Genomic DNA, 57,671 nt, shown 5'->3' with positions numbered 1-57,671 from the left:
AAGTTGGTCTGGATTCAATCTACATTTACGCCCGTGTAGACTCCATTATGCATCATGCCATCGAAAACAAGGCCTTCCCCGGGGCGCAGTTGCTGGTGGCCCTAGATGGAAAGATCTTTTTTCACGAAACCTATGGCTACCACACCTATGACAGTGTTCAAAAAGTAGGGGTAGACGATCTTTATGATGTGGCCTCGGTCACCAAAATTACCGCCCCCCTGCCAGCGCTTATGAAATTGGTAGACGAAGGAAAATTGAACCTGGATGCGCCTTTCAGCGACTACTGGAGCTCCTGGAAAAGTAAAAGCGAAAAGAAAGAACTAACGCTCCGGGAAATCCTGGCCCATCAAGCTGGTTTGGAACCTTATATCGTTTTCCTAAAAGAGGTTTCCAAAAAACCGGGGAAATTAAAAGCCCGATGGGTTAGGACCGTCGCCTCCAAAAGGTTTGCGCTTCAGGCATACGACCATCTTTTTATTAAACGGGGATTTGTAAAAAGAATGTACCGTAAAATTGACCGGTCCAAGGTGGCAGCAGAGCGGAAATACAAGTACTCGGGATTGAGTTTCCTTCTCTATCCCAGACTGATTACCGAGATGACCGGTATGGATTATGAACAGTATTTGACCCGACATTTTTACCGTCCCTTGGGTGCCCTTACCATGGGCTTTACCCCTAAAACGAAAAATATTGCAAATACGATCGTCCCTACTGAAAAGGATACCTTCTTTAGAAAATCCCTCACCCACAGCTGGGTCCATGATGAGAACGCCGCACTTATGGGCGGTGTCTCCGGAAATGCCGGCCTTTTTGCTACGGCCAATGATCTCGCCAAAATCATGCAAATGTATGTGCAATATGGTACCTATGGTGGTGTTCGCTATCTCTCGGAAAACACGGTCCGTGAGTTCACCAAGGTGCAGTTTCCGGAAAACGAAAACAGACGGGGGCTGGGTTTTGACAAACCCCTGCTCAACAATTCGGAATTATCCATTACCGAGGCCTATCCAGCTCCTGAAGCAAGTCCCGAAAGCTTCGGACATAGTGGTTTTACGGGGACTTTTGTATGGGCAGACCCAAAAAACCAATTGGTATTTATTTTTCTGTCCAACCGGGTCTATCCCACAAGGGACCATCGCAATTTATACGATTTGCACGTTCGCGCCGCTTTGCATCAGGTCTTTTACAAAGCACAATTAACCGGTTCGGGGCGGCTGTGATCTTTTTTTTATCCTTACTTTAGTACTTTAAAGCTTATTCATGGGACTGCTTATCCTTTATGCACTTGTTTCCATCTTTTTTTCCTTTCTATGTTCTATTTTGGAAGCTGTGCTGCTCAGTATCACACCTACCTTTATCAACATCAAGAAAAAGGAGGGAAAGAAATATGCGGCCGGGCTCGAAAAGCTAAAAAAGGATGTGGACAAGCCTTTGATCGCTATCCTCACCTTAAATACTGTTGCCCATACCGTGGGTGCCATTCTAGTTGGTGTACAGGCCAAGGTGGCCTATGCCGAACTTTATGGAAGTTCGGAGCGAATTTTTTTGGGCATCACCTTTACGGAAGACGTCATGGTGGGTGTAGTCTCTACCCTAATGACCATTTTGATCTTGGTGGCCTCCGAGATTATTCCAAAGACCATAGGTGCTACCTTTTGGAAACAGCTGGCCAACTTTACCACCAAAGCACTGAATGTCATGGTCTGGGTGCTGAAATGGACCGGGCTCCTGTGGGTCCTGCAGCTGTTCACCCGACTCATTGGAAGCAAGGAGCACCATGGAAGCGTACTTAGCCGGGAAGATTTTACGGCTATGGCCGATATTGCCCATGAAGAAGGTGTTTTTCAGAAATCGGAATCCACGGTCATCAAGAATTTGCTCCGCTTCGATGAAGTGTTGGCCAAGCACATCATGACCCCTAGAACGGTAATGAAAATTGCACCTGAAAGTCAGACCATCCAGGATTTTTTTGACGGTAATCCGCAGCTTCGCTTTTCACGGATCCCGGTTCATGGGGATAGTATGGATACCATTACCGGTTATGTGCTGAAGGATACCATCATGGAAGAGATTATCAACAAAAAGGGAGGGGTGGCCCTGTCTAGCATAAAGCGGGATATCCTTATCAACAACAGGGATACCCCCATACCCCAACTTTTTGAGACTCTGATCGCCACACGGGAGCATATCTCGCTGGTAGTGGACGAATACGGTACGGTAAGCGGCTTGGTCACTATGGAAGATGTCATTGAAACCCTGCTGGGACAGGAAATTATGGATGAAAGCGACAATGTGGAAGATCTGCAGTTGCTGGCGCGGAAAAATTGGGAGAATAGGGCAAAGCGACTTGGTATAATTGAAGAAAACACGAAGCTGGACTGATGGAAACCGCACATATGGCAACCCCTTTGGGGATCGCAAAATTGGAAGGGGATGAACAGGGCCTTTGCGCTGTTTCCGTTTTGAACAGCGATCTGCCTTTGGACCCCATTATCCCTGAGGTATTGGAGGATGCGGTCTATCAGCTACAGGAATATTTTGAAGGCAAGCGAAAAGATTTTAGCCTTGTGTTGAATCCGCGGGGCACAGCATTTCAAAAAAGGGTATGGGAAGCATTGCAACATATTCCTTTTGGAAGAACGGTCTCCTATCTGGAACTTTCCAAAACATTGGGTGATGTCAAGGCCATCCGAGCCGTAGCGGCGGCAAATGGCAAAAACCCCTTATGGATCATTATTCCTTGCCATCGGGTCATAGGCAGTGATGGCTCCCTCACGGGATACGCAGGTGGACTGCATCGAAAAAAATGGCTTTTGGAGCATGAAAGTCCGGTACAGCAGCAGCGGCTTTTCTAAGTTTATGCACTGTTCGGTCCGCTAATTATCGCAAGTAATCGCACTGGGTTGGTTGCTTTCCGAAATAGCGGCAGACTGTTCAATGGGTTCTTTAAAAAGTACAAAGGTATCAACAGCATGCCCACTGGACCGGGCCGAGATTTCCATAGTATAAATTCCTGGAGCATCAAAGGTCACAAATATATTGTGGGCATTGTTATCAAATGTCCTGGCCTGCCATTTAAACCCAAGATCATTTCCGCTTCGGTAAATCTTGAACCAACCATCACTTGTGGCACCCGCCGGATGGGGTGTTTTACCACTGCCTTTGGGGTATACGATACTATTTCCATTTTGCGCGAAGAAATCATCGGCATCCCCAAAACGAAGCCAGGTATCGTTATGATCAGAACCACTGTTCCCAATAGTAACAGCAGATTTCCAAAGGAACTGGTAGGTCCCGGGATTTTCAATTTGAATCCTAAATTGGGCCAATCCGTTTCCCGGCTGACCCAGATATTGTGTTCCCGACCAAACCATATATCCTTCGCCGGAAAATCCGTCCTCCTCGGTTTTAAGTTCCCAGTCGCCCGGAAAGTCGGCATTTTCGAATTCTACGGAAACCAGTCCGTCTTTTTCGCCAAAAATAAAACTTCCGGGGTCGGTACAGGTATTTGGTTCAGATTCTTCATTCCCTCCCGATCCATTACCATCATTTGTAGGGTCCTCCTGGGAATCTTGCACGTCATTGGGATCCTCCATATCCGAATTGGAACAGGAAAGAGCAAAACACAGGAACATACAGATTGCCACATGCGGAAATTTAACAAGGCGTAGGTAAAGGATAGGAAGATTCATATTTTTAGTGCTTGATATGGTGAAATCTTAATAATACCAACGCATCTTTGCCTTGGATATTGAAAAACAGGACCGACTTTCGATGAACGAACAACTTGTTTACATTGGACGTTCGAATTGTGGGGCACGAGGCCGGATTATCTCTGGTATATTATATTTTGGTTATCTTTAATTGGCGATTAAAACGCACATTTCCTCCCTGCATTAAACTTTTACTGGCTTGCGTTATCCGATTCAGGATTCGTCTCGCTTAAACTAGGACAGTACGTCCTTAAAATGAGCAAACATGTTGCACCGTATAATTTTGGAGGACCTACTATTTTTGGACATAGAGACGGTCCCGGAACAGGAGACCTATGATAAACTGGAAGATATCCAAAAGGAACTTTGGGAGCAAAAGTCCAAGTACCAACGCAAGGATGAATTCACCGCTGAAGCCTTTTATGATAGGGCAGGCATATGGGCCGAATTTGGAAAAATCATCTGCATCTCTGTGGGTTTCTTTAGTAGGAAGGATACGGTCCGGAATTTTAGGGTCACCTCCTACCACGGTGAGGAAATGCAGATATTAAAAGATTTTAAGTTGCTATTGGATACACACTTTAACGCGGCCAAGTATCTGCTCTGTGCCCATAACGGCAAGGAATTTGACTTTCCGTACATAGCACGCCGAATGTTGATCCACGGTATAGACCTGCCTTCCAAACTGGACCTTTTTGGGAAAAAACCCTGGGAAGTTCCCCATCTGGATACCATGGAGCTTTGGAAGTTTGGCGATTACAAACATTATACCTCCTTAAAACTCATGGCCCATGTATTGGGCATAGCTTCGCCCAAAGAAGATATAGATGGCAGTATGGTTCGCGATGTGTACTACAAAGAAAAGGATCTGGACCGTATTGTACGGTACTGCGAGCTCGATGTCATTACCACGGCCCAAATATTTCTTAGATTGCGCAACGATGAACTTCTGGAGGAAACAGAGATAAAGCGGGTCTAGTTTTTGTAGAACTTCTTGGACCGTATTCCATTGAGATCTTCCACGCAGATAATATACAGGCCAGAGGACAGCTGGGTAACGTCTACTTCAGTGTTCTGAAGACTTCCCTGGGCAATGGTCGTCCCGGAAGTATTTAAAATCCTATACCGCGCATTATCGGCAAAACTGTTTCCGTTGAGCCTTATTTTTTCCGTTGCCGGATTTGGATAGACCGAAATGGCCATCTCATCCGTTGCGGTGAGTGGCTCGTTGGCCGATAAAGATCCTGTTTCGGTAGCGCTTCCCGAAAAGGAAAATACCATTACAGGCGTATAGGCCGAGGCAACGTTCTGGGTACAGATGGTTCGCAACTGGAGTTCGTAAACGGTCTCCAAGGTCAGGTTCTCCAGGCTAACGGAAGTAGCTGCGGTAAGGAGGGTCTCCCACTCGGTTTCCCCTTCAGCTTTGTACTGCACTTCAAAAATGGCATCCTCCTGAGGTTCCCAAGTCAATAAAATGCTGTTCTCGTCTGCTTGACCAATGGCGGCCTCCGTAGGAGCTTCGGTCTCGCAATCCACGACCTTGATTCCGGAGACAATGAGGGAAAAATCCTGAAATTCGTGCTGCAGTGTTCCTTTATGGGTAACGCTAATGGTATACGTTCCAGGTTCTGGGCGCTGTAATTCGATGCGCTCATAGGGATCTACCAGATTATCTCCCTTAGTGGCCGGGGCGGCGGCGTTTACCGCGCTTAACTTCCAAGGATAATAGGTTTGGCCGTCTTTGGTGATACGGATATCCAAATCGTTTACCAAAGCGGGCGTAGCATCGTTTACGGCACCTCTATTGATATGGTCCGAGGCAGGATCCGTCCATGAAAGAGAAGCCATTAGGGGAGCGGTCCCATCCACTTTTACGGAAAAGGTGTAGGTCTCGCCTGTTGCCAGGCGCTCTTCGGAAATCTCGGTACTGTACTCCTTGTTCGTGATAATTTCGGCCGCTCTTTTGGTGTTCATTACCCCCCATCCCATTTTATAGTCGGGCCCTAGGGCATCTACATCATCCGCACTGTGCAACACCAATCCTTTTAGGGTGGCGGCCTTCATATAAGCTTGGTACAATTGTTCGTAATACTGTTGCAAGAGCAACATAGATCCGGTGACCCCGGGCGTGGCCAGCGAGGTACCGGTGGAGGTGTGATAACTATCTATTCCTGTGGAGTATGCTGCATAAATATTATTTCCGCCCCCGGCAATGTCTGGCTTTATACGCCCATCATCTATAGGTCCAAAGCTGCTGTAGCCCGCCACGGAAGCCTCCAATAAGGTGCCGTCCTTGGCTATTTTAGTATCTGCCGCGGCAACCGTAATTCCGTTTTTGGCCGTTGCAAAACCCAGAAGCATATCGTATCCATTTGAGGCATCTCCGTATACAGGTGCACCATTGTCCGCAGATTTTTGGGAATTGCCCGCAGCGGTTACCATGATATAGTAGGGCGTATTATACATGATATTGTCCCAATCTTGGGTGACCCGTAGATAGGACCCAAAATACCAATCGGGTACGCGATCTGTTTTGATGCCGTAGGAATGGTTGGACACCAACATGCCGTTGGAAGCTGCTTCCAGGACCTCGATCTTGTCCCTCGTCCAGTTGTTTGTGGTGGCCGTGGCCTTGTGTGCAACGCCCTGGGCCTTTTCCTTTAGCCCGGAAGCGATTAAGGTACCCATGACCATAGTGGCATGGCCATTTAACTCGTTTGTGCCATCGCCAACGCTTGCCCGTCCATTGAACTCCCTATGTGTTGTAAGGGCAATGCCGGCGTCCCAAACACCCAAGCGCATACCCTCCCCATGGATTCCTAGGCCTAAAAGCCCATTGCTGTAGAGGGTGTTTGCCCGCGATACCGTACTTACCTGATCTCCAAGGGTAGTATAGTATATAGGGGTACCATCGGCGGTAATATCCTGAAGCTCCATATAGCTGCCATCCTCCAATTTCTGAAGGGTCCTCCATCCCTTGGACGCAGTGGCCGCCTTAAGTTTCGTTCGCTTCAACTCAAATTCGGTCTCGAATTCCTGTGCCAAAGCGCGAATATCGCTTAGGCTTTGCTTTTGTTGTATTTGTGTAATCCGAAGCTCGGATTGCCCCACAGCTAGGTACGGGACCAAAAGCAGAAATAATAAGATGCTCAGTGTATGCCAGGGTTTCGGGGACTGTAGGTTGTAGCCTATCATAATTATAGTCAAGTAAGATTTGGACTACAATTATATTGTTTTTCTAAAGAAACATCGATAAAATGCTTATTTTTTTCGACGAATTGACAAGAGTTTGTTGTGAAAGTTTTAAAATGTGTAGTCTAGGCACTTTTTTGTATTAAAATTCTTACTAGAATTGGCGAAAGATAGATTTCAAAGGGTCGATGCATCGCTCAAGTATTCAACTTCAACTGGATATAGACCGGAAAATGGTCGCTATACCCGCCCAAATACTTTCGCCCGGCATAGGTCCTGAAGGGCGTTCCCTTGTAACTGCCCTTCCACTGCGTCAGAAAGCGCTCGTCAAAAATGTTGGCATGGGCAAAGCTATGGGTGCCTTTTTGATGGTTGAAGAAATTGTGTGATACAATAATTTGATCAAACAAGCTCCAACTTCTTCTATAGTTGGCGCTTCCCCTAAAGGGCGAATGCAATTTCTCCATGGGATTGTAAAGGGAATCCCTTTGCATAAGGGTCTGTATGCTCTTGGAGGAAGGTTCATCATTAAAATCGCCCATCAGAATGTAGTTGGGGTCAGGAAGTTCGGTCTCCAGTTGCGTCATAAAATGGCCAATGGTCTCCGCCGCTTTGATCCTTTTGTAATCGGTTTCCACATCCCCATCCCTTCGGGAAGGCCAATGGTTCACAAAAATATGTACTTCCTCTTCATGGAATTTGCCCTTTACGTATAAAATGTCCCTGGTGGTATCGCGTTCCCCGTCTTCGTTCTGGATGATCAATGGAATGGGCTCCGAATGCAGCACCTGAAAATGCTCCTTATGATAAATGAGGGCTGTATCTATACCCCGTTCATCCGGGGAATCGTAGTGCACATAGGCATAGTCTGTCTTCCTTAAGGGTTCTGCCCCCAACAGGTCCTGCAGGACCTCCGCGTTTTCCACTTCGGCCACCCCGATCAAAGCGGGAGGCTTTCCACTAGACGCTAGACCCACCTTGGAAAGGGTCTTTGCCAATTTGTACAGCTTCTTCCGATAGCGTTTTTTGGACCATTTCTTTATCCCTTTAGGGGTAAAATCGTCATCGAGGGTATCCGGGTCGTCCACGGTATCAAAAAGGTTTTCCAAATTGTAGAAGACAATGCTATGAAGACGGTTGGTTCTTTTCCTCTTAAGAAATGAAAAAAGCATACTTTTTAGGCTTGTGGAACTAAAATACAAAATAGCTTGGCCAACATTCACTAGATTTGCACTTTAATTGAATTCCATGTTAGAGCAGAAAGCCATCGTATATGAGAAGGCCGTACTTATCGGCGTTATGAACAGGCAACAAAATGAGGAGCGGGTAAAGGAATATCTGGATGAGCTGGAATTCCTTACCTATACCGCCGGTGGCGAGGTGTGCAAACGTTTTGTACAGCGCATGGAACTCCCCAATCCAAAGACCTATATCGGTAGTGGTAAAATGGAGGAGGTAGAGGCCTACGTGGATGCGCATGAAATTGGATCCGTCATCTTTGATGACGAACTTTCCCCGGCCCAGCAGCGCAATATAGAAAAGCAGTTGCGGTGTAAAATCCTGGATCGTACCAGCCTTATATTGGACATCTTTGCGCAAAGGGCACAGACCAGCTATGCCCGCACCCAGGTAGAACTGGCCCAATATGAGTACCTATTACCAAGGCTTACCGGGCTATGGACCCACTTGGAGCGCCAAAAAGGGGGTATTGGTATGCGCGGTCCCGGGGAAACAGAAATTGAAACGGATCGGCGTATTGTGCGCGACCGGATTTCCTTGCTTAAGAAAAAGCTGCTGAAAATAGACCGGCAGATGGAAACCCAACGCGGCAATCGTGGCGCCCTCGTCCGAGTGGCCTTAGTGGGTTATACCAATGTAGGGAAGTCTACACTGATGAACGTTATCAGCAAAAGCGATGTCTTTGCCGAAAACAAGCTTTTTGCCACTTTGGATACCACGGTGCGCAAAGTGGTGATCGGGAACCTTCCCTTTCTGTTAAGCGATACCGTAGGCTTTATTCGCAAGCTTCCCACCCAATTGGTGGAGAGCTTTAAGAGCACCCTCGATGAAGTAAGGGAAGCCGATCTATTGTTACATGTGGTGGATATCTCCCATCCCAATTTTGAAGAACATATCGACTCGGTCCGTAAGATCCTGGATGAAATTGGTTGTGCCGATAAAAAGACCATTATGGTATTCAACAAAATCGACCAATATACCCATGATACCATAGACGCTGACGATCTGATCACCGAGAGAACAAAAAAGCACTTTACCATTGAGGAATGGAAACGGACCTGGATGCAAAAGTTGGGGGATTCCGCTATTTTCATATCGGCCCTGAACAAAGAAAACCTTGAAGAGTTTCGCAAGCGGGTCTATGCCGAGGTCAGGGACATCCACGTAAGCCGTTTCCCGTACAACAATTTCTTATACCCGCAAAATCTGGATGAATACTAAATATCGGTAATGCAAAAAACGCTCATTCCAACTTTTTTATCCAATTTAATAGGTCGATATGGCCTTTTGATTTAGATCCCAAGTTTTGCTGTAGGGAGAAACCATCCCCGTCAATGATAAGCCTTCCGGTATTGTTTTCAATCCAAAGACCTTGAGGGTTTCCATTATTGTCTATCATCCCGCCAAAAAATTGAGTATTTATGATCCCATTGGGCGAACGGGTTCCCGAAATGGCTACAGCCGTTGTTGCAGAAGAGGTTCCTTGGAATGAGATTGTTTTTGCATAGATCGTAAAACTGACATTGGACCCGGTGATAAAGGACCCGCTGCCAGTGTCTGTTTGAGACGCCTGAGTACCATGGAGATCAATGCTAAGGTTGCTGTTATCCTGATTGGAAAATGTAGCCAAGTAATCCTGAAATTGTGCGCCAATCAGCACGGAATCGGCCTCTACAGTTGAATCTTCCAAAATAAACGGGCTTATCAAGAAGCTTCCTTCCAGATTCGGTGGGGTATTCCCCAGGTTGAAATTGAAATCCATTTCCATCATGGCATCCACAAATTCAATTGTGTAAAAATTTTCTATTTCTTCCAATGAACCCAGCAGATTTCCCTGGGGATTCTCTAATGGATTTAGCTTATCCGGTTCTTTTAGGGTCCCATCCTTGCTACAAGCTGCAACCCCTGTAAAAAGTAGACTGGCCATTACTATTCTTTGAACTATTTTAAGTTCGGTAATCTCCCAGATCTGGCTCGTTAAGATTTTAAACTTTGTGCCCATGATTTTAAATTTTAGTAAAAGAAATACCCCACCGAAAATGAGAGTACCGTGTGCTTAGACGGGCTATCATAATCTAGAAAATCTATTAAACCCAACTGATACCTACCCTGAACGAAAAGACCTGTTGGAAATTGGTATTGCGCACCAAAAATTACAGCCAGATCAAAACCTTCTGCGTTAAGGGATCCCGAACCTAAGTCATCCTCGAAGGTGTCATTTATATTAAATCCAAACTGAGGCCCCGCTTGGATACTTAAACTTTCAATGACAAAATAATTAGCTGTTATGGGAAGGTTTATATAATCCAATTTATGCGTTGCTCCATCCTTGAAGCCCTGCATAGAATACAGCAGTTCTCCTTGTAACTCAAATTTTTCCTTTATGCCCAATTGAACGACTCCACCCAAATGAATCCCGGTTTTTGAGGTCGTGCCTTCGTTTAGTTCCCCGTCCCCGCTATTGTCCGCGAAATTGACCCCTGCTTTGGCGCCAATTTTAATACCCTGGGCACTGATAGTCGTGAAGCCGATGACCGCTATAACGATCGATAAAAATAATTTTTTCATAATCTTAAATTTTAGCTGTTACTTTTATGTCAGGGAACGTTTATTCTAGTCCAACTTAGCAAAGGCAGATGCTTGTTAATCGCGGGATATTTTTCGAATTTTATGATTCCCTCCATCCGCCACGTACATATTCCCATCTGCATCCATTGACATTCCCTGCGGGGCATTAAACTGTGCAATGCCGCCGGTCCCGTCCATAAAACCCTGAGTGGTCCCCGCCAGGGTACTGACCACACCAATGGAGGTGATCATGCGTATTTTTTGATTCCCAGTATCGGCCACATATGCATTCCCTTCCGCATCTATTGTCACTCCGAGAGGTTGGTCAAACTTTGCCGTGGTTCCCGGCCCGTTGGCAAAGCCTTGCGTACTCCCGGCAACTGTGGTTACCACACCATTAGGGGTGATCTTGCGTATTTTGTGATTGCCCGGATCAGCCACGTACAGATTTCCTACACCATCCAGAGCCACTCCGCTAGGCAAAAAAAATTGTGCGTTTGTGCCCGTACCGTCCACAAAACCCTGGGTGCTCCCGGCCAGAGTACTTACCGAACCATTGGGAGTGATCTTTCGTATTTTGTGATTATTCTCATCAGCTACATATACATTTCCTTCAGTATCTACGGCTATCCCAAAAGGGTTATCAAATTGTGCATTTTCCCCTGTGCCATTGGCAAAACCTCCGATACTCCCGGCCAGGGTGCTTACCACTCCGCTGGGGGTAATCTTGCGTATTTTGTGGTTTTTTGTATCACTTACATACACATTGCCTCCAGCATCTACCGCTACCCCAAAAGGCTGATCAAATTGTGCATTTTCCCCTGTGCCATTGGCAAAACCTCCGATACTCCCTGCCAAAGTGCTGACCATACCCTCCGGGGTGACCTTTCGTATTTTATCATTGAATCTATCAGCGACATATACATTCCCGGACGCATCCACAGCTACCCCATGAGGAAAAGTAAACTGCGCATTTTCCCCGGTACCCTCAGCAAAACCTGCTGTGCTGCCCGCCAGCGTACTTACCTGAATATCCGAAATAATATAGGTAAAGATGGGGCCTGTTACCGTTGTGCCATCAACTATCACCTTAACAAGACCGGTATAGGCTTTTGAAGGCACTTCTGCTTTAATTTGGGTGTTGCTCACGGTCTGTACCACGGCTTCCTTACCATTAAAGAAAACCTGTACGGCTGCAGCATCCATCCCAAAATTGCTGCCGTTAATGTCCACAATAGTAGTTTTGGGGCCGCTTTCCGGGCTAATGCCGATAAGTATGGGGGTCGACATTGGTTGGGGCGTTGTAGTATCATCCTTGCTGCAGCCCACTAATATCAGTAGAAATAGCGTAGTTGTCACAAGTCCTTGTATTGTGCCAAATGCAATACGCCTATCGTTGTTTTTCCTTTCCATAATCTTAAATTTTATGCAACCATGTTTTTGTCAGGGGGACTTTTTTTGCTTAACCGGAGAAAGGTCAGCGTGCGTTACTCCTGCGTTATTTTTCGTATACTGTGATTGGATTTATCGGCCACATTTAAATTCCGTTCCGCATCAACTACTATACCCAAGGGGTCATCGAACTTTGCATTTGCCCCCGTACCATCTTCAAAACCATATGTATTTCCTCCAGCTAAGGTGCTGACCATACCACTTGGAGTGATTTTTCGGATTTTGTAATTATTGGTGTCGGCCACATAGACATTACCTTCTGTATCCACCGTCAGTCCGAAGGGCCTGTCAAATTGGGCATTTACCCCCGCACCATCTGCAAAGCCTTGGGTGCTCCCCGCCAGGGTACTTACCATACCATTAGGGGTGATCTTTCGAATTTTGTTGTTGAAGGAATCGGCCACATAAAGATCTCCTTCCATGCCCAGCGCCACTCCGGATGGAATGCTAAACTGTGCGGAAGTGCCCATCCCGTCTGCAAAACCCTGAGTGCTCCCTGCCAAGGTGCTCACCGAACCATTAGAGGTAACCTTTCGAATTTTGTTATTGAAGGAATCGGCCACATAGACATTACCATTCGCATCTACCGCTACTCCTTCAGGAGATTTAAACTGGGCATTCCCTCCTGTTCCGTCTGCAAAACCTTGGGTACTCCCAGCCAAAGTACTTACCACACCGCTGGGGGTAACCTTTCGTATTTTATGGTTCCCTGTGTCGGCCACATAGACATTCCCTTCACCATCTACCGCCACTCCCTGAATAAAATTAAATTGGGCATTTTCTCCTGTTCCGTCTGCAAATCCTTGGGTGCTCCCAGCCAAGGTACTAACCGTACCGCTTGGAGTGACCTTTCGTATTTTGTGGTTCCCTACGTCCGCAACATATATATTCCCATCGATATCCATGGCTACTGCCCAGGGAGCGCTGAACTGCGCGGAAGTGCCCGTGCCATTCGCAAACCCCTGAGTACCGCCGGCCAAAGTGCTAACCTGTACGTCTGTAATAATATAATTGAATGTAGGACCCGTTAGGTTGGTATCCTTAATAACCACCTCTACAACACCGCTGAAGGCTTTTGGAGGCACAACAGCCTTAATCTGAGTATTGTTTACGGTCTGTACTTCGGCTTCCTTGTCATTAAAAAAAACCTGCACCTCATCGGGATCTGTGCCAAAATTGCTGCCATTAATCGTCACTATGGTCGTTTTGGGGCCGCTTTCCGGGCTAATGCTGCTAAGTGTTGGCGTTAGCACAGGTACCGGCTGATTGGAGGTTGGATTGGGTCCAGGAGGCGTATCATCCTTGCTGCAACTTACTAGTAATGTTAAAAATAGAGTGGCTGCTAGTAAAGCCGTTAAAAATAGAACAGCGGAAACAAGTTGATGTGTTTTGATATTTACAATTCGCTTACCGTTTTGTTTTGTTACATTCTTCATAGCCTTCGTTTTAAATTGATAACTCATTATTTCGGGGCACTACCAATCAATACCTCAAAGCTATTGGTCTAGCACGCTATAAACTAGGAGTTTAGTGTCAGATGCTAGGAGAATAGTTTCAGGATCAAAATCAAATTTTGGAAGTCGAATTTTAGATATTAAATGACAGATGGTGGCTTGTAGGTGATCGATGGTACGGATTGAATGATGGATGGTAGCTGTTCGAAATCGGAAATCGGAAGTTTCAGGTATTACACAAGAAACCAGAACCTTTTAAACTTGGAATTTGTGATTTTAACTCTTGGTTCTAGTCTCTAGATTTTACCTTTGGTAGGCTGAAGGTACCACCCCATAGAGCTCTTTGAAGCATTTTGTAAAATAAGAAAGGTCGTTAAACCCAACCCTATAGGCTATTTGAGTAACTGTATCGGCTTTCTGGGCCAGCAACTGGGCAGCTCTTTTTAGCCTGAAATTACGCAATAATTCACCGGGAGCTTCGTTGGTCAACGCCTTGAGTTTTCGGTGCAGTTGTGATTTGCTCATGGCCAAGGCTTCCTGCATCTGGGGTACCCCAAAATCTCCATGGGAGTAGTTATCTTCCAATAATGTCAATAGCTGCTCCAAAAAATTTTGGTCAATAGACGTAACCGTAACTTTTTTTGGATCAACATGTACCTTTTTATTTGCAAACAACTCCCTGAGTTTTTTACGTTGTTCAATAAGGTTTTTTGTCCGCACCAACAACTCCTTACCGTCAAAGGGTTTGGTGAGGTAGTCGTCTGCCCCGGTTTCCAAGCCTTCCATTTTATTTTCCATTCCGGCTTTGGCTGTCAGCATGATTACGGGAATATGGCTGGTATGTACATCGGTTTTTAGCTTTTTACACAATTCTATCCCATCCATCTTAGGCATCATAAGGTCCGTGATAATCAACTCCGGTGGATTAACGATCGCACTCTTCAACCCTATTTTGCCATTGGCTGCTTCGGTGACCTTGTATTGCTGAATAAGGTTTTCCTTTATAAAATGTAGCATATCGCTATTATCCTCTACCAACAATATGCGTGGCAGATCTCTTTTGTCTTCTTTGATCAGTTCAAAGGGTTCTGGCCTGGGTGCTGAGCTTGTAACGATTGCAACCTCGTCCTCTGATTCTTCCTGACCGGTTCTTATTTGCTGGATAGGGAGATGTACCGTAAAGAACGAGCCCTTATCCAATTCACTGGTAACCGTTATAGTGCCATCCATTAGCTCCACCAAATCTTTGGAAAGTGAAAGCCCAATACCCGAGCCTTCTTTTTCCCTGGTAGAGCTACCATCCACCTGATAAAAACGATCAAAGATAAAAGGGAGATCTTCTTTGGGAATTCCTTTTCCAGAATCGGCCAACTGCATTTGTAAGGCCTGTTCACCATAGGTTGTTTCAAATGAAATGAACGAGCCATCTTCACTAAACTTAAAGGCATTGCTAAGCAAGTTGTACAGTACTTTTTCCAATTTGTCCCGATCAAAGGACGCCCAAAGCACCGTCTGCGGAATATGTACCCTATAATCAATATTGCGTTGTGCCGCGTGCGAGTTAAAAGATGAGGTGGCCGCCCGTAGGCACTTATACACATCACCCTCCGTAGGTTCCAGTTTTAAGTTGCCCTCATCTATTTTGGACAGGTCTAAAAGTTGATTCACCAATTTTAGCACCCGTGTAGCATTGCGCCTAATCATTTTTATGGTATCCATCCCAAGCTTTTCCTCAGGATTTTGTTCCAACCGCTCTATAGGACCCTTGATCAAAGTTAGCGGGGTCCGGAATTCATGGGAAATGTTAGCAAAAAAATTGGATTTTAACCGATCCAGCTCCTTTAGTTTTTTATTCGCCTTCTGTTTAATTCGGTATTGGTTATACAAAAGTCCGGCCAGAGTTAACATAATGAGCGCAAATGCAATGATGGCGTTGCGTTCATTGATCCGTTTCCTTAGCTGCAAGCTTTGCAGTTCCTTATCAGATTCCAAAAGCGCAATCTCTTTGACCTTTTGTTCATTCTTATATTTAGCTTCCAGATTATTGGTAGTCAATACAATCTTTTCATTATAAAAACTATCGGAGAGTTGTATCACAGTAGCTGCACTGTGGTGGGCCTTTTCGAATTCCTTTAATTCTTCATACGCGTTGGATAAAAGTCGATGAATTTTTAATTCTGTTTCGAGGGTCGCCGTGGAATCCAGCTTCTCCAGGGCATCGGTTGCCATTTTGATGCTTTGCTTATAATCGCCTTTGCCAAATGCCGCCGCGGCCAGCCCGTATTCTATTTCGTAGCTCAGATTTACATCAGCGACCTCTTCGGCCACTTCATGGGCTTGTTTAAAATAATTTTCGGCCCTATAAAACTCCTTTAAATTATTGTAAACAATACCCAAGCTATTCAAAACTCTTGCCTCCCCAAGCCTATCTGCCATTTCTTTTTTAAGCTCCAAGGCCTGTTCATGATAGCGAATTGCCTTCTCATACGTTCTGATTTCGGTATATATATTTGCCAAATTTGTAAGACAGGCAGAAACTCCTGGTTTAAAGTCCAACGCTCTAACCAATACCAGTGCTGCTTCATAATTTTCTATGGCTTTCTTAAATTGTTTTTGGTTTTTATAGGTATCGCCAATGGAACTGTAAATACCCGCCTCCCTTAGTTTGTCACCTTCTTTTTGTGCAAGTGCCAAAGCTTCAAAAAACAAGCCAAACGCCTCTTCATTTTTGGACTGCATCCTTGCAATATTGCCAAGTTCCGTCTTTACGTTCATAATCCCCGCAGGGTTATTATGTTCCAAATAAATTTTAAGGGCAACCCTATACTTTTTCTCGGCCTGTTGATATTTCCTCATGTTGGTAAGCAAATAACCCACATTTCGTTTTGAGGTTGCCAGCAGCACTGTTAGGCCTGATTTTTCTGATAATTCCTCCGCCCTTGTAGCATAATCGAGCGCCCTATTCAGATCTTTTCTATAAAATTCATCAACCAATTGAAGATAGGTCTGAACTTTAGTACTGTCCTCTTTTAAGGTCGGAAGGACATTAAGAAGACTGTCTGCCCTGGATTGTGAGAACAATAAGGAAGCAGACAACAACCAAAATGGAAGAGGTAACCATTTCATCTTTATGCAATGTCTTTACAAGATACCCAATTTTCGGGATAGAAATTAGCCCTAATAGTAGCTAGGGTCACCTAAAATTGCTAGTACATTAGTGCCAAATCGTAAAAGAAAAATAGCAATCTTATGTTTAAACCATTCCGTTCATCGAAGAAATATGTGTATTAACTTTTTCACCACAGGATAGCCCGGGTTCACAACATATTTTTTTATGGACTGCCAGCTGTCCCTATCTTTACCGTGTAATTAAGTGATGGTGTTTACCCCAAATCAAACCCAAGACTTAATTTAAAGTGCTAGGTTCCCAAATCGTGCACTTGACCTTAAAGCTAAAGTAACAGACCAAATTTTATCAAACCTACTTGACTAAAAGAAAAGCCCCGACAGTATCGTCGGGGCTTTTTTTTATAAGAATCTGTCCAAAAGCTTTGGGCGTTTATTGGGATCGAAGTTGAAATGAACCTTTGACCACTACCGTGTCTGCCGTATTCAAAGGCCTGGCCAATTTCATGTCTACAGAACCGCTGATTTCACTACTGTTGACAGTCGTTAAGGTAACGGTCCCTGTCCCACCAATGGAACCGGTATCGTATACCTCCCCCGATAATTCTATGCCAGCATACCCTTCGGTGGTAAGATCTTCCATGGTATAGGCCCGGGCTCCTATCCTTGGATTGTCCCTTAGACCAATAAAAAATTCCTTTCCCTGACTATCTATAAAACTTAAAGGAAGCGATTCGCCATTGGATATCTGAGCTATGCGCGCATTTGACACCTCGCCCACGAACGACATATTGAAGTCGCCCGTAAAGTTGAAGTTTCCCGTGCCGAAAAATGCGGACTCCGACGCCGAACCAACTTCATCGGTACTACAGTTGATCAATAGGACACTCAACAGTAAAACCGTCAGTATGCCCCTGGTGGTTGTCAAGATGTTTTTAAATCTCTGTGTTTTCATAATACGATATTTTGGTTATTGCCAAGATAGTTTTGTTCCTTTTTCTATGGGGAATCTTAAGGTTTGATCTTTGGAAAGCCCGCTACTCCAAACTGTTCCGTTTTAAGACCAAACCATAAGATCCGTAATAATCAACCAACTCAATGTTTTCTAATTGGCTCCACTTGGTTTGTTAACCCGTACCTTGGAAACATTGCTTACAGAACCATCGGTAGATTCCAGGCGCACCTCATACTCTACCCAGTCCTGGGAGCCAAAGGTAAAGCAGCTTACCCATTCAATATTTTCACCAGTATCTGTAAACTTTGTATTTATGGCATCCTTGGACTCTCCATTTGACACCGTAGTTTTTATGAGCATTTTTTGAATGGTCAGGTTTTGTGATGTGCTATAAGGTGTTTTGAAGGAGAGCACCGTGCCAGCACCCAAGGACGTGGAGCACGTATTTACGTTCTCTACCAAAAATGTGGAGGCTTGTACATTGATGGAGGCCGCCGCTTCCCCTTCATCGCTTTTGCTGCAGGCCACTAGTACCAATACTAGTAGCAGGCTTGCTTTTAATCTTTGGATGGTAGTAAGCACCCTGTTTCTGTTTATTGCTTTCATATGTTTAAATTTTTGAGGATTATATTCTTATTTCAGGGAACATTTTTTGACATTACCATATTCCAAGAACTATTGAAAATAGGCCAACATATGCACCACCTCCTCCGTATCCGGAACATGGCCCGAACCAAAGGTCTTGCCATTAATATGGTATAGAATGGGTATCACAAGCGCCACCTCATCGGTTAAAATGCAGGAGTCGTGTTCAATGGTGGTATTGATGGTTCCATCGGCAGCTGCCACAACTACATTTTCGGTGCCCGACCCCAGAGGAGGGTTGGTGGGGTGGACAAAGTCGCTCGCAAAATTTACAGGTTCGCCGACCTTTCTCGTCCTTTTGAGATAGGCCAACCAAAAGGTATAGGTGCCATTGGGCACCAAGCCTTCCAATTCAATGCTTACGGCTGTCTTTTCACCATCACATCGCGCAAGCAGATTTCCTTCTGCTTGGGTCCATTCGGACAAGGTAAGGTGATGTCCGTCAGGGGCCATAATTGCCGTTAACAGCCCCAAAGGGGGATCAAAAATATTTGCGGCATACAAAGGTTCCGTAGGGCTTACCGGGGTATTCCCGTCCTGGTCCTTGATTTCCTCCAAAAGCTGCACATCCCCAAAATTGAGATGGGCCACCACCGCCTGTGGTTCAATGACAAAATCGACGGTAGCCGTCTGCCCGTCCTGAACATTGACGGACTTGGGGTTCGCTGTGACCGATGTTGTGGATAAGGGCAGTGCTGTCGTTACTTCATGTGCACCAATGCCCTTGGAGCTAAGACTGTAATTTCCATCAGCATTTGTGGTCGTCATGCGTTGTTCGGATCCCTTTGAAAGTGTTATCGAGGCATTCGGATATGCCTTGCCGCTATTATCCTTGACCGATCCGTTTACGATCCCCTGTCCCTGCGATTGGGGAGGAGGGGGTACCGAACCATCATCTCCGCTACTACAACCTATCAGCACAAAAAGGCACATCCCCAAACCCAGTAATGCCAAGGCAAATAATGCTGTGGGAATGCCGTTACTTATGTCATAATTCACCGTTCGTTTACTTTTTTTCACTGTTTTCATCGTTCCAAATTTTAAGTTCTGGGGGTTCAAGGTTCAAAAATTGTTGTTTGGGGCTCGTGTATCCATCTTTTGGGGCGTCGCCTATTCCAAAGCCCACACATCATGCTGGTAACTGCCCACATCTCCGGCAATGAGCCAAATTTTGTGGTCCAGTACCGTTGTGGTGTGTCCCAATCGTCCTTTAAACCCATTTTCTAGGGGCGTTTGCGTCCAGCTAATTCCGTCACTGCTGTGCCATACGTCGTCCAGGAAGGAATTGGAAGTGTCAAAGCCGCCTATGACCCATAATTTATCCTCGAACACCACGGAGGTAAGGCCAGTTCTTGCGGGAAAACCGGCTGTGTCGGTAGCTTCGGTCCAGTTGGCCCCATCGCTGCTATACCAGACATCGTTCATTTCAGTGCTCCCGAAGCCGCCTATGACCCAAAGTTTATTATCGAACACTTCGGTCGTATGGTTTCCCCTGGATTGAAAGTTTGCGCTGGAGGTGGCTTCCGTCCAAGTTACCCCATCACTACTGTACCATACATCCCTAAGCCGAAGACTACTTTCTTCGGTCCCACCGATTACCCAAATTTTGCCATCAAATACCGCAGACGTGTGAAACGCCCTTTTTACAAAACCGGCATCCGGGGTCGCCTCTGTCCAGGTCACCCCATCACTACTGTACCATACATCGTTCAAATAGGTATTGGAAGCAGGGAAGAGTGCATCGTTTAAGCCCCCGATCACCCAGAGTTTATCGTCAAATACTACCGTGGTATGGGCCCGTCTTATGGAAAAATCCGCGGAAGCCGTGGCCAGACTCCACGTATCGCCGTCGTCACTGTACCAAACATCGTTTAGCTTATCGAGCATGGGAAGTTCCACTCCGCCAATCACCCATAATTTGTTTTGGAACGCTATGGCCGTATGGTTGCGTCTTTCGGAAAAATCGGCAGCAGACGTTATGGGCCCCCCGTTTGGGATGCCCAGATCGCGTGTGGTAAAACTGAAGGTGCTGCTTTCCGTACCATTACCTTCAGCATCCTTTGCCACCACCTTCCAATAATAAGTGTCGATTAGGTGTAGACGGTCCTGTATGGTAAAAGTTGTGGCGTCGATATCTGCCGCAAAAACTGCTGTGGGTGGATTCTCCTTGCCCAGGTACAAGTCATATAGTACCTGGCCTCCTTCCGGATCGGCAGCCGTCTCCCAGCTAAATGCCGGTCGTAGGTCCACATCCAAGGTCCCATCTGTTACGCCAATTAGGTTAAAATTACTAGGAGCAGCATTGTTTTGTGGATTGCCGATCATGGGATCATCATCTACCATGCCCATGCCACCTGTTTCACTCTTGCTGCAACTTCCGATAACGGCCAAGAACAGAACGGATAGAATCAGTTTGCCGATACATGTGTTTCCAAATTGTTTTTGATCCCCTCTTTGTCTTAGGTATTTCATAGTTCACTTTTTTTGTTGCTAAACGATTACATTTTTGGGGGACTATATGCTAACAACCCAAATGTATTTTGCTGGGTCCAGGAAGACTAATAGCTGGGTTCCAGATGATAACAACATGGTTCCAAGCTTTAAAATTGGAGGGTAAATGATACATGGCCGTCTTTGGGCCATAGATGGGCCGGATTGAAGTATGCTTGGTAAGAATAGCGTTTTTACGCCCGAAAATTCCCCGGGAAAATTTGGGTTTTCAATAAGCGGAGGGCGCTACCCCATATAATTCCTTGAAGCACTTTGCAAAATAAGAGAGGTTGTTAAATCCAACTTGGTAGGCGATCTGGGTAACACTATCGGCCTTTTGGGAGAGGAGTTGGGCGGCTCTTTTGAGTCGGAAGTTACGCAGTAGTTCCCCGGGAGCCTCGTTGGTCAACGCTTTTAACTTTCGATGTAATTGTGTCTTGCTCATGGCCAGGGCCTTTTGCATTTGCGGGACACCAAAATCGGAATTCGGATAGTTTTCTTCCAACAGGTCCAATACCTGTTCCAGGAATTTTTGATCAATGGAGGTAACCGTCACTTTCTTGGGATCTACCTGGATTTCTGTGTTGGTATACAATTCCCTAAGTTTTTGGCGTTGTTCAATAAGGTTTTTGGTGCGTACCACGAGTTCCTTGGCATCAAAGGGTTTGGTAAGGTAGTCGTCCGCCCCGGTTTCCAAGCCTTCCAATTTATTATCCATGCCCGCTTTGGCCGTTAGCATAATTACAGGAATATGGCTGGTATGTACATCGGTTTTCAACTTCTTGCAGAGTTCTATTCCGTCCATCTTGGGCATCATCAGATCGGTAATAACCAAGTCCGGTGGTTCTGTAATGGCTTTTTTCAACCCAGCCTTACCATCCTTGGCCTCCTTAATCTTATAAAACTGTACTAACTGTTCGGTAATAAAACTCCGCATATCAATATTATCCTCAACCAACAATATCGTCGGAAGGTTTCTTTTGTCCACTTTGGTTAGGACAAAAGGGTTCTTGTGTTGGGGCCTACCCAGGTAAGCAGTATTATCGTCCTCTGCTTTTTTGCGCTGTCCGGTTCGTATTTCCTCTAGTGGGAGTTGGACGGTAAATATCGTTCCCTTGTTGGGTTCGCTAGCTACGGTAACGGTACCATCCATAAGTTCCACCAAGTCCCTAGAAAGCGAAAGGCCTATGCCGGACCCCTCCTTTTCCTTTGTTGTAGAACTATCTACTTGGTAGAATCTGTCAAAAATAAAGGGGATTTTTTCTTTCGGAATACCCTTGCCCGAATCAGATACCAAGATTTGAAGTCCGCCTTCCCCGTAAGATACACTGAAAGCAATTTCGGAGCCATCCCCGCTAAATTTAAAGGCATTGCTCAATAGGTTGTAGATGATGTTTTCCAATTTATCCCGATCAAAAGAAGCCCAAAGCACCGTTTGGGGAATCTGTACCCTATAATCTATGTTGCGTTGTGCGGCATGGGAGTTAAAGGAGGAGGTGGCTGCCCTGAGACATTTATACACATCGCCTTCTGTAGGGGCCAACTTTAGACTGCCTTCATCAATTTTCGACAGGTCCAACAACTGGTTTACCATACTGAGCACCCGATTGGCATTGCGCCGGATCATCTTAACATTTTCCATGCTTAATTTCTCATGAAAATTTTGCTCCAGTTGTTCTATGGGGCCCTTGATCAAGGTAAGTGGCGTACGGAACTCATGGGAGATATTCGCAAAAAATCGTGATTTCGCCTGATCCAATTCCAACAACTTTTCAGCTTGGATTTTTAGTTGATTGGCCTGGTGTTGTACTTCGGAGGTTCTAACGGCGATTAATTTTTCCAAAGCCTCGTTTTTTCTCTTTAGTTGTCTTGAGCGCCATTGCAATAAGGTATATAAAAAAGCAGCAAACAGGAGAAAATATAGACCATAGGCCCACCAGGAACGGTACCAGGGTGGTAGAATTGCAAACGGGTACCTCCCCTCCGCGCTCACCTGTTCATAAATGTTTTTCGCCTTAACCCTGAAGGTGTAATTACCTTCATGAATTTGTGTATAGTCCTTTCTTGTTTCTTCGGTCCAATCCGACCAGTTTTCATCATAACCCTCCAGGTAGTATTGATACCTATTCCTGGAGATTTCATTGTAGTTCGGTGCGGCGTACTCAAATCGGAGTGTGTTACTTTTAAAGTCCAATAAAGTTTCATCAAATTTTCCACTTCCTCCATAGATTGCAGAATCTGCATTAACCGATATTTTCCTTACCAGTGTTTCAAAATCTTCGATTCGTGGGACACTTTGTTTTAGGTCCTGCCTGATAATTCCGTCCGGTCCCCCATACCAAAGCACCTCCATTCCATCAGGGAACAGGGCTTTTTTCACCCCATGGGTTATTCGATTGTCATTGATATGGATTACTTCATAGCTCCCGTCTGCTCTGGGAATAGACACCGTACGCTGCTTTTCCTCCTCTTCAGTTTCCGTAAATTGACCCAACATCCATAAGTTGCCATTTTTATCCTCAAGTTTAGGTACGATATCCCCTTTGAATCCAAAGGGTTCCCCAAAGGAAGTATCCGGCATTATGGAATCTCGATCTTGGTTGTATCTATAGATTGTCCCGCCTATTTCAAATAGCGCCTCTCCCTTAATGGAATGTAAAAACAACCAACCGGGAGGCAGCTCTTTATTGGCCAGAAACCTTTTAATCTGGGGGTTTTCCCAATCGAAGGTGCCGTCCTTGTAAAAGTCAACCAACCACACGCCATCTATTTGTGATTCCATCCAAAGTTTCCCATCATCCAATTCTACCAGTTCCCTGATATCATCGTCAATATCCTTAATTTTACCTAGGGGTTTCCAAATACCGTTCTCCTTTTTTAAACCTGCCAAACCATCAAAAAGCCCAAGATAGATTACGGTGGAATCCTTTTTGGAATGCAATAAAGCACCAGCTCTTCTTTCATCCAGTTTTTCGATTTCACCCTTGTGATAGTTAACGGTTCCTTTTGTAGTGGCTATAAATAATTCCTGATTAATCTCTGACAAATAAAAAGTAGATCCAACTCCTTGCACCTCTTCAAACCCTCTATTAGTGGGCCCTTGGCCCGTCTTAAGTTTTAATAAGCCCTCAATGCTTCCTGCGAACACATCCCCCTGGTGCCTCGTAATTGTATTAACAAAGCCATGGACCCCCATTCGCCCATCAAAAATTGAATAGGGCGAGAGCAACTCAATACGACTTATTCCATAGTTTAACCCAAGCCAAAGGCCCCCTTGATCGTCCAATTCTTGCGCGAGGACACTGTTGTTCAATAACCCTTTGGTCTTATCAAATAGGTTCACTAGTGCGCCTTCCTTGTCTATCACCACCAATCCTCCGTTCCCGGTACCAATGGTAATCCATCCATTGGGCATGCTCTTGCAGTTCACAATATAATTCTTCTTTAAATAGGCTTCCACGGGGACGCGAAAGGGAATAAGTTTATCCTGCTTCAGGAGGAAGAGGCCGTTTTGTCGTGTTGCGACAAGCGTTTTATTGGCGTCAAGTGCTAGAATGGAGCTTATATAGTGATCAAATGGGGTGATGAACTGCAGTTGGTTTCCTTCCAGTTTATATAAGTCTTTTTCATTATCCTGTACATAAAGAGATCCATTCGCTACCGATGAATAAATAATTTCTTGCTCGGGGGACCATATTTTAAACCGATTGTCCGACCAACGGAATAGGTGATCTCTTGACTGAAAGAATACGGCATTTTGGAAGGTGTAACTATTGTGGAGATAGCGGAAATCTTGATAAACGGAATCCATTTCGGATCTAATGGACTTAAAAGTTGTGAAGCCCAAAGAGTCTGGTTTTAGATACCCCAGTTCATTAAATCCGCCCACAAATATGGTCCCTTTTTCATTTTTCACCAAGGTCCTGATAAGACTCCTGTTGGGCAACTGGATCAACCGCCAATCCACCCCATCAAATTCCAATACCCCTTTACTATTGCCTATATACATTAAACCATTGTCTCCCTGTACCAATGTCTGATTATCCGGCCTTGTCGTATTATAATCGTCTGGCCCGTAGTGTTGCATATAAGGCATTCCCAATTCCTGATACTTTTTAGAGCCCAGGGCAAATCCACTTAATTCTAATTGTGTACTATCCGCATTTGACTGTGAAAGCAATGTTATAGGCAGAAAGAAAAGCAGCAGAAGTCGTTTCATCTCAAAGGATTGACCTATACAAGATACCTAATTTTCAGGTATTTATAGTGTCAACAATGATACATAGGGGCAAGGGCAAACTACTAACACTTGCGTACTTAATTGTAAAAGAATAGTTTCAGCTCCATCGAAAACGATGCATTTATGCGCCAAAAACCATGTTGTTTGTCGAAGAAAAATGCCGTTGCTATTTTACACAACACTTAAAGGATAGTTCACAACAAAAATTTAGCGCTTTGCTTAAACTGATATACATTTACCTTGTAATTAAGTAATCGGGTTTGTCCCAAATCGAATCCGGGCCTTAATTCAAAGTGCTAGGTTCCCCAAATCGCGCACTTGACCTAAAAGCTAAACGGTAACAAACCAAATTTTATCTAAACCTACTTAACTAAAAAAAAGCCCCGACAGCAATGCCGGGGCTTTTTTCTTGTGGTATGGATCTTTGTTTGCCAAGTGCTCCTGTGGACGGCCAAAGTTTTCACGATGGTTTAATGGAACGGTAATACTTCAGGGGTGGATTTATTGGCGACCAAAATTTGATTGACATTGATGACCGTTGTAGCAACGCCTTTGGTCGGATCATAGGTAATGGCATCCAAACTTTTTACGACCGAAGAAATGAATGCCGGAATTAATGGGACCGTCCCTAAATCACCCTTATTGATGTTTTCATTTTGCAGTACCTCGTTCTCGTCAATGATCAACTTTAGGCCCATATCCACAAATCGCAAACCTTCAGCGATAAACACTTCCTGCCTAGTTCTGTACAATAACTCCAGCCCAGCATCATCAGCCTTTAGGCCAGCAATATCAGCAGCGGTAAGCGAGGTGCCAGAAACCGATGGAACGTCTACATTTCCCGCTTGCCTATCCAACACCAATCCCCTTCTGCCATTGACAACCACGGAAGCCTTGTTTGGCCGGGAACCGGGGGCTACCTGTATTCTGCCTTCCGTGGAGTCGTCTATATTTCTGGTTTCCCTGGTTGCAACCAATGCCAACAATTCGGTTAAATTGACCCTAGCGGCGTCAATCTTGTTATCCGAAAGATTGGCTTCGGCCAGAATCAAAAGTGCTTCTTCAGCTTTAAGGTAATGCACCGGTGCATCCTCTTCAGCAGTTAAAAAAGAATATTTTGGATCCAGGAAATCCAGTGTGGGCAGGGGCTGGAAATCATCAAAGGTAGCGCGTTCGAACAGGGCGCTTTCCATAACATTTGATGGGTTGGTTCCAGGAGGGACGCCCCCTGGAGCCGCTTCATCAAAACGAACGAACCGATCTAATTTAGCATTAAGCGCCAAGGCCTGCCGAGCTGCGGAAACTGCAGCTGTCTTGTTTCCTGTATAATAATTTACTCTAGCTGTGGCAAGATAATATTCTGGCAATGGGTTTAGAGTTATTGCGCTGGCAAATGCCGACAAGGCATGCTCATAATGCTGAGCGGCCGGTATCGCAGGCCCTATAGGTTCCTGCGGCAATGCCGGAAAGTACATCGCGGCATACATATGGGCCAATCCCAAAAAGTACTGGAATTCCGCTTCCGTGGTCGTGGTATATTCTGGATCTGCGGGACCCACGCTTTCCAAACCAAACAAGGCCATTTCCCTGAGACGTTGTATCTCCCTAGTAAAATCCCGAAGGTCCGGGTCGGTATTTTGAAGTTCTAGTTGGTCTAAAAATTGGCTAAAAAAAGTTTGGGTATTCATATAATTGTCAGAACCCAATTCTGCCAATATTAAAATTTCATTGTAGCAGAACGCCAATTCCCTTTCCAATCCGGCGAGCCAGATGATGGAAGAATTGGGTTGCCCTACCACCGAGGCTTCGGACAAATTGGGATTCTCCACTTGTGTGAAATCTACCACGCTGCTAAAATTGTCCGTACAGCTTAGGGTAAACAAAGCTGAATATATTATTAAAACTACTTTTCTCATATCTCTAATTTCTTTCGGTTAAAATTCAAACTTTAAAGAACTCATGAAAATTCTTGGCGGTGATTCCGTACCATAGGCAAATCCTCCACTGGAAAATCCGTTTTGGTTCCCGATACCAGAACCGGTAGTTTCAGGATCAAACGGGCCTGCGGTAAAGTTAAACGGGTTGGTTACCGTAAATCCGACTCTTACATTGGCAAAGGGTTTCAAAATATTTTCAAAATCATACGAAACACCAATGTTCCTCACTTTTAGGAAATCATTATCGAACACAAAGAAATTTACATAATTGAAGGGCGTAGTCGTGCCTATCAACGCTTCCGGAATCCCGGTATTATCAACCCCTCTCAAGTGTCTCAAAAGGAAACTCAAGTCCGTAATTTTACCTCCAAACTGATAATCTCCCGTAGCGAATAGATTAAAGTTTCCCCAGGCGTAGTTAAGGTTAAGGGAGCCAAAGTTTGGGGCAAAGGTTTTGCCCAAGGAGGTATTTGGTTCAAAGACATAGCTTCCATTGTTTTGAAGTATGGCGGCGGTACCCCTTAAAAATCCTAAACTTTCACCTTCCGCGACCACCGAGCCCAGTACATTAAAACCACCGACTACAAAAGGAGCTCCCCCACCGGTGCTTACCACCAAATTTTCGTTGATATTGTATGAAATGGATAGATTTAAGTTGTGTTTCCCCGTTCGAACGGGATTTGCATTTAATTCAAATTCCCAACCTTTGTTCTCTACCATACCAATATTTTGAATTTGGTTTTGCTGACCTTGTGAAGGAGGCGCTTGGGGAGTGAACAAGGCATCTTCGGTTATCGCATCATAGCGTGTACCACTTACATTTAACCTGTTGTTAAAGAAGCCCAGTTCCAATCCAAATTCTGTGGTCTTCACCCTTTCCGAAACCAAATCATTGTTTCCGGGATTTGCGAAAGTGAAGGTAGGGGTTCCCAAAAACGAACTCAAGCTAAAGGTACGGTCCTGTGAAAAAGGTTGGGCAAAATTGGTGGCTTCCCCGTAGTTGGCCCTCAATCTTATCGTTGATAGAATATCGCTGAAATTCACATTCCTATAGAAGTCATGGTCGGAAAAATTATAGGTTACTCCTACTTTTGGCAGTAACAATGGACTGGTATTGCTACCGGCAGAAGTATTCCTATCGAGCCGACCACCGAATTCCACGAACGCCACATCGTAAAGACCAACATTCTCCAAAAAGTACAGCCCGTAGTTGGCGTTTTCCAAAACAAAGTCCTGGGCTATCTGGGTGGAGAAATTGTCAATTTTTCTGGTTCCATCTACCCCTCCCGAACCGCTAAGAAGGTTCTGTCTGTCTGTTGTTCTAAAAAACTGTCCTCCCAAAATGGTTACAAAGGAGTAGTTTTCCAGTTCCGCCTTATGTGTAAAGTTCAAGTCCCCCGTGGCCACAAAATTGGTTCTGATCAATCGCTGAAGTGCGGCCTGATCTGTAGTGCCTTCGGCAATACTTCCCTGGGTGATAAGCAGGGCGTTGCTTTGCAGATTCTCTTGGACCGTGGTTCTGTAATCAATTCCAACCGTAGCGTTTACCTGGAAGGAATCCGTAATATCGTAAATGAATTTGTTTGAGCCTGTAAAACGGTTTGTATTATTGGTAATATCCACCAAGTCACCGATGGCCCTTGCCCTGTCCCTTTCAGGAATCCATTCGGCCAGGGTCAACTCATCCAAATTTCCCCTACCTCCACCTTCAAAGGCCGAAAACCTCGAAAAACTGGTGTTCGCATTGAAATCCAGATTGGATTCAAACCCTACATAGGAAAAAGAGCCCTGATATTTAAAATTGTCCTTTATCTCCGCGTTGAATCCTAAAGTGAAGGTCCGTCTTACTTGCTCGTTCAAGTCATTAAAAGAATCATCTTTATATAGGCTTCCACCGAAATTATACGAAAATTTTTCACTGCCTCCGCTGAGGCCTGTCCTGAATTCCTGGGAATACCCGGGTTCAAAAATTGCTTCACCCGTTCGCTCGTAGTGCAAAAAGTCGGCCGTAGCCTTTAATATCCCCAACCGACTTTCGAAAAATGCAGTGCTTTTGCCCGCTTTTCCCTTTTTGGTTATAATCTGGATTACACCGTTCGCGGCATCCGCACCATATAGTGTAGTGGCAGCACCCCCTTTGATATATTCAATTCTTTCAATGGATTCCACGGGAATATCGGCAAGTGCTGAGACATCTGCACCTCCTGTACCTATGCCCAGTTGAGGGTTGGAGTTCAGATTATCTACCCGGACCCCATCAACAATGACCACAGGGGTTGCGGAGCTTGCAGCAGAAATTGGACCTCTTGTCCTAATGATTGCGGCCGTACCTGGCTGACCGGAGCTTAGTCGTATTTGTGCGCTGGGCGCGGAAGCCTGCAGTAATTGGTCAATTTGATTCGCAGGAAGTTTATCTATATCGTCTGCTGTTAAGACATCCACGGTGGTGGAAAGTTTCCTTCTTTGGATACCCGAACCTTGTCCGGTTACAATCACTTCTTCCAGGCTCTCTACATCCTCCTCCATTTGTACATTAATGGTATTGGAGGCCCCTATGGAGCGCTCAACGGTCTTTTGCCCCAAATAGGAAAAAACCAGGGTTTGGCCCGCTTGGGCCGAAATGGAATACTGCCCGTCAAAATCGGTCTGGGTTCCGGTGGTGCTCCCTTTGATCACCACATTTACCCCGGGCAGGGGGAAGCCGTTCTGGTCCGCGACCGTCCCCATAATCGTTTTGGTCTGGGCAAGCACCGATGCCGTTCCCAATAGGCATAGCACCAGCACCATCCTGAAGCTGTTTGTCTTCATACTTTGAGTTTTAATTAAGAATTAGTCCGTACAATTGGAAAAGGCAGGCAGGAGAGAAATTCGTGCTAACTCAAAAAATACTTCAATCAACGAGAACAAAAGCTCATCCTGATACGTAAATTTGACCCTTCCTCTCGCTACCTTGCCTTTATAATTGTGGGGTAAAAGAAGTAAATGAATCCACGCAGGCTGTTAACGCTTACAAACCTTAACCGGTCAAAAAAAAGTGCCGATAGCAATTAACCTACTGGTCCTTCGTCAGGTAGTTTTCCCTGAACGCCGAAGGGGAAACGCCCCTTATTTTCTTAAAGGCCTTATAGAACGAAATTCTGTTGTTGAACCCGCATTGATAGGCGATATCGGCGATGGAGTCCCTTTTCCTGGTGGTGCTGAGCAGCTGGGCAGCTTCCCGGACCCTATACATATTGATAAAATCAAAAAAGTGAAGTGAAAAATGTTCGTTAATGATCTGGGAGGCGTGGTGTCTGGACACGTCCAACAAATGGGCTATGGTATCCAGGCGGATATTGGCATCCAAATACGGCTTGTCATGTTCCATCAGGGAAACGAGTTTCGTCTTCAGTTCCATGGAAAACTCCTTGGAAAGCCCGGTTTTCCCATATTTCTCCCGTAAGACCACCTTTCCGGCCCTCCGGTTACGGAAACTAGCTGCCAGTGAAAAGGCGACATAACCCGCCAACAACCCCAAGGTAAGCGTCAAGAAAATCATATCCGCTGCGATGATCCATTTGCATTCATGCGCTTGAAATACGGCATGGGCCTATGTGTCATTTTCTTGCCCATTGCTAAAAAACAAACGCCTCTTCCCCGACATGGAGGTAGATTAAACTTTATTTATTTTTGGGAGCGGAAGGGAGAAAAGTTATTCATCGAAAAACCGGAAAATTGAAAACAGCTTAGGTAGGCTGCGCTAATTTTCCCTGTACTTCCATTACAATGATAGGACAAAGTACGGCAAATGCACCTAGACAAGCTGTTAATTCTTATAAACCTTAACTAAAAAAGAAAGATTGCCGAAGAAGTTTAACGTCCATAACTGCAAATCCAAGGTTGCAGCTTTGGGGTATGGCTTCATTTCAATAAAAAAACCCCGGCATTGCTGTCGGGGGCTTTTTTTAGGATGACTAGCAGGAAGTGAATCCCTGTTTAATGTGAGTTCAATCAAGGTCATTCCGTTTCAAGTGCAGTTTTGTCAATAAAATTGGCATTTGTCACCTTGAGCGCAGTCGAAAGGTATTTTAATAATCTCATTTCAATTAGGTTTCGACTGCCTGCCCTCCGTACGGTACTTCGGAAGGCGGGCGCTCAACCTGACCAAAAGAACTGATTTCTTGATATTGAATTTGACACAGCATTTTCTGCATCGAACTCACATTATTTAGAACGCATAATTAAGGCCCAGCAGCCAATAGCTCTGTAAATCATTGTCTATATTGTCAAAAGTGGCTGTCGGATCCGGGTTTGGGCCGTTCAAGGCAAAGTTCAGCGCTTCCTGTTTGTTGCTCCTAAGGCCAAACTCGAAACCTACACCGATCTTGCCGAACAGCGTATAACCCAAGGAATTGATCCAGGTCCAGTTAGAGAGATCGGCACTTTCGTAACTCTGGAAGAGCGAAAGGTTCGATTTAAGGTTTACTTTTCCCAGTTTTTTGGTATAGTCCGCCACCACCTTGGCCCCGGTAGAGGATTCAAAGATGGCGTCCTCGTTACTGAACACAAAATTGTAGTTTAAGGGATGGATGACCACCACCAGATCGGGAATCGGGGTCCAAGTGCCCCCCACGCCCACGTCCAAATAGCCGGGGTCATTAAAATTGTCCAAAATCGTGGTTCGGTATTCCGCCAGAGCGGAAATGGCAAACTTTTCGCTCAGTTTCCATCCGTAGAGGGAGGAAATATTAAAGACATCGGTGGCTTCCTTAAAGCTGTCATCATCGGTAGGATCGTCCTCATCGTCAAATTTTACCCATTGCAGGTTCACATTTGCCGCATTTCTCCAAAAGAACTTCTCCTCCTTCAAATTGGCAAAACCGTTCACCGTAAATCCAATGTTCCCGGCCGAGTTGTTCGGGGTACCCTGGGAGAACCAATTGTTGAAACCTGAAATACTTCCGCCTATCGTGCCAAAGGCACCAAACTTCCATCCGGGCAAGGCATCGATCTTGGCCTGTATGGCATCTACCCTGCCTTGGATAGCGGCAATGGAATCTTTTTTAGGGCCCATTTGGGCCTTTAGTTCTTCTTCGGTCTGGGCAAAACCGGAGGTCATGCCCGCGCATACCAAGGCGAGCACCATAGCTAATTTTTTCATCGTGTTAATGTTTAGTGTTTTATCGCACCCAAAGGTAAGAATTGTAATCAAAAAATGCTCCGGTAACCCCTATTTTCTCTTGTATAAGGGGACGGAAGAGCAGGCTTCGCCATACATCACGCTTTTGGCGACCGACTGTATCTTTGAGGTAATCCAGAGGTAGGCATTGGGAGGTACCGGCTTGTTGGTACAGCCTTTGATAATGACGGGCCTGTCCTTGTATTCGGACACATCGAGCTGAGCAATAATCGATTGGTAAATGGTGGTCTCCAGTTGTTCCAGGTCCCCTATGACCGTCTTTTTGGCGAAAGGTTCCAATTGCGTGGCGATAAGCATATAGGCCCATCCGGGGATGATGGCATCGGTAGAACAGTGCAGGGCAACATAGGCATCCCGGTATTGTTTCCAGTCATGCTCGGCAACGAAAGCCCGAAATTCCTTTTCCCTAAGGATAATCCCTTCATAGAGCCAGTCCTTGATGTCCAAAAGCACCCGCTCCCCCTTGGGATAATGGTCTTCCAGGTCGAAGGTGACCAGCTTGCTCTGGGCCACTCTATTTACAATAGGTTCGGATTTGTCAGACATCGGATTTCAGATTTCAGTTGTCAGATATCAGATTTTGTTTTTAAATGTTTAATCAATCCAAAAGCAGTTTTCGAAACTCCCTCGCACAGGTGGAACAACTCCTCAAATCCTTTCTTACTTCTTACCTTTGACATCAATTATCAGTTGTCAGATTTTGTTTCTAAATGTTTGATTAATCCATAAATGGCTTTCGAAACTCCCTTGCATAAGTCGAACAACTCCCTGAATCCCTTTGCTCTGACATCTGACTTCCGACTTCTGACTTCTTATATCTACTTCACAGCATGCCCAGCTCCAACTTGGCCTCTTCACTCATCAAATCCTGCGTCCAAGGTGGGTCGAATGTTATTTCTACCTCAGCGTCCTTTACAGCATTGATGGATTTTACTTTTTCCTCCACCTCAACGGGCAAGGTTTCGGCCACGGGGCAATTGGGCGAGGTCAATGTCATCAATATCTTTACATCGTTGTCCTCATTGACAAAAACGTCGTAAATCAACCCAAGCTCATAAATGTCTACCGGTATTTCCGGGTCGTAAATGGTCTTGAGTACATTGACTATCTTTTCTCCCAGTTCCTGGGTGTTTATCACTGTTTCGCTCATAGGTCTTTCTTTAAGCCCTTTCCCTCCGGCCCCTGTTCAATTCAACTGGGTCTGGTAGGCAATGGCATACAATTTTAACTGCTTTATCATGCTCACCAGGCCATTGGCCCTGGTAGGCGATAAATGTTCCTTAAGTCCAATTTCATCAATAAATCCAGTATCCGCCTCAATGATGTCCTTGGGACTCTGATGGCTAAAGGTCCGTATCAGGATGGCAATAATGCCCTTGGTAATGATCGCATCGCTATCGGCGGTAAAAACCAGTTTATCGTTCTCCAACTCCGCATGGACCCACACCTTGCTCTGACAGCCCTTGATGATGTTATCATCGGTTTTATATTGTGTTTCGATCAGGGGCAAGGACTTTCCGAGCTCTATCATATACTCGTAGCGCTGCATCCAATCATCGAACATCGAAAACTCCTCTACTATTTCCTCTTGTATCTCGTTTATGGTCATTGGTTCTATTTGCGCAAAAGTACGACAAGTCCCTTAGCTATTCAACAATTTAAAGTAACATCGACCGGGCGCGCTCCACGGCCTTGACCAGCAGATCTACTTCTTCCTTGGTATTATAAAAGCTAAAACTGGCCCTTACCGTTCCGGGTATCCCAAAGAAATCCATAACCGGTTGGGCGCAGTGGTGTCCCGTTCGTACGGCTATACCCAGTTTGTCCAGGATCGTGCCAATGTCGTAGGGGTGAATCCCTTCGATATTAAAGGAAATCACGGAAGTCTTTTCCTTTGCCGTACCGTAAATCTTTAACCCCTCGATATTTAAAAGTTGTTGCGTGGCATAGGTCAACAGTTCATGCTCGTATTGGGCTATGCTTTCCATTCCTATGGCGTTTAGATAGTCCAAGGCTGCGCCAAAAGCGATTCCGCCACATATATTGGGGGTGCCTGCCTCAAACTTATGTGGTAGGTCCGCATAGGTGGTCTTTTCAAAAGTTACCTCGGCGATCATTTCCCCGCCCCCTTGGTAGGGTGGTAATTTGGTAAGCCATTCCTCTTTGCCATAAAGCATGCCCACACCCGTGGGACCACAAAGTTTATGCGCGGAAACGGTGTAAAAATCCACGTCCAATTGTTGCATGTCGGCCTTGATGTGCGGTGCTGCCTGGGCACCATCTATAACGACCGCCGCGCCCACCTTATGGGCCTCGTCTATAATTTCTTGAATGGGGTTGATGGTCCCCAAGGCATTGGAAACATGGTTGCAAAATACCAGTTTTGTGCGCGGAGAGAGCAAAGCTCGGTATTCGTCCATTAGCAATTCCCCCTCCAAGCTCATGGGGATGACCTTTAGGACGGCCCCAGTACGTTCGCACAGCATTTGCCAGGGAACAATATTGGAATGATGTTCCATGGCCGAGACCAATACCTCATCCCCCTTTTTCAAAAGTGAGGAAAATCCGTTGGCGACCAGATTAATACTATGGGTGGTCCCTGAGCTAAGGATAACTTCCTGGGGCTTTGCTATATTGAAATGCGTTTGGATTTTGTGCCGTGCGTTCTCATAGGCATCCGTAGCCTCCTGTGACAGTGCGTGCACGCCCCTATGGATATTGGCATTGTAGCTGCTGTAGTAATCCACGATCACATCAATGACCTGCTGCGGCGTCTGTGAGGTAGCGGCGTTGTCCAGGTACACTAACGGATTTCCATTGACCTTCCTGTTTAGGATGGGGAAATCTTTGCGAATGGTCTGTATATCCAATGCAGTTTGTATCATACTTTGCGTGATCCCAATGGCCTTACTTATGATTTTACAGATCGAATCCCAGGTTGACCCCTAGTTTATTGGCGATCAATTTATTGATTCTTCTCTTAAGTTCCGGAATGCGAACACTCTCCAACACATTATTGGCAAAAGCGTACATGAGCAGTGCCCTGGCTTCTTTCTTTGGAATTCCCCTGGACTGCAAATAGAACAATGCTTCCTCATCCAATTGACCAATGGTACAGCCATGGGAGCATTTTACATCGTCTGCAAATATCTCCAGTTGGGGTTTTGTATTGATGGTAGCCTTGTCGCTCACCAAAATATTGTTGTTCTGCTGAAAGGCATTGGTCTTTTGCGCGATCTTGTCCACAATGATCTTTCCGTTGAAGACCCCGGTGGACTTTTCACCGTAGATCCCCTTGTAATCCTGATGGCTTTCACAGTTGGGTTCTTTGTGATGTACCAAGGTATGATGGTCTACATGCTGCCTCTCCCCAAGAATGGTGACCCCTTTCATGGTAGAATCTATACGTTCCCCGTTTTGGTAAAAATTGAGGTTGTTACGGGTAAGCTTTCCCCCAAAGGAAAAGGTATGCACTTTTACCAGGCTACTGTCCTTTTGTGAAATGTAGGTGTTGTCTATCAGGGAGGCCGTGGCCACATCGTTCTGCACCTTGTAATAATCCACGATGGCATCCTTGGCCGCGAAAATCTCGGTCACTGAATTCGTGAACACCTCGTTCTTCGTTAAGCTCTGGTGCCTTTCGATCACCTGAAGCTCGGCATTGTCCTCCGCAATGATCAAACTGCGTGGTTGTAACAGCAGGGCCGCTTCGTTACCGGTGGAAAAATGCAATATTTCTATCGGTTTTTGAGCTACCTTGTTCTTGGGAATGTAAATATAGGCCCCTTCCTTGCTAAAAGCGGTGTTCAGATTGGTGAGGGATTCCTCCTGGGAGGCTACTTTGTTAAAATACACATCAATGACCGCCCTGTATTTTGGCTTGTTGAGGGCCGCACTCATAAGACATACGTCTACCCCGTCATGTGTGGTCTCCGAAAGGAAGGAACTGTAGATACCGTCGATAAAAACGATCTTATAGGTATCCATTTCATGCAGAAAGTACTTCTTGACCTCCTTGTATTCCAAGGCATCCACCTCGCTGGGAAAAATGCTAAAATCTACTTTTTTCAAGCTGTTCAGGGAGGTGTATTTCCAAGCTTCGTCCTTTTTTGAAGGGAAGCCCTTCCCTTCAAAGACCCGTAAGGCCTCTGATCGAATATCGTGCACGGGATCGTCTACATCAATATTGTTCTCGAAAGCCAGGAAGGAGGAAACCAATTTATCTTTTAAATCCATCTTTTTAATAGTTTCTTGTTTATCAAACCTTGTTTGACGTTTCAGGATCACACTGGTTTATTTTGTTATCGTTGCCATAACCGGAAACCAAATAAACCTTACACCACCGTTTCCTGTTTGATCCAATCGTACCCTTTTTCCTCTAACTCCAGGGCCAGTTCCTTGGTCCCGGATTTTACGATCTTACCGTTGTGCAACACATGCACAAAATCGGGAACAATATACTCCAACAGGCGCTGGTAGTGCGTTATCACGATTACGGCGTTGTCCTTGCTCCTCAGTTTGTTTACCCCATTGGCCACAATACGAAGGGCATCAATATCCAAACCGGAATCGGTTTCGTCCAAAATGGCCAGTTTGGGCTCCAACATCGCCAATTGAAAGATTTCGTTCCTTTTTTTCTCTCCACCCGAAAAGCCTTCATTCAGGGAACGCGACAGGAATCTGCGGTCTATGTCCAACAGTTCCGATTTCTCACGGATAAGCTTTAACATCTGATTAGCGGGCATGTCCTCCAGGCCCCTGGCTTTGCGTGATTCGTTGATCGCCGTTTTCATGAAATTGGTGACCGAAACCCCTGGGATTTCCACCGGGTACTGAAAGGAAAGAAAAATGCCTTTATGGGCCCGTTCCTCAGGGGCCGTGTCCTCCAGATCTTCTCCATCCAGAAACACCTGTCCCTTGGTGACCTCAAATTCCTCCTTGCCCGCTATGACGGCGGCCAAAGTGCTTTTGCCTGAGCCATTGGGCCCCATAATGGCATGCACCTCACCGGCATTGACCTCCAGGTTTATGCCCGTTAATATTTCCTTGTCCTCTACACTTGCATGTAGGTCTTTGATTTTCAACATTCTGCTCTGCGGTTTATTTAAACTGATCTGAAGCCTAAGGCTTCTTTTAAATTTATTTTATTGGATGCTGGTCTTACCCATGGGCACCCGCTTTGTCTTTTTACCTATCCTACCGAACCTTCCAGGCTTATTTCCAACAATTTTTGGGCCTCGACCGCAAATTCCATGGGCAACTTGTTCAAGACCTCCTTGCTAAATCCATTAACGATCAAGGCAATGGCCTTTTCGGTATCTATTCCCCTTTGGTTGCAGTAGAAAATTTGATCTTCACCGATCTTACTGGTCGTTGCCTCATGTTCTATCTGGGCCGATTTGTTCTTGGCTTCTATATATGGAAAAGTGTGGGCCCCACATTCGTTCCCCATCAACAGGGAGTCGCATTGCGAAAAGTTCCGGGCGTTTTTTGCCCTACTGTTCACCTGTACGAGCCCGCGATAGCTGTTTTGTGATTTTCCCGCCGATATTCCCTTCGAGATAATCGTGCTCTTTGTGTTCTTCCCTAAATGAATCATCTTGGTCCCGGTATCGGCCTGCTGATAATTATTGGTCACCGCGATGGAATAGAATTCACCAATGGAATTATCTCCTTTAAGGATGCAGGAGGGATACTTCCAGGTAATGGCTGAACCTGTTTCTACTTGGGTCCATGAGATTTTTGCGTTCTTTTCGCACAAGCCCCTCTTGGTCACGAAATTAAAGACGCCTCCTTTACCGTTCTTGTCCCCGGGAAACCAGTTCTGTACGGTAGAATATTTTATTTCGGCATCGTCCAGGGCGATCAGCTCCACAACGGCGGCGTGCAGTTGGTTCTCATCCCTAGATGGGGCCGTGCAGCCCTCCAGGTAGCTCACATAACTCCCCTCGTCAGCAATGACCAGGGTTCTTTCGAACTGGCCGGTGCCGGCCTGATTGATTCTAAAATACGTGGACAGCTCCATGGGGCAGCGTACGCCCTTGGGAATATAGCAGAAAGATCCGTCGGAGAATACCGCAGAATTCAGGGCCGCGTAAAAGTTGTCCTTTTGCGGCACTACGGTGCCAATATGTTTCCTTACCAGTTCCGGATGTTCCTGTATGGCCTCGGAAATGGAACAGAAAATTATGCCCTTTTCGGCCAGAGTCTTCTTAAAAGTGGTGGCCACGGATACCGAATCCATAACGATATCTACGGCAACACCGGCCAATTTTTTTTGTTCGTCCAGGGAAATTCCCAATTTTTTAAAGGTGTCCAGCAATTCCGGATCTACCTCGTCCAAACTGTTGTACTTGGGCTTTTTATTGGGGGCCGAGTAATAAGAAATATCCTGGAACTCCGGTTTCTTGTAGGTAACGTTGGCCCATTCCGGTTCCTCCATTTCCTTCCAGGCACGAAAGGCTTCCAGTCGCCACTCGGTCATCCATTCCGGCTCTTCCTTCTTTTTGGAAATTGCCCTGACAATATCCTCATTGAGCCCTTTCGGAAAGGTATCGGATTCAATATCCGTATAGAAACCGTATTCGTATTCCTTGGTTTCGAGCTCTTTCTTTAATTCTTCCTCTGTATACGCCATTCTTCTTAATGTAACAATTTCTCAATAGGCCAATTGACTAATTAGTTCTTGTTCAAATCGCCCTGCTATAAGGAAAAACTCTCCCCACAGCCACAGGTTCTTTGGGCATTCGGGTTGTTAAATACAAATCCTTTGCCGTTCAATCCTCCTGAATATTCAAGCGTGGTGCCCACCAAATAGAGAAAACTCTTTTTGTCCACAATGATCCGTACGGCATTGTCTTCAAAGACCTTATCCGTAGCATCGGTCTTGTCGTCAAAGCCCAATTCATAGGACAGTCCGCTGCAACCGCCGCTCTTTACGCCTACCCGCACAAAATCCTTCTCGGCATTGAATCCCTCCTCCGTCATCAAGGCGATTACCCTTTGCTTGGCTGTTTCCGATACTTTGATCATATCTTAATTGGATTTATTCTAAATAGTTTACAAATATAGGATATAAGTGGGGTTTTACCACATTTCCTAACATTATTATAACGTATGGAATGATAAGCGTTTTCTATGGTCAGATCAAAGAAAAATGGCCGGGTAGTTTATTTGACTTTCAGCACCACCAGATCGGTGTTCCCTTTGCTCTGTAGGTCCAGGAAATCGGTGCTTGCGGTCTCGCCTACCAAAAGGATGCTTTTGTCCGGGTTTTCCAGGGCATCGAAGCCGTAATCCAAACCGGAACCCCCATAGGAATGCTGCCAGCTTAAGTTGCCCTCGCTGTCGGTCCTCAGGAACCAAAGATCATTTTCCCCGGCATTGGAAGTGGCGTCCATGTCGGCGCTCTTGGAATTTCCCGAAATCAAAAATCCGCCATCCGCTAGGGAACGCACTTTCCGTGCGGCATCAAACAGGGTGCCGCCATAAGTTCTCTCCCAAAGCAAATTGCCATTATCGTCCACTTTAATCAGCCAAACATCGGATTCCCCGTTGTTTTTTGATATATCGGTATCCGTACTAAAGGTATTGCCTGTAATTACATAGGCATTGTCCAAGGTCCGGGCAATGCCATAGGATTTATCGATACCCGAGCCGCCAAAGGAACGTTCCCAGACCAAATCGCCCGTATCCGATACTTTCACCACCCAAAAATCATAACTCCCCTTGGTGTTGGAAATATCAAAATCGGTACTCTCCGAGGAACCGGTAATCACAAAGCCACCATCTTGTGCCGCCACTACGCCATAGGCCCTATCGTTATTGGTGCCGCCAAAAAAACGCCGCCAAACCAAATTGCCCGCAGCGTCCAATTTAGTTCCCCAAAACTCGCCCACGCCATGTCTGGTAAGGGAAGATAGGCCTTTCCCCACATTACCTTCCCCATTGGAGGCCGTTACGTCCAAAAACCCAACGAAGAAGTAGCCACCATCGGCGGTCTGCACTACATCATAGGAGTGGTCATGGCCCGAAAAACCAAAGCTCCTTTCCCATTCCACGGTGCCAGAGGCATCCAATTTCAGGATCCAATTGTCATGAAAGCCTTCATTGTTACTGCCATCGCCGTCATCGCTCATCGCGTATCCCACAATGGCATAGCCGCCATCCGAGGTTTGGATTACACTTTGCCCCCTATCGTCCTTACTACCACCATAGGTTTTGTTCCACTGCAGGTTTCCATCGGCGTCCAATTTTAACAGCCAATAGTCATTTACGTCCAGGGTCTTATCCGTAATATCCCCATCCACGCTATTGGTATACCCTAAAATGGCATAGCCGCCATCGGTGGTGGCCACAACAGACTGTGCAGTTTCCGAATTACTGCCCCCAAAATTCCGGACCCAATCCAATTCGCCTAAAAAGGCGGGTGTTTCGCCCACATCATCCAGCACCAAAGCCTCGTCATTGGAACATGCGAGCAAGCTCAATGCAAAAACGATATATACCAATTTTTTCATCAGTTCGCTTTTTGGATTATGAACAGTCCGGTATTGATATCGTTGACGATGATCTTTTCACTTGCAAAATAGGGGTAAACACTCCATACCCCATTAAAGGAGGCGGTGTTGTTTGTGGGAAAGGTGTCAAAAAAACCGGTTTCCACAATAGTGTTGCCATCAATTCCGGAAATGTCCAGGACGCGCACACCGGCCGTATAATTCGCCAAAAAGAATTCGTCTCCCCGCACATATCCGTTGTGATCTATGGCTGCCGTGGGGCCTAGATAGGTATCGTGCAGCACTGGATTGTCCAAATCCGAAAAATCAAAAATCAAGGTACGTGAGTTAAATCCGAAATCTGTCTCGTCCAGCTCATCCCCAAGGATAAAATACCGATGATCCTCTGTAAACCATCCCTGATGGGTATACCCAATATTTCCATACTGCAGCGTCGTAATCTCGGCTGGATTGGCCTTATCCGTAACGTTTGCCAATACAATCTGACTTTCGTTGGCGCCTACAAAAATTTCGCTCCCGGTATAGTCGGTATCCGGACCATTATAACTGATGACCTGGGCATCGTGGGTATAGCCATTGTCCGCATAGCCGCCGACGCCAACAGGGTTTTTGGGATCTTGGACATTGATAAAGTGGGCGCCACCATTGAAGGCGTCGTCTCTGGCCGTTCCCACGGCATAGGCAAAACCGGTTTGTTCATTGATGACAATATTGTGCGCATTTCCAAAACCGGTGTGCCGAGTATCAGCCGTAAAATTTTCGGGTGGACTTGCCACGTTTCTAAGCCTGGTAAGATCAAAGACCTGCATTCCGTGATCGGCCGCTTCCGACACGATAAAGGCATGGTCCTGGAATACCTTAATGTCCCGCCATCCGCTTGCCACCGTCGCTGTGGGCAATTTTCCCAGGTATACTAAATTGTCTGTATCCGTGATATCCACAAAAGCGGTTCCATTGTCGAGACCCACCAGAGCGTACTCCCTATTGTTGCTTGTATCGGTCCACCCCCATATGTCATTCCCGGAAGCAGCGTTGAAAATGCCAAGGGGGATACCGCCCAACAAATCGTACCCGTTGCAAGGGTAAATGTCGGCCACGCCGCCCACACAAGCAAAGAACCCGATCGGGGTGTCGTTGTTGCCCCCGGTCATATCATCATCGGACTGCATCCCGCCAATGGTATCATCATCATTATCCGAACTATTACTGGAGCAGGCTAGGCACAAAAAGCTAAAGAGGATGCATATGGGGTACTTTCTCATAGCGATATATTTGGGTAAACGATACTTTCTTTCTCTTAGTAAATATACGATATAAAATATATCCTCTTATTTTTGCAACATGATAGCGGATAAAAACCCCAAGCGGACTTCCTTGGAGGAACTGGGCGAATTTGGATTGATAGACCACCTGACCAAGGATTTTCCCTTGCAGCAAAAATCTACGGTCAAAGGTATTGGCGATGACGCGGCCGTACTCGATTTCAAGGATCGTAAAACTTTGGTGTCTACGGACCTCCTGATAGAGGGCGTTCATTTTGACCTAAGTTATATGCCCCTAAAACACCTAGGCTACAAAGCAGTTGTGGTAAATCTTTCGGATATCTATGCCATGAACGCCATAGCTACGCAAATTACGGTTTCCATTGCCGTTTCGAACCGATTTCCCTTGGAGGCCTTGGAGGCGTTTTATGAGGGCGTGGCCCTGGCGGCCAAAACCTACGGGGTAGACGTCGTGGGAGGGGATACTACCTCTTCCACCAAGGGTATGCTCATTAGCATTACCGCCATTGGAGCAGCCATGGAAAACAAAATTGTGTATAGAAATGGGGCAAAACCCAATGACCTTTTGGTCGTTACCGGGGACCTTGGCGGCGCCTATATGGGGCTGCAGGTACTTGAACGGGAAAAGGAAGTGTTTAAGGTAAATCCGAACAATCAACCAGACCTTGATGCCTATTCCTATATCGTGGAGCGGCAATTAAAACCTGAGGCGAGAAAGGATATGGTTGCTCTTCTGGACAAACTGGGCGTGCATCCCACCGCTATGATAGACATCAGCGATGGCCTTTCCTCGGAAATCCTGCACCTTTGTAAACAAAGCGAGGTGGGGTGCAATCTATATGAGGATAAGATCCCCTTGGATCCCACGGTCATTTCGAGCTGTGAGGAATTTGGCCTGGACAGCACTATGGTGGCGCTCAGCGGAGGAGAAGACTATGAACTGTTGTTCACTGTGGACCAAAAAGAATTCCCGAAAATAAAAGGCAATCCTAATTTGACTGTCGTGGGGCATATGACAGCCAAAAGTGAAGGTGCACATTTGATTTCCAGGAATATCTCTAAAATTCCATTGACCGCTCAGGGTTGGAATTCACTTGCCAAAGCATAATTAAGCCACCTGTTGTGGGGCGGCTCTATGTCTTTTTTGATATAAATTCTCCAGTGTATCGTTAATGTCCTGAAGTTCAGGGGTAAGTGCGGAAAGGCTACCACTGACATCAGTGGTTACCTGTTTGTTGCAATGGATACATTTATACTCTTTAATGTGAAGGGTCACTTTTTTGGAAACGGCATAATGGTGTCCAAAGAGGTTGCAAAAAACTGAACTCAGTTTGATGCCATAGTTAGAAAATGCTTTTTTCATACAAGTAGGTTTTAGGGGAAGCAAGAATAAGATTTGGGATCATTATTTTGCAAACTTCAATATTAATCTATTGGTCAATTGTTTAAAAGCCTTTGATTAAAGTACTTTATCACTACAACGGTACCGTGGTACACTTTATTGGGTACCCTCCATGATTTTTTATATATTTTCGATGAACGTATTTTTTTTCGACAAAAGGATATAATTTTCCGATGAGCTGCTGCTTTTAGATCTTTTGTTTTCACTTATCTTGCCGCATAATTTCATTCATGTACAAGACCAAAGAGACCTTTGTTACCGCCTTTGCCCTTTTTTCATTATTCTTTGGGGCGGGCAATTTGATTTTGCCCCCGCAATTGGGATTTAAATCGGGCGAACTCTGGTGGTTGGTCACCTTGGGTTTTTGTATCTCCGCCGTGTTAATTCCGCTCTGTGGCATTTTGGCCCATGCCAAATTACAGGGCACCATATTCGACTTTGGGAAAAAAGTATCGCCCGCCTTTAGCCTGATTTATTCCTTTATCATTTATGCCATCTCCATAAGCCTTCCGTCACCCAGAACCGCATCGGTAACCCATGAGATGGCCATAGCCCCATTTTTTAGCACTTCCTCCCTGCTCACCAGTATCATCTATTTTGTGCTGGTGTTTATCTTCGTCATGAACCGCAGCAAAATATTGGATATCATAGGCAAGCTTTTGACACCTGCCATTATCCTCATTTTATTGACCATCATAGGGGTTACCGCATTTTCTTTCGAGCTGGTCTTTGGCGCCACGGCCTTTGCGCATCCGTTTTCCCATGGCGTGCTAGAGGGTTACCAGACCTTTGATGCCATAGGTGCCGTAGTGGTCGGGGGCGTGATTATTATATCTATCAATCTTAAGAACACCGATGCCGGCTACGAGGAGAAAAAGGGCTTGATCAGACGGGCAGGCTGGTTGGCCGGGTTGGCCCTCCTTTTAATCTATGCCGGACTGATCTTTACCGGTGCCTTGATGCACGGCGAGTTCGATGCTGCGATTTCCAGGACCGGCCTCTTGAACGGGATCAGCATTAAAACCCTGGGCAGCACCGCCAACCTCTTTCTGAGTATTTTGGTGGGATTGGCCTGCTTTACCACAGCCGTGGGCATCGTGACAGGCACGGCCGACTTTGTAAAATACCGCTTTGGGGATTCACAGCGGGCGTATACCATAACCGCAGTTGTCGGATGCCTCTTGGGTATAGTAATGGGCCAATTTAATGTGGGCTATATCATCGCGGTGGCCTTTCCCGCGCTGATGTTTATTTATCCGATTACCATAGTCCTGATTCTATTGAACATCCTTCCCAACAAGTTTGCCTCCCCCTTGGTTTTTAAGAGTGTGGTGATGGCCACTATCATTTTCAGTATCCCCGATTTTTTGGGCAGTATCGGACTGGAAGACCTTATTGCCCCCATAAAAGGTTGGATACCCCTAGGGTCCCTGAACATGGGTTGGGTGCTTCCGGCCGTACTGGGTTTTGTACTGGCCAATGTTATGGAAATGAAAAGGGATTTCCCGGGATTGAAGAAATAAGAAAACCCGAAAAACCTATAGCTTTTCCCTTAGACCGGGAGGGGAATCTTTATCTATTTTTTTGCATCAATTCTTCGATTTCCACTGCCATGATCGGAATATTCCGCATCAGGTTAAACGGCTCGCCTTGTTCCTGGATGACCACATTGTCCTCTATCCGTATACCCATTTTTTCCTCTGGAATATAGATGCCCGGCTCCACGGTAAAGACCATGCCGGCCTTCATGGGGGTCTTTAAGGCCCCATAGTCGTGCGTATCCAGACCAATATGGTGGCTGGTGCCGTGCATGAAGTATTTTTTATAGGCCGGCCAGGCCTTGTTTTCATTTTGTACATCGGCCTTATCCAATAGTTTGAGCTGCAGCAATTCAGAGGTCATGACCTTGCCGACCTCCTTGTGATAATCTGCCCAGAGGGTTCCAGGGACCAACATTTTGGTGGCTTCGTTCTTCACCCGGAGGACTGCATTGTACACCTCCTTTTGCCGTGGCATGAATCGGCCGTTCACGGGAATGGTCCGCGTCATGTCGCTGGAGTAGTTGGCATATTCCGCAGCAACATCCATCAACAGCAGGTCGCCATCCGCGCATTGTTGGTTGTTCTCGACATAGTGCAATACATTGGCGTTGTTGCCCGATGCGATTATAGGGGTATAGGCGAATCCCTTGGAACGGTTGCGGATAAACTCATGCAGGTATTCCGCTTCTATTTCGTACTCCCAAACGCCCGGACGTACAAACTGCAAGATCCTGCGAAATCCCTTTTCCGTAATGGTGCAGGCCTGTTGCATCAAATCGATTTCTTCGGTTTCCTTTACCCCACGGATTTCTTGTAAAATGGGATTGCTCTTGGCCTGTTGGTGGGCGGGAAACTTATCCCTGCACATCTGTATAAAGCGATCTTCACGGGTCTGGGTCTCCACAGCCTGGCGATAATGTTCGTTGGTATTGAAATAAATAATGTGGGCCTCGGTCATCAGATCAAAAAAGACTTTTTCAAAGTCGGACAACCAATACACCGTCTGTATTCCGGAAACCTCGGTGGCCCTTTCCTTGGTCAGTTTTTCTCCTTCCCAGACCGCAATGTGCTCATTGGTCTCACGTACAAACAACAGCTCGCGGTGTTTGGGATCCAAAGCATCCGGAAAGAGCACCAAAATAGTTTCCTCCTGATCGGCACCGCTGAGATAAAAGATATCCCTGTGCTGCTCAAAGGGCATGGTGCTATCCGCACTTATGGGATAAATATCATTGGAATTGAACACGGCGATACTTTGTGGTTTCATTTGCGCCATGAACTTTTTGCGGTTCTTTTTGAAAAGGCCGTTATCTATTTGGTGATACTTCATATTGGTTGTGATGTTTTGTTTTATTTGGACCAAAGGACTACTGCCCCGTTCGTTTTGTCATTCCCGCACAAGATGTTGGTTCCTTTAATCGATAAAGATAAAAACATAATACGGATGAATAGTGATTATGTGTTTTCTGGATTCCTGCTTGCGCAGGAATGACATTTTATTTGGCCCAACAGCGCTAGGACAATCGGTTATTGTTTGATCCATTTTGGATTCCTAGGTCTTTCCCCATTTTACCATTCCGCCTTTCCGTTTTGTCATTCCTGCGCAGGCAGGAATCAATGCCCATCATTCTTCCTTGATCTCCTCAAAAATAGCCATTTCCCGGTCGCAATAAAAGTTTTGTCATCGGTCTGCCAAATTCATAACTTCACCAAGCAAATTCCAAGCGTATTGCAAATGAAAAAATTATACCTCCTTTTTTTATTGAGCTACAGCACTTTATTGTTTTCACAGCCCAGGCCAACTTCAGCCGCCACTATGGAGAACGCCCTAAAACAAAAAAAACAGATGGAGGCCACCTCCTTGGTGAAAAATATACCCCTGGTCAATATTGGGCCAACGGTGATGAGCGGACGTGTGGTGGACGTTGCCGTAAATCCAAATCGTACAGTAGAGTTCTATGTGGCCTACGCCTCCGGTGGCCTATGGTATACACGCAATAATGGCACCTCTTTCGTCCCGGTCTTGGACAGCTCCGAGACGCAGAACATTGGGGACATCGCCGTGGATTGGGCCTCGGGCACGCTGTGGGTGGGCACCGGGGAGAACAATGCATCACGTTCCTCCTATGCCGGTATCGGCATTTTAAAATCCACGGATGGTGGAGACAGCTGGCAAAATATGGGGCTAACCGATTCGCACCATATTGGCCGTATCCTGATCAACCCCAACAATCCGGATGAAGTGGTGGTGGGGGTAACCGGACATCTGTACTCCCCCAACGAGGAACGTGGCGTATACAAGACTACGGATGGTGGCAACACCTGGCAAAAAACCCTTTTCATCAATGACGAAACCGGCATCATTGATGTGGCCCATGACCCGGGCAACTTTAATACCCTGTACGCCGCCGCCTGGCAGAAAGATCGGAAAGCGTGGAACTTTAGCGGCAATGGGTCGGACTCTGGCATTTATAAAAGTATGGACGGTGGGAACAGCTGGACCAAGGTCTCAACCCCTGAAAGCGGTTTTCCCACAGGCGAAGGTGTGGGCCGAATTGGTCTGGCGGTCTACGATGCCAATACGGTATATGCTGTGCACGACAGTCAGTTCAGAAGGGGCAAGACCGAAGTGGACCCAAAGCGGTCGGACGAACTCCAAAAGGAAGATTTTAAGGATCTGTCCGTTGATGCCTTCCTAAAACTGTCCGATCAGAAATTGGACGCTTTTTTGAAAGCCAAGGGGTTCCCGAAAAAATATCGGGCAGACACGGTAAAACAAATGGTGCGTTCAGCGTCCATAAAGCCGGTTGACCTATACAACTACCTGGTAAATGCAAACTCCCTTTTGTTTGACACCCCTGTCATTGGTGCGGAGGTATATCGCAGTGATGACGCCGGTGCCACTTGGAAGAAAATGAACCAAAAGTACATCAACGACCTCTTCTATAGCTATGGGTACTATTTTGCGCAGATCCGCGTGGCGGCACATAATAAAGATAAAATTTATATCGCGGGGGTTCCCTTGCTGACCTCCGATGATGGAGGCAACAGCTGGACATCGATCAGCGACGACAATGTGCATGCAGACCACCATGCGCTTTGGGTGAATCCAAAAATACCCGGACATTTGATCAACGGAAACGATGGCGGACTCAATATCTCCTATGACGATGGGGCCCATTGGACCAAGAACAACTCGCCCTCCGTAGGCCAGTTCTACGCCATAAACGTGGATGACGAAGACCCCTATAACGTCTATGGCGGACTGCAGGACAACGGGGTTTGGAAAGGGCCGCACAACGCCAAGGAGAGCAGAGGCTGGCAACAGACCGGCCACTACGCCTGGAAATCCATTTTGGGCGGGGACGGTATGCAAGTACAGATCGATGCCCGGGATGCCAACCTGGTATACACCGGTTTTCAGTTTGGGAATTATTTTAGGTTGGACCTTGCCAAAGGAAAGCGCAAGGCCGTACAGCCCAAACACAATTTGGGCGAACTGCCCTATCGATTCAATTGGCAAACACCCATTCTCCTTTCACCGCACAATCAGGATATTGTATATCTGGGGAGTCACAAATTGCACCGATCGCTGAACCAAGGGGACGATTGGGAGGTCATTTCCGATGACCTTACCCAGGGTGGAAAAAAGGGAAATGTGGCCTACGGCACTTTGACCACCCTTTCTGAATCACCGCTTAAGTTTGGGGTGCTCTATACCGGTAGCGATGATGGTCTGGTTCATGTGACCCGCAACGGGGGCGGCAGTTGGGAGTTGATCTCCGAAAGCTTTCCAAAGGAACTTTGGGTGAGCCGGGTGGCGGCTTCAAAGCATAAAAAGAATCGGGTCTATGTAGGTCTAAACGGCTACCGTTGGGACGATTTTACCCCCTACATTTATAAGAGCGATGACTATGGTGCCACTTGGAAAAATATTGCGGGCAACATACCACCTTCCCCGGTCAATGTCATTTTGGAAGATCCCCAAAACGAAAACCTCCTTTTTGCAGGTACGGATAATGGGGTCTATGTTTCCTTTGACCAAGGTAATTCCTGGGAGGTATTTCAAAACGGCATGCCCAATGTGGCGGTACATGATCTGGCCATTCAGCCCAGGGAAAAACACCTCTTGGTAGGCACGCATGGAAGGAGCATCTATAGGGCCAACATTGCCGCGCTACAGGAGCTTACCCCCGAAGCCATGCGCAAGGAGCTTGTGGTCTTTGGTATAGGAAAGGTGAAACATTCCAAAAGTTGGGGCAATGCGGCCAGTCCCTGGTCCAGGCCCAACACACCTGGAATTGACCTTACCTTCTATACCGCCAAGGCAGGGAAATGCAAGGTTAGCATAAAGACCGCCGACCAGGTAGAGGTAAGTGCCACGGAAATCGAAACCCCCCGTGGGTTCAATATTTTATCCTATGATGTGGCTTTTTCCAAAAGTGGAAAATCGGCTTATCTTAGGAAGTACAAGACCCAACTTGATGAAGCCAATGATGGCAAGACCTATCTTCCGAAGGGAAATTATTACATAGAAATTTCCGGTGATGGCACGCTGGAAAGAACGACATTTAAAATTGAATAGCGGATGTAATCCCCCGTGCTAAATCCGCAATTTCCGGATTGTTTTAACACACCATTCCCCCTAAGTTTGTAACCGGACAATCTGTTATTAAAACCACTGTAAAACAAACATTATGACTTCCGACAGAAAAAAAAGAATTCGATCCATTGACCTCTTAAGGGGATTGGTCATGGTCATCATGGCCTTGGACCATGTCCGCGATTACTTTCACTATGATGCCTACTTCTTTGATCCCACGGACCTTACCAAAACCAATGGCGCACTTTTCTGGACGCGCTTTGTAACCCATTTTTGTGCCCCGGTCTTTGTCTTTTTGGCAGGTACCTCAGCTTTTTTTGTTGGGCAACGCAGGGACAAAAAATCCCTTTCGGGCTGGCTCTTCAAAAGAGGGCTTTGGTTGGTCATTGCCGAATTCACCATTATAAAACTTGCTTGGATGTTCAAGTTGGATTATTCCGGTGTGGTCCTTCAGGTCATCTGGGTGCTGGGCATAAGCATGATCTTCTTGGCGGCTTTTATCCATCTTCCCAAAAAATTCATGATAGCCCTGTCTGTCATCGTTATTTTGGGGCATAATTTTTTGGACGCGTTTGCGCCTGCCAATCCGTTGGCCTCTGGCCTATGGACCTTTATACACGTATTTAATTTGGTAGACCTGGGCTTTATGCAGGTCTTCGTGGGCTATCCCTTGATTCCCTGGATTTTTGTCATGCCCCTGGGATATTACTTTGGTGCATGGTACAGACCCACTGTAAGTGCAGCGGACCGGTTCAAAAAACTGTGGCAGCTGGGATTGGGGATTACGGCACTTTTCTTTGTACTGCGCTTTCTTAACCTGTATGGGGATCCTTATTTCTGGTCCCCCCAAGAATCCATGGGTTTTACCATCATGTCCTTTTTTAACGTCACCAAATACCCGCCCTCGCTGATGTATTTATTGATTACCCTGGGACCCTCCATTCTCTTCCTGGCCTTTGCCGAAAAATGGCAGGGGGCCCTTATGGACAAACTGGTGACCATTGGCCGCGTACCTATGTTCTTTTACATTGTGCACCTGTATGTGATACATGCTGTGGCCGTAGTGGCAGCCATTGCAACAGGATTTGATTTTTCGGATATGATCATTGATCTGTGGATTACCCTACAACCCGAATTACAAGGATATGGTTTTGGGTTATGGACGGTATACCTGCTTTGGGTCCTTATTGTGCTTGCCCTCTATCCGCTGTGTAGCTGGTACGATACCTACAAAAGTTCCCATAGGGAAAAATGGTGGTTGAGTTACCTCTAAATATGGGATAGGCCCTTAACGCCCTACGTGGAAAAGCGCATCGCCCTGATTGACCACGGCTTGGTGGTTGATGCAGAATACATAACCGTCATATGGGGCCTTTATTTTCTTGCTGTTTTTGGCATAGGTGTCCGTCACCATACCTATTTGTTGTCCCTTTTTAAGTTCGCAGCCATTGGTAATCTCTGGGATGAACATCCCAGCGGTAGGAGCGCGCAACCATTTTCTGTCCTGTATATGAACCGAGGTGGATCGTTCGGTATACCGCGGTTCAATTTTAGTGATCATCTTAAAGTGCTTCAGCACATTGAGTATCCCCTGCATGCCCTCGCTTATAGCAAAATCATCAAATCGCATGCTTTCCCCGGCCTCAAAAACGATGGTAGGTTTTTTCATTTTGAAGGCGGCATTGCGAAAGGAGCCACGGATCAATCTGGATGAAAATGAAAAGGGGGCATTAAACACCTTGGCAAGTTCTACACTTTCCCCGTCCTCGATGGTATACCGGATCTGAGGAAAGTTATGTCGCTGCGATCCTCCGGTATGCAGATCAATCCCATAATCCATCTGGTGCATGATTTCGGATACGTAGTGATAGGCTATCCGACTGGCCATGGAGCCCGATTTGGTACCTGGGAAGCTCCGGTTTACATCTTTCCCGTCGGGGACATCCCGGGAAAAATGGATAAACCCAAAAATATTCAATATCGGTACGGCAATGACCGCCCCCTTGGTGATTTTGAACCGCTTTTCGTGGAGCATCCGGCGAACGATCTCTATGCCGTTGATCTCGTCCCCATGCAATCCTGCCTGCACCAAAACGGTAGGGCCAGGTTTTTTTGCATTGAACACGTAAACGGGGATATCGATCAGGGTTCCCGTGGGCAAACGGTCAATACTTATAGTAAGTAATTTTTGTTCTCCCGGAGATACCGTATCCCCTCCAATCACGATATCCTTATTTTCTTCTACCTCCATTTTTTTGCACAAATAAAATGACTTCCCTAGCAATGTTGACACCCGTTGCCGCTTCTATCCCCTGTAGCCCTGGAGAAGCGTTTACCTCGATCAACAGTGGTCCCTTTTTAGAACGGATCAGGTCTACGCCCGCTACTCCCAGGCCCAGGTATTTTACCGCATTGAGCGCTATATATTGTTCTTTGGCCGTGGGCTTCACCGCCTCGGTATCGCCCCCCCGGTGTACGTTGGATCTAAATTCGCCCAGTGCACTGCGGCGTTTCATGGCGGCTACTACCTTATGGCCCACCACAAAAATACGGATGTCCTCCCCATTGGATTCTTCAATATATTTTTGGATGAGAATACTGGTGTTCATTTTGTAAAAAGTATCGATGATCGATTTGGCCGACTTCTTACTTTCGGCCAAAATGACTCCCAAACCTTGGGTGCCTTCCTGGAGTTTAATAATGACCGGCGGACCGCCAAGTAAGTTGATCTGCTCCTCGATGTTGTCGGGATTAATGGAAAAAAGCGTCTCCGGTATAGGGATGCCCTTACGCGCCATGATCTGCAAAGTGCGCACTTTGTTCCTGGCCCGGGTGATGCCCAAGGAACGGGCTGTGCTAAAAATGCCGTTCATCTCAAACTGTTTTACAATGGCCGCCCCGTGACGGGTGACCTTGGCACCAATTCTTGGAATAATGGCATCGAACTCATTGGTGACATTCTCCTCCCCCAGATAAATCTCGGGTCTTCCCAATCCCAATTTTACGGAGCATTTGGTATGGTCTATCAGTTCTATATAATGGCCCAATTTCTCGGCCTCTTCGGCCAATCGCTTGGTGGAATAGACATTCATGCTTACCGATAATAACCCAATGTCCATTTTAAAATTCGATCGGTTTTTGTTTTACGTATGTAATATCGGTCAAAAATTACAATCGGGCTAATTCAAAAGGTAGATTTTACTCGTGGTTTCCCCTAATTGTCGCATAATGTAGATTATCGCAAGAATTTTACTTTAATGTGATAAACAACTTTAAAAGATTCCTTAAATTAGGCCCTGGCAGAACACTAAACCATTGCAAAGCTTGCCTATAAGTACTACGTACAATAACTTTGTAATCAAAATTCATAACCCATGGGTGGATTGATAAAATCTTCTATCGCCAGAAAGGTTGCGATGGCACTTTCAGGCTTTTTTCTTGTTTTCTTTTTGCTTTTTCACTGCACGGTCAATATGACCTCTGTTTTTAGCGCCGATATATACAATCAGTTCTCCCATTTTTTAGGAACCAACTTTGTGGTACAGGCCCTAATGCAGCCCATTTTGGTGTTCGGTATCGTCTTTCATTTTGTGATGGGTTTTATCCTGGAGATACAGAACCGCCGTTCCCGCGGTGTTAAATATGTGCAGTACAAGGGCAGTGCCAATGCTTCATGGGTCTCCCGAAACATGCTTATCTCCGGTGCTGTGATATTGGCCTTTTTTGGATTGCATTTCTATGATTTCTTTATTCCGGAATTGGTGCACAAATATGTGGAGAGCCATCCGGAGGATCCAACACGTTATTTCCCGGAGCTGCTCCATAAGTTTGAAAACCCCGTGCGGATCGGCCTATATGTAGTTTCCTTTGTTTTGTTGGCCATGCACCTTTGGCACGGATTTGCCTCGGCCTTTCAATCCATGGGCGTCAACAACAAGTACACGCCCGGCATCAAAAAGTTTAGCAAAGCGTTTGCTCTGGTTGTGCCCGCGGCGTTTATTTTCATTGCGCTTTTTCATCACCTTAACGGACATTAAAATAAGTAAGACTTATGGCAATTCTAGATTCTAAAGTTCCTTCCGGCCCGCTGGCCGACAAATGGACAAAACATAAAAACGATATTGATCTTGTAAATCCGGCCAACAAACGGAATATAGATATTATCGTTGTGGGTACGGGTCTTGCCGGAGGTTCGGCCGCAGCTACCTTGGCAGAGTTAGGGTATAACGTAAAGACATTTTGCTACCAAGATTCCCCGAGGAGGGCACATTCCATAGCTGCCCAGGGCGGCATAAATGCGGCCAAAAACTACCAAGGCGATGGGGACAGCAACTACCGTCTTTTTTACGATACCGTAAAGGGTGGGGATTACCGTTCGCGTGAAGCCAACGTATATCGCTTGGCCGAGGTATCGGGCAATATCATTGACCAATGCGTGGCTCAGGGCGTACCCTTTGCACGGGAGTACGGCGGGCTTTTGGACAATAGGTCCTTTGGTGGTGTATTGGTCTCAAGGACCTTTTACGCCAAGGGGCAAACAGGTCAGCAACTGTTGTTGGGAGCCTATGCCGCTATGAACCGACAGATCAATCGGGGAAAGATACTGCCGTTCAACCGCCATGAGATGTTGGATTTGGTGTTGGTGGAAGGGAAGGCCCGGGGCATCATTGCAAGGAACATGGTTACCGGTGAGATAGAACGCCATTCGGCCCATGCCGTGGTATTGGCCACCGGCGGTTATGGAAACGTATTTTTCTTGTCTACCAACGCTATGGGGAGCAATGTCATGGCCTCATGGCGCGCCCATCGCAGGGGTGCATTTTTTGCCAATCCCTGCTATACGCAGATACATCCAACCTGTATCCCAGTTTCCGGAGACCATCAATCCAAACTCACGTTGATGTCAGAATCACTCCGTAACGACGGACGTATCTGGGTGCCCAAACGTTTGGAGGATGCCCAGGCAATACGGGAGGGCAGTTTAAAGCCCACCCAATTAAAAGAAGAGGATCGGGATTACTATTTGGAAAGAAGGTACCCCGCTTTTGGAAACCTGGTGCCGCGTGACGTGGCCTCACGGGCCGCTAAGGAACGTTGCGATGCAGGCTTCGGGGTGAATAAGACCGGAGAGGCCGTTTATCTGGACTTTGCCGCCGCTATTATGCGGTATGGTACCGAAAAAGCGTTGACCTCCGGCATGAAGGATGCCGATAAAAATACGATCCGCCAATTGGGCGAAGAGGTCATTGAGGAGAAATATGGCAACCTCTTCCAGATGTATGAAAAAATCGTGGATGAAAATCCCTATAAGACCCCTATGAAAATCTATCCGGCCGTTCATTATACCATGGGCGGACTTTGGGTGGACTATAATTTACAGACGACCATCCCCGGTTGCTACTGTGCCGGAGAGGCCAATTTTAGCGATCACGGGGCCAACAGATTGGGTGCCTCGGCCCTTATGCAAGGATTGGCCGACGGGTATTTTGTACTGCCCTATACCATTGGGGACTATTTGTCCGACGATATCCGGACCGGACCCATTTCCACGGACCTTCCCGAGTTTGAAGCTGTAGAAAAGGACGTGAGGGAGCGCATTGAAAAGTTGATGAGTGGTAGTGGCACATACACCGTAGACCACTACCATAAGAAATTGGGCAAGATCATGTGGAACAAATGCGGTATGTCCCGGAATGCCAAGGAGCTTCAGGAAGCCATAGACGAAATTTCCGCCTTAAGGGCCGATTTCTGGGAAAACGTAAAGATTCCCGGAAGCAGCGACTCAAAAAATCAGGAGTTGGAAAAAGCGGGCAGGGTTGCCGATTTTCTGGAACTTGGCGAACTCTTCGCAAAAGATGCTCTCAACAGGAACGAATCCTGTGGTGGGCATTTTCGTGAGGAATATCAGACCCCAGAGGGAGAGGCCCTAAGGGACGACAAGAACTTTAAGTATGTATCTGCCTGGGAATATAAAGGTGAGCCCAAAGATGCGGTTTTGCACAAGGAAGCATTGACCTATGAAAATATCGAATTAAAAACCCGTTCGTACAAGTAATTCCTATAAGGGAAGAGGGAAGAGGAAAGAGGGAAACGACAATAAGGAATGTAGAATTGTGTTAAACGATAGTTTAAAGTCATATAAGGAATTGAGAGTATGGCAAAAATCGATTGCGTTAATTAAGGAAGTTTATAAAGTGACCAATGGTTTTCCCGAAGATGAAAAATTCGGGCTTATTGGTCAGATGCGAAGAAGTTCTGTTTCAATCCCTTCTAATATTGCTGAAGGTTGGGGACGAAAATCTTTGAAAAATTATATTCAATTTTTACGAAATTCCCGAGGTTCTTTATTTGAGCTGGAAACACAGGTAGTTATTTCGAAAGAACTAAATTATATAAAATATAGCAGGACAATAGAAAATCAAATTGAGGAGATAAGCAAGATGCTAAATTCTTTGATCAGAAGCTTGGAAAAGAAGTTGCAGTAGCTATTCGCTCATCCCTAAAACCTAAGATATATGAAACTAAACCTGAAAATATGGCGCCAAAAGGACGCCAAGTCCAAAGGACAAATGATAACCTACCCCCTGAACGGCGTGGATGGCGATATGTCCTTTCTTGAAATGCTCGATATCCTAAATGAGGACTTGGTCAATAAAGGGGAGGAACCCGTGGAGTTTGACCATGATTGTAGGGAAGGTATCTGCGGAACCTGTTCCCTACAGATCAATGGAGAGCCACATGGACCAGACCGACTGGTGACTACGTGTCAATTGCATATGAGAAAGTTCAACGATGGGGATACTATAATCATAGAGCCCTTTAGGGCCAAGGCCTTTCCGGTAATCAAGGATCTGGTAGTAGATCGCAGTTCCTTTGACCGCATTCAACAGGCAGGAGGTTTCATTTCGGTGAACACTTCGGGAAACACGGTAGACGCCAATGCCATCCCCATTGAAAAACATGTAGCGGATAAAGCCATGGACGCGGCTACCTGTATTGGTTGCGGTGCTTGTGTGGCCGCATGCAAGAATGCCAGTGCCATGTTGTTCACTTCGGCCAAGGTATCACAATTTGCCCTCCTACCCCAGGGACAGGTAGAGGCGGCCGATCGCGTGCAACATATGGTCCGCCAAATGGACCTGGAAGGTTTTGGTAACTGTACCAACACCGGGGCCTGCGAAGTGGAATGCCCCAAAGGCATCTCGCTTGAGAACATTGCCCGTATGAACAGGGAATATTTAAGCGCAAATATCAAAGGATAGGCCCTTAATAGAAAATAAAGGAAAATCCCGGATTCCATTTTGGTCTCCGGGATTTTTGTTATCTTAAAACATGGCCAAAAACTATCCCGAAACACGGATCAAAGTTCCTCGTTTTAATGAGGAATCGGGTTTTTATACAACTCCCGAGCGCTCCAAAATTATGGGTAAAATACGGGGTAAGAACACCAAACCGGAACTTGCCTTTAGAAAAGCACTATGGCAAAAAGGATACCGCTACCGTATTGATTACAAAAAGCTTATCGGGAAACCGGATATCGTCCTAAAAAAATATCGGACGGTCATTTTTATTGATGGGGAGTATTGGCATGGGTACAATTGGGCGGAACGAAAAGCAAAAATAAAGACGAACCGTGAGTTTTGGATCCCAAAAATTGAGCGCAACATACAACGGGATCGGGAGGTGAACATGGCGTTGGAGCAACTAGGGTATACTGTATTTCGGTTTTGGGAAAGTGAAATCAAAAAAAAGCTCGAGGCCTGTATACACCAAGTGATACAACATCTGGAGCATCAACGTACGGATAGGGGCTAGTCTATCTGTTTTTTTACCACTTCAAAGATCTGTCTTACGTCGGCCAATTGCATGGTGAAATCAGCGTATTCCGGTGAATCGTTCAGGCTATGGCAGATAATGGTTTCCGCTTGTTCATCATAGGCCACTATTTCCTTGCACATGACACCTGTGTCGTAAACCAACAAACAAATCGCCCGGTTGTTGGAGCTTACGATTTGTGCAAGTTCGTTTTTGGAAAGCAATCGTCCCAGAACGATGGCGCTATTCGGAACGCCTGTCAACCGTCCGTTATCCATAGAGCTGTTGGTAAGCTCAAAAGCAGTACAGGGGGTGTCC

General features: G+C 46.0%; 46 protein-coding genes (2 of these 46 running past the window's edge). 14 read left to right on the top strand and 32 right to left on the bottom strand.

The window, feature by feature from the left end; translation table 11 throughout:
- The 3 genes in view from ACRD67_RS00750 to ACRD67_RS00740 are tightly spaced (at most 40 nt apart) and all read left to right on the top strand, a layout consistent with a single transcriptional unit that may run on beyond the window.
- On the top strand, positions 1-1,220 hold the 3' portion of the coding sequence (locus ACRD67_RS00750) for a serine hydrolase domain-containing protein (protein WP_430965038.1). It extends 130 nt beyond the left edge of the window; the window shows 1,220 of its 1,350 coding nt (coding positions 131-1,350); the start codon falls outside the window, past its left edge; it ends in the stop codon at positions 1,218-1,220.
- Between the two features lie 40 nt (positions 1,221-1,260).
- Positions 1,261-2,382 carry a CNNM domain-containing protein gene (locus tag ACRD67_RS00745; protein ID WP_430965037.1) on the top strand — a complete coding sequence of 374 codons (1,122 nt, stop codon included), beginning with the start codon at positions 1,261-1,263 and terminating at the stop codon, positions 2,380-2,382.
- Positions 2,382-2,855: a methylated-DNA--[protein]-cysteine S-methyltransferase gene (locus tag ACRD67_RS00740; protein ID WP_430965036.1), complete on the top strand. Its 474-nt coding sequence runs from the start codon at positions 2,382-2,384 to the stop codon at positions 2,853-2,855. Before ACRD67_RS00745 ends, ACRD67_RS00740 begins: the two co-directional genes overlap by 1 nt.
- A gap of 21 nt (positions 2,856-2,876) precedes the next feature.
- Here ACRD67_RS00740 and ACRD67_RS00735 read toward each other — a convergent pair whose 3' ends face one another.
- Entirely contained in the window at positions 2,877-3,692 is an 816-nt protein-coding gene (locus ACRD67_RS00735) for a hypothetical protein (RefSeq protein ID WP_430965035.1), read from the bottom strand.
- Positions 3,693-3,978: 286 nt separating this feature from the next.
- On the opposite strand from ACRD67_RS00735, the gene ACRD67_RS00730 reads away from it, so the two are divergent.
- Complete coding sequence (locus tag ACRD67_RS00730) at positions 3,979-4,692, top strand: 3'-5' exonuclease (RefSeq protein WP_430965034.1); 714 nt, start codon at positions 3,979-3,981, stop codon at positions 4,690-4,692.
- Here ACRD67_RS00730 and ACRD67_RS00725 read toward each other — a convergent pair.
- The gene (locus tag ACRD67_RS00725; protein ID WP_430965033.1) at positions 4,689-6,908 is read right to left on the bottom strand and encodes a S8 family serine peptidase; all 2,220 of its coding nucleotides are present in this window, start codon (positions 6,906-6,908) and stop codon (positions 4,689-4,691) included. The two genes, ACRD67_RS00730 and ACRD67_RS00725, sit on opposite strands and share 4 nt — an antisense overlap.
- Before the next feature lie 194 nt (positions 6,909-7,102).
- Positions 7,103-8,077 carry an endonuclease/exonuclease/phosphatase family protein gene (locus ACRD67_RS00720; RefSeq protein ID WP_430965032.1) on the bottom strand — a complete coding sequence of 325 codons (975 nt, stop codon included), beginning with the start codon at positions 8,075-8,077 and terminating at the stop codon, positions 7,103-7,105.
- A gap of 76 nt (positions 8,078-8,153) precedes the next feature.
- On the opposite strand from ACRD67_RS00720, the gene hflX reads away from it, so the two are divergent.
- On the top strand, positions 8,154-9,365 hold the full coding sequence (gene hflX / locus ACRD67_RS00715) for a GTPase HflX (protein WP_430965031.1): 1,212 nt from the start codon (positions 8,154-8,156) through the stop codon (positions 9,363-9,365).
- Positions 9,366-9,387: 22 nt separating this feature from the next.
- Here hflX and ACRD67_RS00710 read toward each other — a convergent pair whose 3' ends face one another.
- The 24 genes from ACRD67_RS00710 to ACRD67_RS00595 form a co-directional block, all read right to left on the bottom strand.
- Positions 9,388-10,146: a hypothetical protein gene (locus tag ACRD67_RS00710; protein ID WP_430965030.1), complete on the bottom strand. Its 759-nt coding sequence runs from the start codon at positions 10,144-10,146 to the stop codon at positions 9,388-9,390.
- Between the two features lie 11 nt (positions 10,147-10,157).
- A complete protein-coding gene (locus tag ACRD67_RS00705) occupies positions 10,158-10,712 on the bottom strand; it encodes a porin family protein (protein WP_430965029.1) in 555 nt (184 codons plus the stop codon).
- Between the two features lie 75 nt (positions 10,713-10,787).
- Complete coding sequence (locus tag ACRD67_RS00700; protein ID WP_430965028.1) at positions 10,788-12,002, bottom strand: IPT/TIG domain-containing protein; 1,215 nt, start codon at positions 12,000-12,002, stop codon at positions 10,788-10,790.
- A 197-nt stretch (positions 12,003-12,199) separates the two neighbouring features.
- The gene (locus tag ACRD67_RS00695; protein ID WP_430965027.1) at positions 12,200-13,600 is read right to left on the bottom strand and encodes an IPT/TIG domain-containing protein; all 1,401 of its coding nucleotides are present in this window, start codon (positions 13,598-13,600) and stop codon (positions 12,200-12,202) included.
- A gap of 321 nt (positions 13,601-13,921) precedes the next feature.
- Complete coding sequence (locus ACRD67_RS00690; RefSeq protein WP_430965026.1) at positions 13,922-16,744, bottom strand: hybrid sensor histidine kinase/response regulator transcription factor; 2,823 nt, start codon at positions 16,742-16,744, stop codon at positions 13,922-13,924.
- A gap of 433 nt (positions 16,745-17,177) precedes the next feature.
- Positions 17,178-17,699, bottom strand: a complete 522-nt coding sequence (locus ACRD67_RS00685) for a hypothetical protein (protein ID WP_430965025.1) — start codon at positions 17,697-17,699, stop codon at positions 17,178-17,180.
- A gap of 150 nt (positions 17,700-17,849) precedes the next feature.
- Positions 17,850-18,305, bottom strand: coding sequence for a hypothetical protein (locus ACRD67_RS00680; RefSeq protein WP_430965024.1), 456 nt, complete (start codon positions 18,303-18,305; stop codon positions 17,850-17,852).
- A 69-nt stretch (positions 18,306-18,374) separates the two neighbouring features.
- A complete protein-coding gene (locus ACRD67_RS00675) occupies positions 18,375-19,373 on the bottom strand; it encodes a carboxypeptidase-like regulatory domain-containing protein (protein ID WP_430965023.1) in 999 nt (332 codons plus the stop codon).
- An 81-nt stretch (positions 19,374-19,454) separates the two neighbouring features.
- Entirely contained in the window at positions 19,455-20,816 is a 1,362-nt protein-coding gene (locus ACRD67_RS00670) for a Kelch repeat-containing protein (RefSeq protein WP_430965022.1), read from the bottom strand.
- A gap of 247 nt (positions 20,817-21,063) precedes the next feature.
- Entirely contained in the window at positions 21,064-25,053 is a 3,990-nt protein-coding gene (locus ACRD67_RS00665; RefSeq protein WP_430965021.1) for a hybrid sensor histidine kinase/response regulator transcription factor, read from the bottom strand.
- Between the two features lie 491 nt (positions 25,054-25,544).
- Positions 25,545-26,990 (bottom strand): tetratricopeptide repeat protein, encoded by a 1,446-nt coding sequence (locus ACRD67_RS00660; RefSeq protein WP_430965020.1) that lies wholly within the window; start codon positions 26,988-26,990, stop codon positions 25,545-25,547.
- Positions 26,991-27,008: 18 nt separating this feature from the next.
- Complete coding sequence (locus ACRD67_RS00655; protein ID WP_430965019.1) at positions 27,009-29,819, bottom strand: TonB-dependent receptor domain-containing protein; 2,811 nt, start codon at positions 29,817-29,819, stop codon at positions 27,009-27,011.
- Between the two features lie 244 nt (positions 29,820-30,063).
- Positions 30,064-30,549 (bottom strand): helix-turn-helix domain-containing protein, encoded by a 486-nt coding sequence (locus tag ACRD67_RS00650; RefSeq protein WP_430965018.1) that lies wholly within the window; start codon positions 30,547-30,549, stop codon positions 30,064-30,066.
- Positions 30,550-31,218: 669 nt separating this feature from the next.
- Positions 31,219-32,151: a DUF3078 domain-containing protein gene (locus ACRD67_RS00645; protein ID WP_430965017.1), complete on the bottom strand. Its 933-nt coding sequence runs from the start codon at positions 32,149-32,151 to the stop codon at positions 31,219-31,221.
- Positions 32,152-32,220: 69 nt separating this feature from the next.
- The gene (locus ACRD67_RS00640; RefSeq protein WP_430965016.1) at positions 32,221-32,736 is read right to left on the bottom strand and encodes a DUF2480 family protein; all 516 of its coding nucleotides are present in this window, start codon (positions 32,734-32,736) and stop codon (positions 32,221-32,223) included.
- 277 nt (positions 32,737-33,013) lie between these two features.
- Positions 33,014-33,340, bottom strand: a complete 327-nt coding sequence (locus ACRD67_RS00635) for an SUF system Fe-S cluster assembly protein (RefSeq protein WP_430965015.1) — start codon at positions 33,338-33,340, stop codon at positions 33,014-33,016.
- 36 nt (positions 33,341-33,376) lie between these two features.
- Positions 33,377-33,799: a SufE family protein gene (locus ACRD67_RS00630; protein WP_430965014.1), complete on the bottom strand. Its 423-nt coding sequence runs from the start codon at positions 33,797-33,799 to the stop codon at positions 33,377-33,379.
- A 49-nt stretch (positions 33,800-33,848) separates the two neighbouring features.
- On the bottom strand, positions 33,849-35,075 hold the full coding sequence (locus ACRD67_RS00625; protein ID WP_430965013.1) for an aminotransferase class V-fold PLP-dependent enzyme: 1,227 nt from the start codon (positions 35,073-35,075) through the stop codon (positions 33,849-33,851).
- A gap of 34 nt (positions 35,076-35,109) precedes the next feature.
- Entirely contained in the window at positions 35,110-36,426 is a 1,317-nt protein-coding gene (sufD, locus tag ACRD67_RS00620) for a Fe-S cluster assembly protein SufD (RefSeq protein ID WP_430965012.1), read from the bottom strand.
- A 98-nt stretch (positions 36,427-36,524) separates the two neighbouring features.
- Positions 36,525-37,277 carry a Fe-S cluster assembly ATPase SufC gene (gene sufC, locus ACRD67_RS00615; RefSeq protein WP_430965011.1) on the bottom strand — a complete coding sequence of 251 codons (753 nt, stop codon included), beginning with the start codon at positions 37,275-37,277 and terminating at the stop codon, positions 36,525-36,527.
- 104 nt (positions 37,278-37,381) lie between these two features.
- Positions 37,382-38,827 (bottom strand): Fe-S cluster assembly protein SufB, encoded by a 1,446-nt coding sequence (gene sufB / locus ACRD67_RS00610; RefSeq protein WP_430965010.1) that lies wholly within the window; start codon positions 38,825-38,827, stop codon positions 37,382-37,384.
- A 65-nt stretch (positions 38,828-38,892) separates the two neighbouring features.
- The gene (locus ACRD67_RS00605; RefSeq protein WP_430965009.1) at positions 38,893-39,222 is read right to left on the bottom strand and encodes a HesB/IscA family protein; all 330 of its coding nucleotides are present in this window, start codon (positions 39,220-39,222) and stop codon (positions 38,893-38,895) included.
- 137 nt (positions 39,223-39,359) lie between these two features.
- A complete protein-coding gene (locus ACRD67_RS00600; protein WP_430965008.1) occupies positions 39,360-40,709 on the bottom strand; it encodes a hypothetical protein in 1,350 nt (449 codons plus the stop codon).
- Positions 40,709-41,971, bottom strand: a complete 1,263-nt coding sequence (locus ACRD67_RS00595; protein WP_430965007.1) for a choice-of-anchor B family protein — start codon at positions 41,969-41,971, stop codon at positions 40,709-40,711. The genes ACRD67_RS00600 and ACRD67_RS00595 overlap by 1 nt, the downstream gene beginning before the upstream one ends.
- Before the next feature lie 79 nt (positions 41,972-42,050).
- Here ACRD67_RS00595 and thiL point away from each other — a divergent pair, with 79 nt between their 5' ends.
- A complete protein-coding gene (gene thiL / locus ACRD67_RS00590) occupies positions 42,051-43,100 on the top strand; it encodes a thiamine-phosphate kinase (protein ID WP_430965006.1) in 1,050 nt (349 codons plus the stop codon).
- Here the strand turns inward: thiL and ACRD67_RS00585 are convergent, their stop codons facing one another.
- Positions 43,101-43,355: a DUF1660 family phage protein gene (locus tag ACRD67_RS00585; RefSeq protein ID WP_430965005.1), complete on the bottom strand. Its 255-nt coding sequence runs from the start codon at positions 43,353-43,355 to the stop codon at positions 43,101-43,103.
- Between the two features lie 269 nt (positions 43,356-43,624).
- Here ACRD67_RS00585 and brnQ point away from each other — a divergent pair, with 269 nt between their 5' ends.
- On the top strand, positions 43,625-44,917 hold the full coding sequence (gene brnQ, locus ACRD67_RS00580; RefSeq protein WP_430965004.1) for a branched-chain amino acid transport system II carrier protein: 1,293 nt from the start codon (positions 43,625-43,627) through the stop codon (positions 44,915-44,917).
- Positions 44,918-44,966: 49 nt separating this feature from the next.
- Here brnQ and ACRD67_RS00575 read toward each other — a convergent pair whose 3' ends face one another.
- Entirely contained in the window at positions 44,967-46,265 is a 1,299-nt protein-coding gene (locus ACRD67_RS00575; RefSeq protein ID WP_430965003.1) for an aminopeptidase P family protein, read from the bottom strand.
- Between the two features lie 405 nt (positions 46,266-46,670).
- Between ACRD67_RS00575 and ACRD67_RS00570 the strand changes: the two genes are divergently transcribed.
- Positions 46,671-49,520, top strand: a complete 2,850-nt coding sequence (locus ACRD67_RS00570) for a beta propeller repeat protein (RefSeq protein ID WP_430965002.1) — start codon at positions 46,671-46,673, stop codon at positions 49,518-49,520.
- Between the two features lie 112 nt (positions 49,521-49,632).
- On the top strand, positions 49,633-50,811 hold the full coding sequence (locus tag ACRD67_RS00565) for an acetyltransferase domain-containing protein (RefSeq protein WP_430965001.1): 1,179 nt from the start codon (positions 49,633-49,635) through the stop codon (positions 50,809-50,811).
- Between the two features lie 15 nt (positions 50,812-50,826).
- Here the strand turns inward: ACRD67_RS00565 and ACRD67_RS00560 are convergent, their stop codons facing one another.
- Both ACRD67_RS00560 and ACRD67_RS00555 read right to left on the bottom strand, forming a co-directional pair.
- Positions 50,827-51,789 (bottom strand): succinylglutamate desuccinylase/aspartoacylase family protein, encoded by a 963-nt coding sequence (locus tag ACRD67_RS00560; protein ID WP_430965000.1) that lies wholly within the window; start codon positions 51,787-51,789, stop codon positions 50,827-50,829.
- Positions 51,770-52,657, bottom strand: coding sequence for a RimK family alpha-L-glutamate ligase (locus tag ACRD67_RS00555; protein ID WP_430964999.1), 888 nt, complete (start codon positions 52,655-52,657; stop codon positions 51,770-51,772). Before ACRD67_RS00555 ends, ACRD67_RS00560 begins: the two co-directional genes overlap by 20 nt.
- 255 nt (positions 52,658-52,912) lie before the next feature.
- Here ACRD67_RS00555 and ACRD67_RS00550 point away from each other — a divergent pair, with 255 nt between their 5' ends.
- From ACRD67_RS00550 to ACRD67_RS00530, 5 genes are all read left to right on the top strand, one after another.
- A complete protein-coding gene (locus ACRD67_RS00550; RefSeq protein ID WP_430964998.1) occupies positions 52,913-53,575 on the top strand; it encodes a succinate dehydrogenase cytochrome b subunit in 663 nt (220 codons plus the stop codon).
- A gap of 14 nt (positions 53,576-53,589) precedes the next feature.
- Positions 53,590-55,593 carry a fumarate reductase/succinate dehydrogenase flavoprotein subunit gene (locus ACRD67_RS00545; RefSeq protein WP_430964997.1) on the top strand — a complete coding sequence of 668 codons (2,004 nt, stop codon included), beginning with the start codon at positions 53,590-53,592 and terminating at the stop codon, positions 55,591-55,593.
- Between the two features lie 58 nt (positions 55,594-55,651).
- Complete coding sequence (locus tag ACRD67_RS00540) at positions 55,652-56,023, top strand: four helix bundle protein (protein ID WP_430964996.1); 372 nt, start codon at positions 55,652-55,654, stop codon at positions 56,021-56,023.
- A gap of 30 nt (positions 56,024-56,053) precedes the next feature.
- Complete coding sequence (locus tag ACRD67_RS00535) at positions 56,054-56,800, top strand: succinate dehydrogenase/fumarate reductase iron-sulfur subunit (protein WP_430964995.1); 747 nt, start codon at positions 56,054-56,056, stop codon at positions 56,798-56,800.
- Between the two features lie 70 nt (positions 56,801-56,870).
- Positions 56,871-57,353, top strand: coding sequence for a very short patch repair endonuclease (locus ACRD67_RS00530; protein ID WP_430964994.1), 483 nt, complete (start codon positions 56,871-56,873; stop codon positions 57,351-57,353).
- On the opposite strand, the gene ACRD67_RS00525 is transcribed toward ACRD67_RS00530, so the two are convergent.
- A protein-coding gene (locus tag ACRD67_RS00525) for a helix-turn-helix transcriptional regulator (protein ID WP_430964993.1) crosses the window boundary here: on the bottom strand, positions 57,350-57,671 show its final stretch. Its footprint extends 389 nt past the window's final position; the window shows 322 of its 711 coding nt (coding positions 390-711); its start codon lies beyond the right edge, outside the window; its stop codon occupies positions 57,350-57,352. The two genes, ACRD67_RS00530 and ACRD67_RS00525, sit on opposite strands and share 4 nt — an antisense overlap.

Source organism: Eudoraea algarum (assembly GCF_050589645.1).
In the GTDB taxonomy this organism is placed as follows: Bacteria; Bacteroidota; Bacteroidia; order Flavobacteriales; family Flavobacteriaceae; genus JBNGOQ01.
The sequence above is the reverse complement of the archived record's forward strand: the minus strand, read 5'-3'. Positions and strand labels throughout refer to the sequence as shown.

Bases quoted from the DNA above. Each gene is read 5' to 3' on its own strand.
- ACRD67_RS00745 (WP_430965037.1), top strand. From the start codon at position 1,261: ATGGGACTGCTTATCCTTTATGCACTTGTTTCCATCTTTTTTTCCTTT.
- ACRD67_RS00740 (WP_430965036.1), top strand. From the start codon at position 2,382: ATGGAAACCGCACATATGGCAACCCCTTTGGGGATCGCAAAATTGGAA.
- ACRD67_RS00735 (WP_430965035.1), bottom strand. From the start codon at position 3,692: ATGAATCTTCCTATCCTTTACCTACGCCTTGTTAAATTTCCGCATGTG.
- ACRD67_RS00730 (WP_430965034.1), top strand. From the start codon at position 3,979: ATGTTGCACCGTATAATTTTGGAGGACCTACTATTTTTGGACATAGAG.
- ACRD67_RS00725 (WP_430965033.1), bottom strand. From the start codon at position 6,908: ATGATAGGCTACAACCTACAGTCCCCGAAACCCTGGCATACACTGAGC.
- ACRD67_RS00720 (WP_430965032.1), bottom strand. From the start codon at position 8,077: ATGCTTTTTTCATTTCTTAAGAGGAAAAGAACCAACCGTCTTCATAGC.
- hflX (WP_430965031.1), top strand. From the start codon at position 8,154: ATGTTAGAGCAGAAAGCCATCGTATATGAGAAGGCCGTACTTATCGGC.
- ACRD67_RS00710 (WP_430965030.1), bottom strand. From the start codon at position 10,146: ATGGGCACAAAGTTTAAAATCTTAACGAGCCAGATCTGGGAGATTACC.
- ACRD67_RS00705 (WP_430965029.1), bottom strand. From the start codon at position 10,712: ATGAAAAAATTATTTTTATCGATCGTTATAGCGGTCATCGGCTTCACG.
- ACRD67_RS00700 (WP_430965028.1), bottom strand. From the start codon at position 12,002: ATGTCGACCCCCATACTTATCGGCATTAGCCCGGAAAGCGGCCCCAAA.
- ACRD67_RS00695 (WP_430965027.1), bottom strand. From the start codon at position 13,600: ATGAAGAATGTAACAAAACAAAACGGTAAGCGAATTGTAAATATCAAA.
- ACRD67_RS00690 (WP_430965026.1), bottom strand. From the start codon at position 16,744: ATGAAATGGTTACCTCTTCCATTTTGGTTGTTGTCTGCTTCCTTATTG.
- ACRD67_RS00685 (WP_430965025.1), bottom strand. From the start codon at position 17,699: ATGAAAACACAGAGATTTAAAAACATCTTGACAACCACCAGGGGCATA.
- ACRD67_RS00680 (WP_430965024.1), bottom strand. From the start codon at position 18,305: ATGAAAGCAATAAACAGAAACAGGGTGCTTACTACCATCCAAAGATTA.
- ACRD67_RS00675 (WP_430965023.1), bottom strand. From the start codon at position 19,373: ATGAAAACAGTGAAAAAAAGTAAACGAACGGTGAATTATGACATAAGT.
- ACRD67_RS00670 (WP_430965022.1), bottom strand. From the start codon at position 20,816: ATGAAATACCTAAGACAAAGAGGGGATCAAAAACAATTTGGAAACACA.
- ACRD67_RS00665 (WP_430965021.1), bottom strand. From the start codon at position 25,053: ATGAAACGACTTCTGCTGCTTTTCTTTCTGCCTATAACATTGCTTTCA.
- ACRD67_RS00660 (WP_430965020.1), bottom strand. From the start codon at position 26,990: ATGAGAAAAGTAGTTTTAATAATATATTCAGCTTTGTTTACCCTAAGC.
- ACRD67_RS00655 (WP_430965019.1), bottom strand. From the start codon at position 29,819: ATGAAGACAAACAGCTTCAGGATGGTGCTGGTGCTATGCCTATTGGGA.
- ACRD67_RS00650 (WP_430965018.1), bottom strand. From the start codon at position 30,549: ATGATTTTCTTGACGCTTACCTTGGGGTTGTTGGCGGGTTATGTCGCC.
- ACRD67_RS00645 (WP_430965017.1), bottom strand. From the start codon at position 32,151: ATGAAAAAATTAGCTATGGTGCTCGCCTTGGTATGCGCGGGCATGACC.
- ACRD67_RS00640 (WP_430965016.1), bottom strand. From the start codon at position 32,736: ATGTCTGACAAATCCGAACCTATTGTAAATAGAGTGGCCCAGAGCAAG.
- ACRD67_RS00635 (WP_430965015.1), bottom strand. From the start codon at position 33,340: ATGAGCGAAACAGTGATAAACACCCAGGAACTGGGAGAAAAGATAGTC.
- ACRD67_RS00630 (WP_430965014.1), bottom strand. From the start codon at position 33,799: ATGACCATAAACGAGATACAAGAGGAAATAGTAGAGGAGTTTTCGATG.
- ACRD67_RS00625 (WP_430965013.1), bottom strand. From the start codon at position 35,075: ATGATACAAACTGCATTGGATATACAGACCATTCGCAAAGATTTCCCC.
- sufD (WP_430965012.1), bottom strand. From the start codon at position 36,426: ATGGATTTAAAAGATAAATTGGTTTCCTCCTTCCTGGCTTTCGAGAAC.
- sufC (WP_430965011.1), bottom strand. From the start codon at position 37,277: ATGTTGAAAATCAAAGACCTACATGCAAGTGTAGAGGACAAGGAAATA.
- sufB (WP_430965010.1), bottom strand. From the start codon at position 38,827: ATGGCGTATACAGAGGAAGAATTAAAGAAAGAGCTCGAAACCAAGGAA.
- ACRD67_RS00605 (WP_430965009.1), bottom strand. From the start codon at position 39,222: ATGATCAAAGTATCGGAAACAGCCAAGCAAAGGGTAATCGCCTTGATG.
- ACRD67_RS00600 (WP_430965008.1), bottom strand. From the start codon at position 40,709: ATGAAAAAATTGGTATATATCGTTTTTGCATTGAGCTTGCTCGCATGT.
- ACRD67_RS00595 (WP_430965007.1), bottom strand. From the start codon at position 41,971: ATGAGAAAGTACCCCATATGCATCCTCTTTAGCTTTTTGTGCCTAGCC.
- thiL (WP_430965006.1), top strand. From the start codon at position 42,051: ATGATAGCGGATAAAAACCCCAAGCGGACTTCCTTGGAGGAACTGGGC.
- ACRD67_RS00585 (WP_430965005.1), bottom strand. From the start codon at position 43,355: ATGAAAAAAGCATTTTCTAACTATGGCATCAAACTGAGTTCAGTTTTT.
- brnQ (WP_430965004.1), top strand. From the start codon at position 43,625: ATGTACAAGACCAAAGAGACCTTTGTTACCGCCTTTGCCCTTTTTTCA.
- ACRD67_RS00575 (WP_430965003.1), bottom strand. From the start codon at position 46,265: ATGAAGTATCACCAAATAGATAACGGCCTTTTCAAAAAGAACCGCAAA.
- ACRD67_RS00570 (WP_430965002.1), top strand. From the start codon at position 46,671: ATGAAAAAATTATACCTCCTTTTTTTATTGAGCTACAGCACTTTATTG.
- ACRD67_RS00565 (WP_430965001.1), top strand. From the start codon at position 49,633: ATGACTTCCGACAGAAAAAAAAGAATTCGATCCATTGACCTCTTAAGG.
- ACRD67_RS00560 (WP_430965000.1), bottom strand. From the start codon at position 51,789: ATGGAGGTAGAAGAAAATAAGGATATCGTGATTGGAGGGGATACGGTA.
- ACRD67_RS00555 (WP_430964999.1), bottom strand. From the start codon at position 52,657: ATGGACATTGGGTTATTATCGGTAAGCATGAATGTCTATTCCACCAAG.
- ACRD67_RS00550 (WP_430964998.1), top strand. From the start codon at position 52,913: ATGGGTGGATTGATAAAATCTTCTATCGCCAGAAAGGTTGCGATGGCA.
- ACRD67_RS00545 (WP_430964997.1), top strand. From the start codon at position 53,590: ATGGCAATTCTAGATTCTAAAGTTCCTTCCGGCCCGCTGGCCGACAAA.
- ACRD67_RS00535 (WP_430964995.1), top strand. From the start codon at position 56,054: ATGAAACTAAACCTGAAAATATGGCGCCAAAAGGACGCCAAGTCCAAA.
- ACRD67_RS00530 (WP_430964994.1), top strand. From the start codon at position 56,871: ATGGCCAAAAACTATCCCGAAACACGGATCAAAGTTCCTCGTTTTAAT.